The following is a 57671-nucleotide window of genomic DNA, read 5'->3' on the forward strand; positions in this document are numbered from 1 at the left end:
AAAATTATAAAATCTGGCAATTCCAGTATTTTAACCGTTCCAAAATCAATTACCCCAATGGCAACGTCATATCGAGTTTATCAAGGACGAGACGGAATGATTGTGTACGCTCCTGAAAAAGATAACCCATTTAAAAATGCAGATTTTATTGCTGAGCATGAAAATAGCATTCAAAAAGAAGCGGGTGAGGGGCAGCTTTTTAGCAATGAACTCGCAGAACGATGAGTACATTCCTGATAAGCAGGATTTAATTGAAATTGATTTTGGTCCGGCAGTGGGAAAGGAAATTAAGAAACGTCGTCCAGCGCTAGTAATTAGTAATTGGGGATATAGTCAAGTTACGGGCTTAGTGATAATTGCCCCCATTACTCACGCTAATAATCATCAGCTAAAAGACTTTTTCGTACCAGTGGTGAGTGCGAAAGTTAGCGGGTACGTGAATCCGTTATAATTTTTTACGTACGATTTTAGAAAACGGCATGCACGTAAGCTTGATTTGCTTCCGACGCCCGCCTTTGTCGAAGTTCGGCAATGCATTTTAAACATCATGGATTAGTTAATTATGGTAAACAGGTTGTTATTTAAAAAGTGACAATCTGTTTTTTTGTTGCCTGAAAAACGACTCTTTTTAAAAAAGTGTCCGTTATTGGGGTTGCCAGAAAACCACGACCAATTGAAAAATAAAATATAACTATTTCTTGACAACCTGCTTTATTCGATATATCCTAATCACATACTTACAAAAAGTAAGCGAAATTGAAGCTTACTGAACGGGGGGATTCAACATGGCAAAAATGAAGGCGGGCCAAGCATTGGCTCAAGTATTAAAAAGTTGGGACGTTGATCACATTTACGGGATTACGGCCGATTCCATTAATAATACGGTGGACGGACTTTACCAGGAACGGGATGGCTTGAAGTACATTCAAGTTCGTCACGAAGAGGTCGGATCTTTAGCAGCAACGGCGGATGCAAAATTAACTGGTAAAATAGGGGTTAGTTTTGGGTCGGCTGGTCCGGGTGCTACGCACATGTTTAATGGGCTGTATGATGCAAAGATGGATCACGCTCCGGTGTTGGCACTAATCGGGCAATCTAGTACGGAAGTGATGAACACTAACTTCTTCCAAGAAATGAACCAAGATCCAATGTTTGTGGACGTGGCGGTTTTCCATAAGCAAGTGGTTAGCGCCGCGCAAATCCCATACGTGGTCGACGAAGCGATTCGGGCGGCCTACGCACAAAAGGGACCGGCTGTAGTAATTATTCCGGATAATTTATCAGGACAAGAAATCGACTACACGCCAATTAAGACACCGAAGATTTACCAACAACCGGTTCATTCGGCAATTGATGATTCAGCGATTAATGACACCATTGCGGCGTTGAAGGCGGCTAAGCATCCGGTGCTTTGGATTGGACGTGGTGTTGCTGGAGCACGCCAACAAGTTATTCAATTCTCTGAAGACTTTCAAACACCGGTGGTTACAGCTGTTCCGGGAACGGGAATTATGCCGTCAGACCATCCTAGTTTTATGGGCTCCATGGGTCGCTTGGGAACTAAGCCAGCCTTTGAGGTTGCTCAAAAAGCAGATTTAATCTTGTTTGTGGGAACCAACTTCCCGTTTGCTCGCTTCTGGCCGGACAACGTTAAGGTTATCCAGGTTAACAACAATCCGGAAGATTTGGGTAAGCAACGTGATGCGGACATGGCGATTTTGGCTGACGCTAAGGAATTTTTGGATGCGATATTGGCGCAAAACGTCAAGCTTCCGGCAAGTAAATGGCTCCAAGCCGCACAAAAGGATAAGGCAAACTGGGATGCATGGCTTGAAAAGTTATCCAAGGATGACCACCAAGGATTGCGTGCTGAAAGCGTAATGGCAGCGATTAAGGACCACGCTGCAGATAACACAATCTTCGGGCTCGACGTTGGTAATAATACGGAATGGGCAATTCGCCAAATTCCGTTGAACCATGACCAGAAATTTACGTTGTCCGGTTGGTTTGCCACAATGGGTTACGGTTTGCCAGCTGGAATGGCTGCTAAATTAAGTTACCCTGATCGTCCGGTCGTTACCATTTCTGGTGACGGTGGCTTTGCAATGGTAATGCAAGACCTGCTTACGGAAGTTAAATACGAAATGCCAATTGTTAACGTAGTTTTGGAAAACAAGTCCTTTGGTTTTATTCAACACGAAAAGTTAGTTGCAAACCAAGCACCGTACGGGATTGATTTGCAAGGCGCAAACTGGGCTGGGGTAGCCGAAAATATGGGCGCAATTGGTTTGACGGCTACGGATTTGCCTTCGTTAGCGCAAGCCTTTGATAAAATTGACGAACTTCAAAAGGCAGGAAATACGAAGCCGATTGTTCTAGATGCCAAAATTGTAAATAACGACCCCGTGGACACCTCGTTCATGCCGTTGGATCCCCAAATTTTTGATGAAGCAACCATCAAAGCTTTCCGGGAACAATACGAATTGACGGATGGTCAACCAGCACTCAGTGAAATTTTAAATGAACTTGGGGAATAATTGCAGTAAAAAAACCGTTTGGCCATTTTGACCAGACGGTATTTTTATGCATAAAAGTTATTGATTATTATTAAATATAAGCATTAGACATCACTAAAGGGCGGGAATATTATAAGGTCATCAAATGAAAAGAAGGGATCTTTAATGGGAAAAATTTTGATTTTAGGTGCATACGGCAAAACTGCTCAAATTGTAACTGAACGTCTTTTGGCAGAAACCAATTTAAAACTGAAACTCTTTTTAAGAAATGCTAACCGACTTGCTGACTTGAAGGATAATCCACGAATTGAATTAATCGAAGGGGATACTACAGATGCTCTTCAACTTGAAGCAGCGATGCAAGATGTTGAAATCGTATATTCTAACGTTGGTGGAGTTGACTTAGCGCAAACAACCCAAGCAATTTTTACTGCGATGGAAGCGACGGGGGTTAAACGACTAATTTTCTATAGTGCATTAGGCGCCCGTCATGAGGTTAAGGGGAAATTTGGAGAATGGAACGAAAACGCAATTTCCAGTTACTTGCCTGGCTTCCGTAAATCAGCAACGTTAATTGACAAACATCAAGATATTGATACTACCGAACTTCGTCCCGCTTGGCTAACTGATCAAGACGAAGTAGACTATGAAATTACTAAAAAAGATGAAAACTTTAAGGGGACGGAAGTTTCACGTAAAAGCGTGGCTGACGTGGTGGTCAAAATTATTAAGGTCCCCACACTCTATGCGCATGAAAGTATTGGAATAAATAAACCTGATACAGCGGGTGATCGTCCGGCTTGGATGTAAGATTAGCTAAAAAAACTAGGAAAAACGATATTTCGTTTTTCCTAGTTTTTTTAATAAGCAATGTCTAAAGAATTTTAGTTAAGGGTGCTTTTAGCGTTCTCAAGTGTAAATTCCTTAACTCGGTCATCTTGGTGAACGTAAACCTTTGGCAAAGCAGCTAAAGCTGATACGTCGAGGGTGATTTTACCGTCTGCCACGGTTACTTTAATGTCACCTAAAACCTTACCGAGATGATCCACCACGCGTTGCGTATGGGTTCCTTCAGTCATTTGATAGAGATGCAATTCAGGAGCTTTTGCGTAATCGTAGTCCGCATGTTCAGCGTCGGGGTTCATTAGCAAAATACTATTTTGCCGAGCCAACAGCGGTAAATTAAGATAGTCATACTTTTCAGTAATCCATTCACCGTTCTTTGCAACGTCGTAAACCTGGTTAGTTAGGATGTTTGTCCACTTGCCACCGGGAATGTAGTACTTAACGGTTCCCTGATCGTTAAAGATAGGGGCAACTAAGAGGTCGGCGCCCAGCATATACTGTGTGTCTAGATGATAGGTGTTTTGATCTTCACCAAATTCTAGGAACATTGGCCGCATTAACGGAACCCCAGTTTCGTGAGTACGAACGGCTTCGTCGTAGAGGTACGGCATCAAGGCGAGTTTGTTCTTTACGAATTTACGGGTGACGTCAACGGCTTCTTCATCGTAGTTCCATGGTACTCGATATTCAATGTTGCCATGGTAACGACTATGCGAAGATAGTAAGCCAAATTGGGTCCAACGTTTGTAGATATCAGCAGAGGCGTTGTCTTCAAACCCACCGATGTCATGACTCCAGAAACCAAAGCCAGAAAGAAGGAAGGAGAGCCCGCCGCGTAGTGAATCGGCCATTGAAACGTAGCGGGATAAGTTGTCCCCACCCCAGTGAACAGGGAACTTCTGGGATCCTACGGTAGCTGAGCGAGCAAATACAGCAGCTTGACCCTCGCCCTTCTTTTCTAACAAGACGTCAAACACGGCCTTGTTGTAAAGGTAAGTATAGTAATTATGCATCCGTTTAGGATCTGAACCATCGTAGTAAACGGCGTCTTCGACTGGGATTCGTTCACCGAAGTCGGTCTTAAAGGCGTCCACGCCCATATCCATTAATTCACGTAGGTAATTTTTATACCATTTGGTAGCTTCAGGATTAGTAAAGTCTACGACTCCTTGGCCAGCTTGCCAGAGGTCCCATTGCCAAACGTTGCCATCGCTATGTTTAATGAAGTAGCCCTTTTCTTTACCAACCTTAAAGAGCCGAGACTTTTGACTGATATACGGGTTTAACCAAACGCAGACCTTTAGACCTTTATCATGAATCCGTGAAATTAAGCCTTCAGGGTCTGGAAAAGCGTCTTTATCCCATTCGAAACTGGTCCATTCAAAGCCCTTCATCCAGAAACAGTCAAAATGAAAAACGTCTAATGGAATGTTACGTTCCTTCATTCCGTCGATAAATTTCATAACGGTTTTTTCGCTGTAATCGGTGGTAAAGGAGGTTGATAGCCAAAGTCCAAACGACCATGCCGGTGGCAAAGCCGGCTTTCCGGTTAACGAAGTGTAGTTAGATAAAATTTCTTTTGGTGTCGGACCGTAAATCACGTAGTACTCAAGTGATTCGCCTTCAATACTAAATTGAACGCGCGATGTATTTTCAGAAGCCACTTCAAACGAAACCGTTTCGGGCTGGTTAACGAAAACACCATAGCCTTTATTAGTGATATAGAAGGGGATGTTTTTATAAGCTTGTTCACTTCCAGTACCGCCATCTTTTTGGACAATATCGACGACTTGGCCGTTTTTAACGAAGGAAGTAAATCGTTCACCAAGTCCGTAGACTAATTCGTCAATTCCGATAGAAAGTTGTTCGCGCATATAGTGAGTTTGATCGTCAGTTTTAGTAATTTCACCTTCTGCGTTCGGTTCCGATTTAGTGATTACTTGGCCATTTGCTTCAAAATTGATTTCAAAATCGCTGCCATCAATGGGGAAGTTTGCTGATAAATCTCCAGATTGGATGCGCAAAGTATTGTCATCAGTGGAGGTTGCTAGCTTTACGTGCTGGTCGTTTAAATCAAAGCTTGGATCCTTAGGTAATTGGTCAAAATGGGTCAACTTGATGCCAATTACGTTCTTTAGAGGGGAAGTGACCGAAACGGTGGTCATTCCAATATTAAGTGTGTCCCCGCGTTCGTTAATTTTTTTGTACGGGGCGTAAATTTGGACGTTATCATCATTGATTTTATAATCGTAAACTTGTTTGGGGTTGTTAACCGCGAAACCTTCCTTAGTTAACCAATAACCGTTTGTAAATTTCATGAGTTGGATTAACTTCCTTTCTAATTAAAAGCATAACAGTGACTGGAGTAAATAAATAAAACTAACAAACTCTTTTCGAATTGAATTGTAAGCGAATACAAATGGAGTGTCAAGGAGTAAAAATGTTTATTGAAAACGCTTTACAAAAAATATCCGGCATGTATAATGGGGTTCGTAAACAAAACTAACTAACTTTTTTCGCGAACCAAAATTTTAAAAGAAAAGGGTGTCTAATTTATGGAAGTACCACATCGACATACACATAGCTTAGTATCTTGGAAGGAACGGATTAGCTACGCAGTAAGTGATTTTGCGTGTAATTTATCCTTTCAGATGATTGGAACCTACTTAATGTTTTTCTATACGGACGTTTTCGGCATCACCGCAGCGGCTGTCGGAACTTTATTCTTAGTTGCGCGGATCGTTGATGCGATTGACGGACCAATTTGGGGATTATTGATTGACCATACTCACACACGGTGGGGCAAGAGTCGACCGTTCTTCTTATGGTTCTCAATCCCATTTGCAATTTTCTGTGTACTTTGTTTTACCACCCCAAATCTAAGTATGGGTGGTAAAATTGTATGGGCTTACATCACTTATATTGGGGTTGATATTTTATATTCGGCAGTTAACATCCCAATCACCTCAATTTTACCTAACCTCACGGATGATACGGACGAGCGGGTTACCCTAAGTACGATTCGCCAATTCTTCGGGACTGCCGGCGCAACCATCGTTACGGTAGCTGCGTTGCCAATGGTTAACTTCTTTGGCGGAGGCAACCAACAAAAGGGATTCTTTATTAGTGTTTTGATTTTAGCTATTATTTCGGCAGTGCTACTGTTGGTAACTTTTGCGAACACGCGGGAACGCATTCAGACGAAGAATTCAAGAAAGGCAATTCCAATTAAGCAATCTTTGAAAGCGCTTAAAAATAATTGGCCGTGGGCAATCGTAATTTTCATTAACTTTGTTTACTGGTTGGGTATGCAAACCAAGAGTCAGGTAACCGTGTACTTCTTCAAATACAACATGCATAACGCGGGATTAGCCTCCCTAGTATTAGGAATTCAAGTAGTTGCGTTAGTGGCTGTAATCCTCACACCTGCTTGCGCTAGAAAAATTGGTAAGCGTAACACGATGTTGTTAGGAATGCTTTTGGCAATTGTGGGTCAATTAGTTTTGAGTATCGGTGCTAGTCAACTAAGTGTTTCGATTATCATTATTGCAACGGTGATTGGCTACTTAGGAACTGGGTTTGTTTCTGGCTTAATTGCGGTAATGTTGGCGGATTCTGTTGACTACGGCGAATGGAAAAACGGCGTGCGGGCTGAAGGAATCGTTACCTCGTTTTCTAGTTTTTCAGCTAAGTTAGGAATGGGTATTGGTGGTGCCGTAACCGGTCTGATTTTAAGTGCAGGCGGCTACGTTGCTAACACAGCTCAAACCGCAACGGCTCTTCGCGCGATTGAACAAAATTACATTTGGGTACCAATTATTGGTTTTGGTTTATCCGCAATTGCTTTATTATTCTATAAAGTAGACGGTGTTGAAGATAAGATGCAAGCGGACTTATCGGCAAAACACGCAGAAGAAAATAAAAACGCTGATTAAGTAGGTTAATTCAGCGTAGTTTAAGGGAGCAAGAAAGAATGGTAATTCATAAAGAGACGATGCGAACCGCTAACGAGCGTTCAGTACTACAACGAATTTTTACGGAAAGTCCGATTTCGAAAAGTCAAATCGCACGAGACGTGAAGTTAAATAAGGTGACCGTTTCCCAAATTGTTAACCGCTTCATTGAGAGCGGATTGGTAGTGGAAGCAGGCGCAGGAGATAGTACGCAACAAGGCGGGCGGAAGCCTAACTTACTGCAAATCAACGCCCGATACGGCTATGTGGTTTGCATTGACCTCGGATATCATGAATTATCAGCGCTGGCAATGACCATTAGTGGCCAAAAGTTAGAAATTCGGCGCATAAACTTTACTGATAACGATATTTCCAGTGCAATCAGCAAAATTAAAGGACTGATTGCGGAATTAAAGACCGAATACGGAGAAAAGAATTTAGGAATATTAATTTCAGTACATGGAATTGTTTATCAAAATCAAGTGATTTACTCGCCATTTTGGAACATGCATGATGTCGATATTGCCGCTGTATTAACCAAATCGCTAGGAATTACGGTTTTGTTGGAAAATGAAGCTAACCTCACGGCAATTTTTGAAAGAGATTTTAGTTCAGAAGGGATTCGGAATGCGGTAAGCATCAGTATGCATAAGGGAATTGGTGCTGGAATCATCATGGATGGTGAATTATATCGCGGACGTAAAGGTGAAGCGGGCGAAATTGGACAAACCATCGCGTTTGAAACCAAAGATAAATCGTTAGCGGAAAGCCAAAAAATTGAAGACGTTGCCTCTCAAGAAGCCGTTTTAGACCAAATCAAACAGGCTAAAAATTTAGACTACATCAACTTGCTGTTGATTCGCCAAATGTATGATGACCACGATCCGGTGACTTTAGAAATTTTACAAAGGTTCGAAAATAACATTATCAAGTTAATTAACAACGTGATTGTGTCTTTTGATCCAGACGTATTGTTTATTAATGCGTATATTTTTAAAGAATTTCCCGAACTATTAGAACGGATTCGAACAAAGTTTGCCAAAATTTCCGTTCGGGACACCCCGATTGTATTGAGCAGAAATGTGGAAACTGCCAGCCTTTACGGAGGTTGTGCACAAATGATTCAAGAAATTTTAGGATTTTCGAAGTTGAAATTAGATTTTAAATCAAAGGAGTAACAATAATGAGTGAATATTGGGATTTTAAAAAAGTTGGTTACGTCGGTAACAAAACTTTAACGTCGGGTGATGGATTTCATTTTTATAACCCAGAAGAAGTGATTTTAGGCAAAAAAATGAAGGACTGGCTCCGCTTTTCCGTTGCCTACTGGCACACTTTTGATCAACGACTAGTGGATCCGTTTGGGGACGGGACCGCAATTCGTCCGTACGATAAGTACACTGATCCAATGGATAACGCGATGGCTAAGGTGGAAGCATCGTTTGAATTTTACGATAAATTAGGCGTGGACTACTTCTGTTTCCACGATCGGGACCTCGCCCCAGAAGGTGATACATTACGGGAAACTAACCGGAACCTAGACAAGATCGTTGACAAAATCGTGGAATACCAAAAAACAACTGGTAAGAAAGTGCTTTGGAACACGGCAAACATGTTCACCAATCCCCGTTTCGTTGCCGGAGCAGCTACAACGCCGTTCGCTGATATTTACGCTTACTGTGTAGCTCAAATTAAGCATAGTTTAGAAATCGGCAAACGGGTTGGTGCAGAAAATTATGTTTTCTGGGGTGGTCGTGAAGGATACGAATCACTTTGGAATACTAACATGTTGAAGGAACAAGAACACGCAGCGCAATTCTTCCACATGGCAAAGGATTACGCTAATAAGATTGGTTTTGATGCCCAATTCTTGCTTGAACCTAAGCCAAAGGAACCATCAACCCACCAATATGATTTTGATGCAGCAACTACAATTGCGTTCATGAAGACTTATGGTTTAGACAAAGATTTCAAATTGAATTTGGAAGGTAATCACGCTAACCTGGCCGGACATACTTACCAGCACGAAATTCGGGTTGCCCGGGAAGCTGGAATGCTGGGTTCGCTTGATGCTAACCAAGGGGACAAGTTGATTGGCTGGGATATTGATGAATATCCATCCGCATTATCAGAAACTATTGCGGCGATGTTTGAAGTTGTTGAAAATGGTTCCATTGGACCAAAGGGTGGTTTGAACTTTGATGCCAAACCACGACGGCAGTCATTTGCTGCTAAAGACTTATTAACGGGCCACATGGTCGGGATGGATAGCTTTGCGGCTGGTTTACGAGTAGCGGCTAAGATGAAGGAAGATGGCGTAATCGAAAACATTTTGAATGAGCGCTATGGTTCGTTTAATAGCGGCATCGGCAAGCAGATCGACGACGGTAAGGCGACCATCGAAGAAATGGAAGATTACGTCATTGATAAACCCCAAAAGGATTTATTGGCCGCGACGCATTCAGGTCACTTAGAACAAATTAAGGATACGATCAATCACTATATGATTGAAGTACTGGCGAAGTAAATAAGGTACGGAGAAACCCGGATAAAAAGCGAGGATTAACTGGTTCACGAAATTAATCGTGGTTTATGCGATTGGTTATGTAATTTGGTTAACCACAGAAGCTGGGGGATTCGGAACACATTTCAGTTATGCAGCCAGGGTACATTGTGAATACGAAATGCGCGTGTATCGAAAGCATTGAATGTTGGGGGGACTAAGAAAAAAGCTTTTTCTTGGTCCTCTTTTAATATAATAGGTGGGTGAAGGAAATGGCATATGTATTAGGAATTGATTTAGGAACCAGCGCGGTAAAGGTAACGGCCGTAAACCGTGCTGGACAGATTGTGGCACAAAGTAGTCAAGAATACGCAATTAGCAATCCGCAAGCAGGATATAGTGAACAAAACCCCGAAGATTGGGTGCAAAAAACTACGCTAGCGATTCAAAACTTGGCGGCGGTGGAACATTTAGATTTGTCTAAAGTTGAAGGAATTAGCTATTCGGGGCAAATGCACGGTTTGGTATTGATGGACAAAAACTACCGGGTGTTACGGCCAGCAATTTTATGGAACGACACCCGCACCACTGCCCAATGCGAAGAGATTACGGGTAAATTAAGGGGAGATTTTTTAAAAATCACCCGCAATCGTCCGTTAGAAGGCTTTACCTTGCCTAAAATTTTATGGGTAAAGGAAAATGAACCAGAAATTTTTGCGCAAACTGAAGTCTTCTTACTGCCCAAAGATTACGTACGGTTCCGCATGACTGGCAAAATTGGGATGGAATATTCCGATGCTGCCGGGACGGTGTGGCTAGACGAAATTCATAAAACTTGGAGCAAGGAAATTGCGGATAAATTGGCGTTGCCGTTGGAAATCTGTCCACCATTGTTAGAATCCACTGCCGTCGTGGGAAATATAACCGTAGCTTACAGTGCAATTTCCGGTTTGCCTGCTGAAACTAAGGTGATTGCTGGCGCAGCGGACAATGCGGCTGGTGCAATTGGTGCGGGGATTATCAGTGAGGATAAAATTTTATCCAGTATTGGTACCTCAGGCGTAGTTTTGGCTTACGAAAAAGATCGTAAAACGGATTACGCCGGACGGTTGCATTTCTTTAATCATGCAATCCCGGATAGTTACTATTCCATGGGGGTGACGTTAGCGGCAGGTTACAGCTTAAGTTGGTTTAAGCAAACTTTTGCAGGTCAACAAAAGTTTACCGACCTAGTGGAAGATGCTAAAAAATCGCCGATTGGTGCTAAGGGGCTGCTATTTACCCCCTACATTGTGGGAGAGCGGACACCGTATGCAGACGCTCAGATTCGGGGAAGTTTTATTGGCATGGATAGTCGCCAACAACTTCACGATTTTACCCGAGCGGTAATTGAAGGAATTACCTTCTCTTTTCGTGACTTATTGTCGATTTACCGGTCCGAAGGCAAGCATTTTGTAACCGCGGTAGCTACGGGTGGTGGCGCCAAGAGTGCGCTATGGATGCAAATTCAGGCGGACGTTTTTAATATGAACGTAGTTAGTCTTGAAAACGAACAGGGTCCTGGGCTAGGTGCAGCAATGCTTGCGGCTGTTGGAGTTGGTTGGTTTAAAGATTTGGCAGAATGCTCGGAGACGTTTGTGAAGTATGGAAAAGTTTACCGCCCCAAAGCTAATAACGTTGCGAAATACGACCGAATCTACCGAATTTACCAACAAGCATACTCAGCAACCCGACCGATGACCGGTGATTTATTAAAACTTGATAATTAGGTTACTATTGACAAAGACTCAGAAATTTTCTGGGTCTTTTTATTATTCAAAATGATAAGTTAAATTTTCATTGCGAAATTCGCCAGGGGTGATTCCCATAAATTGCTTAAACGTGTGCACAAAGTGACTTTGACTAGAATAATGCAATAGGCCGCTGATTTCTTTTAACGAAAGTTCGGTAAATAGCAATAAATGCTTGGATTCCTGAATTTTCTTGTGGTTAATGTACACGTGAATCGGCTGGCCAACTTCTTTTTTAAACTGGGTAGAGATTGAAGTTTTATGCCGGTTAGTGAAATCAGCCAAATCAGCGAGGGTAATCCGATCGTAAATATGCTCATCGATATAATTTAGTATTTTTTGCACCAATTGGTTTTTGGTTGCGTATTGGTAGGAATGAATCAGGTCCATAAATTTGTAGGAGGCTTCCTGGACGGAAACCAAACATTCCGCGTAAGTATAAATGCTTTGCAAACGTTGCAATAGGGCGTCAGAAAGGCTGAACGCTTGCTCGGCTGGGACGCCGTCTTCAATGCTGACCCGGGTTAAAATTGTGATTAATCCCGCATATTTATATTTCAAACCCTCCAAGTCACTGTCCGATAATTTGACTTTGTAGGTATCCGCCATCTTTTTGAACAACCACTTTATTTTATCCGGTTCGTTTCGCCGAATTGCTTCAATGTAACGCCGTTCAAATTCGTAGGAGTCAAGGGTGTTTTTTTGGTCGCGGCGACTCGAAAGATTTTGGGCTAAGTGATAATTGGTGGATTTATAGACTCGATCATAATACCAGTGCTGCTTTTGGTTTTGCCCCAAAGTTCCACGGATGATTGCAAAAATTAAGTTAGTAAATTGTTCAAATCCTTCCCGAGAAGATTTACTGTAATGGATTCCAGCAAAATAAGTGTGTCCCTGAAAATGAATTGAATCTGATCCAGCTTCTAAAGCGCCACACGGCCCAATCATTACGGTTCCAGTTCCGTATTCGGGAAGTTCAAAAGCAAAGTTACTATAAAAGAAAGCGCCCTTCTTAAAATAACGGATCTCATTAGGATGGGTTTCTTCTAGGACTTGTTCTTTAAAGCTCCGCGAACTCCAGTTAGTTTTGGGAATCACGATTTCATATTGATCATTAACGAGGAATAAAGGAATTAAATATTCCTTGTATAACTGATCTAAAACATATTTTAAAGTTGCGTTATCCATGATCATCCCGTCCTTTGGCTTAGCTATTAACTTTATCCTAGCTGGTTGTAGGGGGAAAAGCAATTGGAAAGAGATTTTTGAAAAGTGGGACATGTTTCATAAAATGACACGCGTTACAAGTCGTGAATGCGAGTTGCAAGACTGTTGAAAACGCTTTAATAAATAAAAGCTGCCCACTATGATGTAAATGTAGACAAGCTAAGTTACATGAAAGGAAGTTTTGAAAATGGCAAAACGCGACTATATTGATACAAATACTTACACCCAGAGAGAAATTAAGTTCATGATTCACCTGGGGCTGAAATTAAAGGAAGCCATCAAAAACGGATATTATCCCCCATTATTGAAAAACAAGACGTTAGGAATGATTTTTGAGCAAAGTTCTACTAGAACCAGGACCTCTGCGGAAGCCGCAATGACGGAATTGGGCGGGCATGCACAATATTTAGCACCTGGGCAGATTCAACTTGGTGGACATGAAACCATTGAAGATACTTCTCAAGTGCTTGGACGAATTTTGGATATTATTGGCGCCCGAGTTGATCGGCACAAGACGGTTGCGGAAGTTGGTAAATACGCCAAAGTTCCAGTGGTTAATTTTATGAGTGATTATAACCATCCCACCCAAGAATTGGGAGACATTATTACCATGCAAGAACACCTTCCGGAAGGCAAACAATTGAGTGATTGCAAGATTGTGTTTGTGGGAGATGCCACACAAGTCTGCGTGTCCACAATGTTTATGGCAACTAAGATGGGAATGGACTTTGTACAATACGGACCAAAGGGGTTCCAAATGAAAGATGACGTGGTTAAAGTAGGCAAACAAAACGCTAAAAAATACGGCGGGAGTGTCACCATTACTGAAAATGCTGATGAAGCTTTACAAGATGCAGATTTTGTTTACACAGACGTTTGGTACGGTTTGTATGATGATGAAATGCCAAAAGAAGAACGAATGAAAATTTTCTACCCTAAGTACCAAGTGAACGCCGAATTGATGGCAAAGGCAAGCAGTCACGTTAAATTTATGCACTGTCTACCAGCTACTCGAGGAGAAGAAGTTACTGATGAAGTTTTGGATTCCGATTATTCGATTGTTTGGGATGAAGCGGAAAATCGGAAAACGGCGATGCGAGCGATTTTTGTTTATTTACTGAATCCCACTTTAGAATATGCTTCACCGGCAGTAGCAGCGCATTATGATGCTGAATTAGAATTAATGTTACGAAATGCTCCTGAAAGACGGCAAGGCTAACCCCGTTTTAAGCGCATGGTGCGTGATAGATTGGAGATTATATTATGGAAACGGGAAAAAAGAAATTCAAACTATTTGATGCAGTATTGATGTCGGTAGTGGTAATTTTGGTAGTTGAATCAGCCGCTCCGGCTGCTGCAATTGGCACTTCGCAATTCTTTTGGTGGATTTTTCTCTTAGGGTTATTTTTCTTGCCTTACGGTTTAATTTCCTCCGAATTAGGAACAACTTATACGGGAGACGGCGGCTTATACGACTGGGTGAAACAAGCCTTTGGTTCTCGATGGGGCGGCCGGCTAGCGTGGCTATATTGGATTAACTATCCGATTTGGATGGCAAGTTTGGCAGTGCTTTTCACCCAGGTGGCGGAAACCATTTTTAACCTAAAATTAGGAACGTGGCTTGCGGTTGGTATTCAATTAATTTTCGTGTGGTTCGTGGTAATCGTTGGTAACCAACCGGCCTCCGAAAGTAAATGGATTATGAATTTAGCTGCGTTCGCGAAAATTTTTACCATCTGTTCGTTAACGGGATTAGGAATTTACGTAGCGGTAACTAGGGGAGTGGCAAATAGTTTTGCGCCGCGGGAATTTTTACCCCAAATGAACATCAATAGTTTAAGTAATTTGTCGATTATTATTTTTAATTTCCTAGGTTTTGAAGTGGTTGCTACCATGGCGGATGATATGGACAATCCGCGCAAGCAAATCCCACAAGCAATTATTTATGGGGGAGTTTTAATTGCAGTTTTCTACTTGATGTCGGCCTTTGGGATGAGCGCAGCAATTCCTACCAACGAGTTGTCAGCATCGAGCGGGCTACTAGACAGTTTTATCCTCTTAATTGGTAAAATGAACTGGTTTGTCGTCGTTATCGGAGTTTTATTCTTGTACATTTTAGTTTCTGAAATGGTATCTTGGGCACTAGGAGTTAATTACGTAGCGGATTACGCAGCGAAAGATCACGTTTTACCAAATGTATTTGGAATTGAAAATAAGCAGCACATGCCGGTTGGAACAGGGTATTTAAACGGGGTGGTAGCTACCATCTTAATCGTGGTTGCTCCCCTGATTCCTAATCAAGACATTTTTTGGGCATTTTTCTCTTTAAACGTAATTGCCCTTCTGCTTTCGTATACGATGATGTTTCCAGCCTTTTTAAAGCTTCGTAAAATTGATCCCCAACGAGACCGCCCGTTTAAGGTTCCCGGTGGGAAGGGATTACTGTGGTGCATGACTTGGATTCCCGAGTTTTTACTTTTATTGACGGTAATCTTTACTGCGGTACCCCTGAATACTACTGCTGCAGAATTATCTGCCAAGGTGCCAATTTTAATTGGGGTTATTGTTACCCTAGTAGTTGGTGAATTAGTTGTTAGAATTGCTGAACGTCGAGAAGTTAACCAACGTTTAAAAATAAAGGAGACACAAAAATGAAGACCTTAGATAGTACCCCTAAAAAAGATGGATTTAGAATGCCAGGAGAATTTGAAGAGCATGCGGGTGCCTACATGTTATGGCCCCAACGCCCCGATAATTGGCGAAACGGCGGTAAGCCCGCCCAGAAAACTTTTGCGCAGGTAGCCGAGGCAATCGCCGAATTTGAACCAGTAACGGTGGGCGTGAATGACGATCAATACGAAAACGCCCGGAATATGTTACCTGACCAGGTGAAAGTAATCGAAATTTCCAATAACGATTCCTGGATTCGAGACTGTGGCGCGACCTTCGTGAAAAATGATCACGGAGAATTGCGTGCTGTAGATTGGACGTTTAATGCTTGGGGAGGTTTGGTAGACGGACTTTATTTCCCATGGGATAAGGACGATCGTGTTGCTCAAAAAATGGCAGAATTGGAACAAACAGATCGGTACCGGCTGGATGATTTTGTGTTAGAAGGTGGATCAATCCACGTGGATGGACAAGGTACCTTAATTACTACGGAAGAGTGCCTATTATCGGAAGGCCGTAACCCACAACTTTCTAAGGCTCAAATCGAAGAAGTGCTTAAAGAACACCTTAACTTGGAAAAAATCATCTGGCTGAAGAAGGGAATCTACCAAGACGAAACAAACGGGCACGTGGATAATATTGCTAATTTTGTTAAACCTGGGGTAGTCGCTCTTGCTTGGACGGATGATCAAAATGATCCCCAATACGAAATTTCTAAAGAAAACTTGGCGATTTTGGAAAATGCAACGGATGCCCAAGGTCGCAAGCTTAAGGTGGTTAAGTTAAGAGTTCCTAAACCAGTACTGATCACTAAAGCAGAAAGTGAAGGGGTGGACGCGGTTGATGGCACGCTACCAAGGACGGAAGGCGAGCGTCTAGCAGCTAGTTATATTAACTACTACACTGCAAATGGCGGGATTATTTTCCCACTATTTAACGACCCTATGGATAAGGAAGCTCAAAAAGTGTTGAGCGAATTATATCCAGATCGCAAAGTGGTAGGAGTTCCCGCACGCGAAATTTTACTTGGTGGAGGAAATATTCACTGTATTACTCAGCAGGTTCCTCAACGTTAAGATGAGGAAAATAATTGAGGTGGGAAGAAAAGCATAATCCTACCTCAATTTTTATTTTCAAAATATGGAGAACTAATTGAATGAAATTAGCGTGTGTTCCAATTTTTGAGAGTAAAATTAATTATTCGTAATTCAGCGATTTCTCGGACAAAGGAAGAAAATTACGAAAAAAAGTCAGAAGGGATTAATTGGCAATGAAGTTAACAACATTTCCCCAACAGGATGGTTTTTGGATGCCAGCCGAATTCGAATCCAAGGGGCAAAGTTTAATGATGTGGCCGCAGCGCCCCGATAATTGGCGTAACGGTGGTAAACCAGCGCAAAAATCTTTTGTACAGTTAGCAACATTAATAGCAAATTATCAGCCAGTAACGGTGTTTGTAAACGAAAATCAATATAAAAATGCGCGAGCGATGTTACCAACCCAGATTCGGGTTTTAGAAATGAGTAATAATGACGTTTTTATTAAAGATACGGGACCGATTGAATTGGTTAATGCTGATGGAGTCGTGCGTTGTATGGACTTTGGGTTTAATGCCTGGGGCGGATTGCTCGATGGTCTTTATTTTCCTTGGGATAAGGACCAGGAGGTAACCGGAAAGTTAGCTGACTTATTTGGCTGGGACCGTTACCAGTCGGACTTTATTTTAGAAGGCTGTTCGGTAGTGACCGACGGGGAAGGGACCTTGATTACTACTGAAGAAGTGGTACTTTCGGAAGGGCGCAACAAGGGAATTACTAAGGCTCAAGCCGAAGCGGTTTTCCAAAATTATTTGGGTGCCCAAAAGGTAATTTGGCTTCCGGAAGGATTTTTCTTAGATGAAGCTGGGGGTGACGTGGATAACATGGTTAATTTTATTCGACCAGGTGAAGTTATGTTATCGTGGACCGATAATCCAAGCGATCCGCAACACCGGATTAGTCAGCGTGCTTACGACATTTTAAGTCAGATAACAGATGCTCGTGGACGAAATTTAATAATTCATAAAATGGATTTGCCGCAGCGTCCGGTAAAATTGACGGCACTGGAAGCAGAAGGGGTTGATCCAATTAACGGAATGTTACCTCGCACGGAAGGGCAACGGTTAACCGCTACTTATGTTAATTATATTACGCTTGATCAGGCGATTATTTTTCCGGAATTTAACGATCTTAACGATCAAAAAGCCCGCCAAGAGTTGGCTAATTATTATCCCGACCGGGAAATAATTGGTTTTCCCGCTACCGAAATATTAACGGGTGGGGGCGGATTACATACAGTCGTGCTTAACATGCCGGGACATTAATGGAGGGTGGCTTATGAATTTTTTTGACATTGTAGAGTCACATCTCAGTACGTTAACCAAAAATGAACAAGCACTATTTGACTACGTAGTCTCCAACATGGATAAAATTAAAAACCAAAGTATTCGCGAAGTTGCTAGTGAAACTTACGTATCAACGGCAACGTTCCTACGCTTCGTTAAGAAAATTGGGTTTGTGGGGTTTAGCGAATTCACCACGGTAATTAAATATACCGTCCTTAACGAAAAAAACGAGCAAGAAAAAGAGATGCCGTTTGAAGTTAGCCAGGTTGATTATCGAGAAGAATATCTAAAAAATATTACTGAATCGGTCCGGGTGATCCCATCTAAGAAATTACACGAGATTACTAAACAACTGGCTAACCATCCCACCATTTACCTGTTTGCTAAAGGAATTAGTAAGTATGCGGCAGATTATGTATATTACGTTTATACGATGGCGGGATTTACGGTGAAATACCCCCGGGATCGTGATTTTCGGCGAATGGCCATTAAACAAGTTAAGTCGGATGATTTAGTTTTCATGCTTACGTATAACGGCCGCAACCGCGAGTTTTTAGAAATGATTAAACAATTAAAAGGAGCGGCGAAAACACCTTTTTTAATTTCAATCACTGAGCCGGATAACAATACGATCCAGAATTTGAGTGATATTAATTTATATATCTTTGCTGACGTAATCGAAGTTAACGACGTTGAAATCAGTTCACGGGTTTCTACAATTGCGTTGATGGAACTGATTTTGTACCAATATATTGAAGATTATGGCGGTCAAGATTTTAACTTTATGAAAAAATAAAGAGAGTGGGACAAAAGTGGGGTAGTTTGCGAGCATTAACTGAAAATTGACCATTATGCCTGAGTTTGGCATCATGGTCAATTTTTGGTTAAGCGGAACAAACTGACTTTTGTCCCACGTTTTGGCTCTATTGAAGCCAAAACAACTTTTGGGGCTAATTGTTATTTAGAATGGTCGCACGGCGTTCTTGTAATTCAGCTTTAATACGAGTTTCTTTAGCTTCGTAGCGAATGTAAAGTACCATGATTAATGCACCGATAATAAAGAAAATGGCAGGTAAATAACTAATACAGAATCTGATTGCTGATAAAGTTGCGCTGCTTTGAGCACTTCCAGCGTGATATCCAACATGATTCAGAATCATTGAAGGTGCCCATCCCCCAAGACCTGAGCCAATTTTAATCGCGAATGAGCTGCCAATAGCAGTTAAAAATCCGCTTGCACGAATACCGTTTTTCCACTCGCCGTAGTCAACCGTGTCTGAAAGCATAGCAAATGGCATAGAAACGGAAATCCCGGTACCGATTGAAGCAATACTCCATACTACTGATAACAAAATTAAAGAATGCCCTGCAAGAGGGATTAAAAGCTGTCCTATTGCAGCAATTAACATGCCTAAAATTAAAACGTGTGATTTTTTAAATTTTTTAACCAATAGTGGGATCAATAGCATTCCGACCATCTGGAACATTACCAACCCGTTGAGAATAGAGGCAAATCCTTTTATACCAAGATTGTATTGTGTGTAGTAAACCACAACGGAAGTTCTTGAGGCATTACCTAACCAGTAAAAGATAAATACAACGACTAAAATCACCCATGGCCAGTTATTCTTAGCGGCCTTAATTGATTGTAAAATAGGGAGTGATTTTTGCGTCGATTGATTGATTTCTCGGGTGTCAAAGAACGCAAATAACAGTAAGATAAATCCTAAAATTCCAAAAACAATGGCTGTGTATCGCCAACCTAGTAGGTCGTTACCTTTACCTAAAAATGCGGCGATTCCTAGAGTGAAAGTTGCGGTAATAAAGTAACCGATGTTTCCGCCAATCATCCGAGTACTGTTTAATTTAATTCGTTCGTCAGAATCATTAGAGAGATTAGGTAAAATCGATGTGATCGGAGTGGACATCCCTGTATATGAGATTCCAAACAATAGGTATGTAATCATTGCCCACCAGAATTTAGCGTTTGTAGTTAATTGCGGTGACCAAAACATTAGAACGAACAGGATGGCAAAGGGAAAGGCCATCCACAAAAAGTAGGGTCGACTTTTGCCCCATTTAGTATGAGTGTGATCAATGATAAATCCCCAAACGGGAGCGTCAAAAGCGTCAAGAATCCGCGCAGCAAGTAAAATGGTACCTGCAGCGGCTACTGATAGACCAAAGATGTCAGTATAATAATACAGGATAAATGTAGTAACCGTTGTATATAGTAGGTTACCTGCTGCATCGGTACTGGCATAGGCAAGCATCCGATGGAAAGGAACCTTGGCATTGTTTTTCATAGCTTCAGCAACTTTATTAGTCACGATAGAACCTCCATTTCAATAGTCGAAAGCGATTTCATTTAGGGGCGAAATTACGATTTAGGATTCTTAATTAGGATTAGTTTAGTAATGCGCTTTCAAAACCAAATTTAGTTCAATTATTCCAATTTGAAAATCTAATAGATGACAGAAAATTTATAAAATATCACACTTCATAATATCTAAACTTGGTGAATAAGTTATCCTGAAGATGGCGGTAGAAAATAAAGGAGGTGCGCCAATGAAGCAATACATTTCAATTTCTTGTTTACCGTTGCCAACTTTTATTGAGGGTAACGAAGCAACTTTTTATCCTGGTGATCGACACCCCAACCGAACTGACTTACAATACTTTGTTTTGATATTTATGACCAAGGGGGCTTTATATATTGCTGAAAATGGAAAAGATTACACAGTCTCGGCTGGAGAAATGATGATTCTTCTACCTAAACATCATCATTACTCGTGGAAAGCAATTGACGAGGAAACCCATTATTATTGGGTACATTTTTATGTTTCGGGGCACTGGACGCAAGCTAATTCACCTACGTCTATGAGGCCAACAATTGAGGTACCAACTCTGCATTATAATACGCCAATATTAACGCTTCATCTGGTTAAACATACCCGGATTCCTGAGTTTGATAAAGTTTTAGACACGGTAAAAAAATTGTTTGATGAGAGTACCAAATCACAAAGTTTTGGTTTTTGGCGAGCTCAACAGCTTTTTATTGACGTTTTACAATTTATTCAAGTACACTCCAAAGAAGAAAGCAAGCTTAACGAACTTGCAGATCAGGTTCAACGGTACTTACGGGATAATTATGCGCAAAAAATTACTAATGAGAGTTTAAGCGCACAATTTCATTTCCATCCTAACTATATTTCGCGAGCTTTGAAACAGACTGTTGGACTGACGCCGGCAGAATTTTTAGTGCAGTATCGGATGGAAGAAGCTGAAAAACGGTTATTAAATACAGAAATGACTATTTCTGAAATTGCTGAAAGTTTGGGTTTTCAAAATGTTTATTACTTCTCCACGTCATTTAAAAAGTATACCGGAATGGCACCGCAAAAATATCGGAGCGAAAAACAGGTTTGAAAAGGTTAGTTTTTATAAAAATAAGTTACAAAATTGCATTTATCCTAAAATGAAAGCGGTTATCATGATAATTAAGATAATATAAGGCATTTAGCCGGTAAGAAGGTAACAAAATGGATAATAAAGAATTCTTGGTGCAACAAAGTCATCGTGGAGCAGTAACTAAATTACAATTAAAAAGTGACTCTTCTGCTATGAACTGGGTTATTGATCCTGCATACTTGGCTGAGACGGGTTATCACGATGAAGATAAATTGTTTGGGGAATTCACTCTAAGATTTAATGAGAAGAATTATAACAGTATCGATTATCTTCCAGAAATTAAACAAGGAGCGGATGCTTGTCAGGTGACTTTTAAAATTGGTGATGTACGAGTTAGCAATACTTATAAGTTACATGCTCGTGATTTGCAATGGAACATAGCTTTAGAAAACATGACTAATCGACCAATTAAAATTGAAAATTTTGGCGTATGGGCAAGTTTTGCATACATAATGTTTCGTGATTTAAAGGTCCAACGAAACGCAAATCAATCGGCAGCAGTTTTTCCTTCAATTTCACCAAATTATACTAAATTAGCCGTTGTTCGCCGAGACAATACATTTCCTAATTTAGGACTTTACCAGACGGCGAGAAGTATGCAATCTGTCGGAACTTATAACGAATACTGTAACCGCTTTTTCGAGAATGTATCACCTTCACTAGATGGAATGCTATTCCATCAACTAGTGCTGGCTGGAGGTTATCCTAATGCGAAACAAGCACCTACTGATGATTGGATTTACTCCCGAAAGACATTGAATTTAAGCGGACGTCAAGAAAAAAATTGGGAGTTTAGGTTAGCTTCCTTTACTAACCAGGATAATTTTTATGAGGTGGCTCAACGATACGAACATCCATATATCCAATTTGCGCCGCTTGTAACCAACACAACGCAGAAATTGGTTCTTGATGAAGATTCGACTCAACACATTAGTAAAATCACGGATTGTTATCAAACTAAAAAGAACTTAGAGTACCAAGATTTAACCGCAAAATTAGAAGGAAGATATTTAGAATATGCGGTCAGTGGAGGGGGCGAGCACCAAATAATAATTGAATTTGATAACGGAAAAACTGACATGATCGTTTTTAATAAAATGAATTCTATCAAGCAGTTACTGCGACAACGAGCTGACTATATTATTGAACACGCTTATTTAGGTCCTGAAGGTACGCCAGCATATGGTTTTGCACCAATTTCTAATCAAGGTGAATCTATAGGTAAAATGAATTTCGTAATTCAAGAGTGTTTGCTGGATCCAACGGTTAAAAATCGTGCCCAGAAAATACGGTTAGTTGAAGAAAGTGCAGTTAAGTATGTGCGTGAAAAATGGTTTGAAAATGGAGACTTTAGAAGACCTCGGAAATTATATGGCGATTTTTATCGAGTAATGGATTTAGAATACATTGCACACTTGTACTTCTTACTATCTCAATGTGATGATCAGGTCTTACGACTCCACACGGCTAAGGACTATTTGAAATGGGCAGCGGAAGTCTTAAACGTGCGAGTTAATCCCAACCTTCATGAGGATCCACGTGGTAAGGCGGAAGCACAAATGTTAGGGCAGTATTTCTTATACGTGGAGGACTTACTTGAAGCTCTAAAAGCGAAGGGGCTGGATAAAGAAGAACGTGAAATAGAAACGGCTTGGCAAAATACAACGGAAAGAATTGCAAAAACTAGCAATCAATTGTCTGCGGCAGTAACCGAACACTTTTATGATAATGCGGGCTTTGGTCCAGCTGCTGGTGCCTTGGCATTGGCTGGTTATTCACACGCTTCGCGAATTTATGGTGAACTATTGAAAGCTAATATTGGATATAGCAATGATTTTCGTGCTCAAAGCCCGGATCGGTGGTGGGAAGCTTTATCATATATGATCCACTCTTTGTGGGGTGGCGTGACAGCTGCCTCAGCAGTAATTACTGGTAGAGAGCTTAATGATCCGGCATTGATTAAAGCTGGAAATCGGGCAACGGCAGCAGTGCTCTATATGTATGATGCCAATGCGACAACTACTAAAAGAAAACTCAAAACTGGTGAAGCAGCGTCTACGTATAGTATCGCTGGACCAAATCTTAACCGACCTGATTTATCACGAGATCGGTTCGGCCAATCAGTGTTTTATACAAATGGTGGTATTTTTTCTAAGTTGTTCCCTAATGGCTATACTGGCGAAGACGATTGGGATATGGGCGAAGAACTTGTAGCATATTTAAACGGCTTAGGACAAGAAACCTACGTATTTCAAAATAAAAATGGTGAGATGGAAGTCATTAATGGACAAATTATTGCCAAAGAAGGTTTGAAGATTGTAATTAGGAGTCACGCACCATACCCTACGCGTTATATTGACCTAGATAGCGGCAATGTATTGCGAAAGAATGTAGATGAAGTTATTTATGACACCCAACAGCATTGCTTTGAATCTGAAAAAGAATGACCGTAATTACTCGCAATTCATCCAGCAAGTGCTATGCTTAACGTAACAAGAAGGTTCATTGAAAGGAGCTCATTCAAATGGATATTCAAAATAATTTGATTACGTTGGCAGATGGCAATCAGATGCCACAAGAAGGCTTTGGATTATATAAAGTTCGTGGACAAGCAGCGGTTGACACGGCGGTGAAAGCAGCCTACGAAAACGGCTACCGGTTGTTTGATACGGCACAACTCTACGAAAATGAACAAGAAGTGGGAAATGCGTTTAAAAAGTTTGCGATTCCCCGGGAAAATATTTTTGTGACTACCAAAGTGACGGAGGCGCGGCAAGGTTATGACGAAGCGATTGCCTCGGTAAAAGAATCCCTGCAGAAGTTGCAAATGGACTACGTCGATTTGTTACTGATCCATTGGCCGGTTCGTCAACACTTTTTTGAAACGTGGCGCGCATTTGAGGATCTGAAGAAGGCGGGCTTGACCAAGTCAATCGGGGTCAGCAACTACCAAACTATTCATTTGGAATATTTGGCGACTAAGGCGAACGAAATGCCGGTGGTTGATCAGGTGGAAATGCATCCCTTCTTAACCCTTAAACCAGTGATCGAATTTAATAAACAACACAACATCGTTACCCAAGCGTGGAGCCCATTAGGACGCGGAACGGTGCTTGACCAAGAAGTGCTTAAGGAGATTGCGGATAAGTACCAAAAATCGCCTGCCCAAGTAGTTTTGCGGTGGCACTTGCAAAACGGGGTGGCGTTCATTCCGAAGTCGGTGCATGAAGAACGAATTGCCCAAAATGCCGACATCTATGATTTTGAACTGTCTGATGAAGAAATGAAGCAAGTCGACAAGCTAAATAAGTTCGCAAGAACGGGCCGCGAACCAGAATTGACGTATGAATATGGACGGATGTATTAAAAAGAGTGCGGAGAAACCCGGGTAGCTTATGAGGACTAACAGAATTATGGGAGTAATCGCGGTTTTAGCGATTACTCCCATAATTTAGTTAGCCGGAAGGAGCTGGGTTTCGGAGCACGTTTCGACGAGGCAGCAGAGGGGCACAAGTCCAAGCCATTAAAAAATATGGGGACTGTGACAAAAGTCTCTAAACCAAAAACGGTTCATGAGAGGAAATTCCTCATGAATCGTTTTTTGATGTTTTGACTTCAATAGAGCCAAAATGTGTGCCAAAAGTCAGTTTGTTCCGCTTAACCAAAAATTGACCATCATGCCAAATTCAGGCATCATGATCAATTTTCAGTTAATGCTCGCAAACTAACCGACTTTTGTCACACTCTCTATATTTTTTGCTAGATATAAAAAACTAGGGTTTTCCGCCCCACCTTGCGCACTTTTCTCCCCTGGGATACACTATCCGTAAATTGATAACGTTTTCATAGTGGTTAGGAGAGGTTTTTATGGTGAAGGATCAAGTAGCAGCAATGCTGCAATCGGTAACTGAAAGAGAAGATTGGCAAGAACACGGCGCCACCGCGGAGGACTTTAGTCAACGATTAGGAGTGCGGCGGAATACAATTAGTGCGTACTTAAATGATCTTTGTAAAGAGAAGGTTGCAATTAAACTTAATTCACGTCCAGTTAAATTTTGGGATAGGGCAACTTTAGAACAGCGATACGACATTGTTTTAGAAAATACAGAGTTTGAAAGTCAAGCGGCGTTGGAAAACATTGTATCTCAGCCTAAACGGACGGCCTTTGACGAAGTAATTGGCGGACACGGTTCGCTATACACCCCTATTGAAAGGTTGAAAGCGGCCGCTGGCTACCCAGGAACCGGGTTACCCGTTTTAATTACCGGGCCTACGGGAGCGGGGAAAACTTATTTAGCGCAAGTTTATTACCAATATTGCGTGGATAAGGGGTATTTAGCACCAGAATCCCGCTTTGTGCACCTAAACTGCGCGGAGTATGCTGACAATCCGGAACTTTTAGCAAGTAATTTATTTGGTTATAAAAAGGGAGCCTTTACGGGCGCGAATCAAGATAGTACGGGACTATTTGATGAAGCAGATGGCGGAATGCTGTTTCTTGATGAAATTCACCGGCTTGATGCTAAGGGACAGGAAAAACTGTTTAATTATTTGGACAACGGGATGATCACGCCGTTGGGAGCAACTAAAGAGGGGCATCATGTACAAGTTCGGCTAGTTTTTGCAACTACCGAGGATATTCAAAGTCATTTCTTAGACACTTTTATTCGCCGGATTCCCATTCAAATTGAAATCCCGGAACTAAACGACCGCCCACGTCAGGAACGTGAAAACTTGGTTAAGTTATTTTACCTCCGCCAATCCCAGAAAATTCAACGCAAAGTGTTAGTGAACACCTCGGTGCTGAATATTTTAAGTTCCAGCAGTTATCTTGGTAACGTGGGTCAGTTAAAGAATACCATTTTAATCTCGGTGGCCAATAGTTTACAGCGGGCAGCGCAAAGCTCGAATATTGAAATCTTATTAGCAGACGTGCCCAAAACGGTAATTGACCATAATATTCAAGACGCAAGTTTACTATCGTTTAGCGACCAGTTCATCAGCGTGTTGCCAACCATGAAAATTGATGATTTAATCTCCGAATCCCAGGCGTATACCGATGAAATTAAACGGGTCATGTTAAAAATTATTCAACAATTTCAGCAAACAGCCAAACGGGACACCTTCATTGATAATGCCATCGACGAAATTAACCAACTGTGTGACTACTTAATTTTTAAGAAGGATACGGAAAAAAGCGACATGTCGGTGGGGTTTTTGAAAAAGATGTTTGCCGATCGAATTGCTAACGTCGAAAACAATAGTGATACCCAGTTTATGGGCAACGTCGCGCTAGTTTTAGCATATTACTTTTACAACCGTAACCGTGCTAACTGGCATTTGGTACAACGCGACGAACAGTGCATTCAGCAAATTAACGCCACTTTTCATGGTGAGGATGTTGAGGTCGACCAAATTGTTGGGGACCTACGTTTAATCACCGCAAAGACCATGAATTTGCACCTTGATGACGTGGATGAACTATTTATTCATCTGTACCTACGGAGTGTGAAGAAGGAAACCGATAGCCAAAACATTCGTTGCATTATCCTCTCCCACGGCTATTCGACCGCCAGCAGCATCGCTAGCGTGATCAATAATTTATTTAACGAACACGTAATGGACGCGATCGACATGCCGTTGGATATTGATGTGGCGGAAATTGGTGAAAAGGTCAGCAGTTACGTGAAAAATCGCCAAATTAACCGGGGACTAATTTTAATGGTTGATATGGGATCCTTGGAGGGCATTCAAAAATTTATTAGTAGTGAAATTGATTTTCCGATTGCCATTGTTAACAACGTCTCAACTCAGTCGGCGTTGCTAGTGGCTGATGATATTCGGCATCATAAAGATATTGAGCAAATCATGCGAAACGTTCGGCAGGCGATGGTGCCTAAAACACAAATTATCTATCCAAAAGAAATTAAGCGCAATCTAATCGTAACCTGCTGCTTTACCGGAATTGGCACGGCTAATAGTGTCAAAAAATTGCTGCTGGATAGTATGCCGGTAGAAGTGGACTGTCAAATTCAGGCCTACGAGGTTGACCGGTTAAAGGCTGAAGAACAAATTGCCATTTTCAATAAGTTGTACAACGTGGTGGCGGTAGTGGGGACGATTGACCCCGGGCTTCCCGACGCCCCATACATTTCCTTGGAAAGCATTATTTCCGGAAGCGAGATGGAGAAGTTGGATAAGGCTTTGCAAGTATGCATGACTACGGAGCAGCTCCAACAGTTTAAAGAACAACTGATTCACAGTTTTTCATTAGAGCGGGTAATTAATTCTATTACCATTCTGGATGCGCATTTGGTGATGGATAATATTGACCGCGCCATTAATAAATTTAACCAGTTAAGCGGGCACCAGTTAGGCAACATCACAAAAATGTCGTTATACGTGCATGTGAGCTGCCTAATTGAGCGATTAATCCGAAACGAACCGATTACCAGCTATGATTTAGAACAACTTTCCGACACTGAAGACCAACGACTTTTTAAATGGATAAAAGAGTCTTTTAGTGTGATTGAAAAAATTTATAGTGTCGAAATCCCAGCCTCCGAGTACGGCTATATTTTCGACATTATCCAAGCAGATGCCTAAAAATCAGCGATTTGATTGAATAAAGGAAGGGCGTGCCAGAAGTTGGCACGCCTTTTGCTTTTATAAGGGTGTAAGGAAATGGTAGGTGATAAGGTTTGAAAATTATATTAGCAAGTCATGGCGCCCTCGCAAAAGGGATGAAAGATACGTTAGATATGATTGTGGGAAATCAGGTAAGTATTCAGGCATATTCTGCTTATGATGAGGAAAATGTCGATTTTGCTTCGGATATTAGCCAACAGATCACGCGAGAAGTAAATGAGCAATTCATTATCGTGACTGATGTGATGGGCGGTTCGGTTAATAATGCAATGACTGAATTAGTGCTACGTTATAAAAATGTTTTTTTGATAACTGGGATGAATTTGCCTCTAGTACTATCATTAGCAACTTATTCAGGAGACTTAGATTTAAAGGCACTTGATGAACTAGTTCAAGAAGGAAAGCGAGGATTGATTAACGTAAATAAAATGGTTGAATCTGCAAAGGAGGAATAAAAATGATTAAAGTAATCAGAATTGATCATCGTTTATTACATGGACAGGTGATTTTTGCTTGGACTAAGTCGCAGGGAATTGAACGAATTGTGGTAATTGATAACGTTGCGGCTGGTGATGATTTCAAGAAAATGTCATTGAAATTATCCAAGCCAGCAGACATTAAATTGAGTGTGTTTAGTGTTGATCAAGCTAAGGAACGAATCGCCAAAATAAATAATTTGAAGAGTAATACCATGATTATTTTTGGAGATGTTTTACAAGCTGGACAGATTGTCCCACTTTTGGAAGGAGTTAAAGAAATTAACTATGGAGGTGTTAAAAATCGGCCAGACACGAAGCGATTCAGTAATGCAGTTTTTCTAACGGAAGAAGAAGTTAAGTGTAGTCAGGAATTAAAGAATCTAGGTTTTGATTTGTATATGCAACAGGTACCAACCTCTAAGAGAGAAAGTTTAAATGAACTAATTTAGGAGGTTAGATATATGCTTTTAAATGCCATTTTACTTGGAATCATTGCCGTATTTGGGACGATGGATTCCAGAATGCTGGGGCGGACTAACTTTGAGCAACCACTAGTAATGGCGGCCCTAGTAGGTGTTGCTTTGGGCGATTTAACAAAGGGGTTAATTGTTGGGGCATCTCTAGAATTAATATTCATGGGGATAGTAAATATTGGGGCAGCAGCTCCGCCGGATCTAGTTTTGGGCTCGGTGATGGCAACTGCTTTTGCAATCTTATCGGATACAAATGCTCAAACTGCTTTAACTATCGCCCTTCCGGTTGCAATCCTAGGACAAATGGTGGGAATTCTTTTACGGATGTTTATGTCTACTTTTGTTCACAAAGCGGAAAGCGACATAGAAAAAGGCGAGTTTGCCAAAGCTAGAAGGTTTCACATTCTATGGGGTCCCATTTTATATTCATTGATGTATTTCGTACCCGTATTTGTTGCCATTTATTTTGGAGCTGATGTAGTTAAAGAAATTGTTCAATCGATTCCTGCTTGGCTTACTAATGGATTGAATTTAGCAAGTAAAATCTTGCCCGCGTATGGGTTTGCACTACTAATGCAAACGATGCTGTCGAAAAAGACGGTTGCATACTTGTTATTAGGATTTTTTATCACCGCTTACGCAGGTTTGTCAGTTACCGGTGTAGCAATCTTTGCGGCATTACTTGTAATTATTTTAAACGAAATATTGCCTAAAAATAGCGTTGATCAGGGGTTAACTAGTGATGAAGACGATGATTTAGAGGAACTTTAGGAGGTGAGATGATGGCTGAAAATACACAAATAGATTCAAAAAAGTTAAGAAAAAAGTATTGGTCCTTCTTCTGGCGTTCTTATGCAATCCAGGCCTCTTGGAACTATGAAGGACAAATGAATTTAGGCTTTCTGTACGGAATCGCACCAACTATTGATAGTTTATATAGCTCTAAAAATGAAGAAGATTTGCAACGTAAGAAAGCGGCTTACAAGCGGCACTTAGCTTTTTACAATTGCACCCCTCAAACGAGCGCATTTGTTCTAGGGTTGGCTTCTTCGATGGAAGAAGAGTATGCTCGTGAACCCACTTCGTTCAACCCGGATTCGATTAACGCGGTTAAAGCATCGTTGATGGGACCACTATCTGGAGTTGGTGATTCATTTTTCCAAGGAACTATTAAAGTTTTAGCGTTTGGTTTAGGAGTTAACTTTGCTAGACAAGGCAGTATTTTGGGACCAATTTTAGCAATCTTAATTTCATTTGTTCCGGCAGCGTTAGTTACATACTACGGTGGAAAGTTAGGCTACACAGCTGGAAATAGCTTTTTGAAGAAACTTACTAGTCAAGGAATTATGGACCGAGCAATGTATTTGGTAACAATCGTTGGACTAATGGTAATCGGATCAATGATTGCAAGTATGATTGGAATTACCACGCCAATTCACATGGGTAAGACGTTTAATCTCCAAAAGACATTGGACACCATCTTCCCTCAGATGATTCCGTTATTGGTTACTTTCTTTATGTATTGGTTGTTGCATAAAAAAGTTAAAACGGGATGGATCCTTACAATTTGTATTTTAAGTGGTTTATTATTCAGCGTTTTAGGGATTTTAGCTTAAACATAGTAATCAGTTAATAAAATATTTTAATTATATTAGGAGGAATTTTTATTATGAACATGTCACCTAAATCAATTATTGCGGATATCAAGAAGAAAAATAGCAAAATTAACCGAGTGATCTTTACCGGCTGTGGGGCGTCGATGGCGGACCTATATCCAGGATACTACTTTATTTCGCACGAAAGTAAGCGCTTCTTATCGGCTTTTATGCAAGCAAATGAATTCAATTATGACACTCCACAGGATGTTGGTGAAAACACAATTGTCATTACAGCCTCACTTGGAGGAACTACTCCAGAATCGATTGAAGCTACCAAACATGCCCGTGAATTAGGTGCTCACGTTATTACACTATCGCACATGCCAAATTCACCAATCATTAATGCAGCTGAATATGGTTTAGTACATGGTTTTGAAGAAGACTACGCACATAAGACAGAAAAAATGACCCTAGCACTTAAGTTAGCAATAGAAATTGTAAATCAGTTTGAAGGTTATGAATTTTATGAAGACGCACAAAAAGCATTTGATGGATTATTCGATTTAATTAACCAAGAAGCTGCGATGGTCGATCCTGCTGCAGAAGAATTTGCTGCACGCTATAAAGATGAGAAGAATATCTACGTGATTGGTAGTGGTGCAAGTTCGGATGTAGCCTACTCTACTGCTTCATTCTTATTTATGGAAATGCAATGGATTAGTGCTCCAACCATTCATTCAGGCGAACTTTTCCATGGCCCATTTGAAATGGCTTTGAAAGACACACCATACTTACTATTTATGAATGACGGTAAGACGCGCCACCTAGACGCACGGGCAATGGCATTCCTACAACGCTTTGACACTAAATTAACAATTATTGACGCTAAAGACCATGGACTAGCATCAATTGCTTCTAAGAATGTAATTGATTACTTTAATCCAATGTTACTTACAGGAGTTATGCGGGTTTACGCAGAAAAACTTGCGGCTGCACGGCAACATCCGCTAACTAAACGGCGCTACATGTGGAAATTAGAAAACTACTAAAAATTTTAAAAGTGGGACTGCGTTTGTTGGCGGTCCCATTTTTTAAAGAGGTGATTACGTGAAAAAAGCTTTTATTTTTGATATGGATGGCGTTTTAATTAGGTCTGAAGAATTTTATTTTGAAAGGCGGATGCGTTTCTTTAAAGAAAATAATTTGACCCCTGGTTCTTCAGATATAGATGATTATATTGGAGTGTCAAATGAAAAGGTCTGGGAAAATTTAGTACCAGAACCAAGTGAGCGCGAGCAAATTAGAACAAAGTATCAGCCCTTTTTGGAAAAGAATAAAATTAATTATCAAGAATACTTGGACAAACAAGTCCCCAAAGTTCTTGCAACGTTGCAAAAACAAGGAAAAATGCTGGCATTAGCATCAGCTGGAGAAGAAAAGGAAATAAATCGGATGCTACGTGAATGTGATTTGGCACAATGTTTTAACGTAGTGATTAGTGGTGAAAAGGTAAAGAAAAATAAACCAGCACCAGACGTCTATCTAGAAACAATCAAAGCTTTGCATGTTTCTAAAGATGATTGTGTGGTGGTAGAAGATAGTCCTACAGGAATTTTAGCAGCTAAGCGAGCAGGATTGGAAGTGTGGGCGGTCCCAGCGCCAGTAGATCAAAATTTGGCTGACGTGGTTTTAGAAGATTTTGGGAGTATTATTGAAAAATAAAATTGGCGTTGATAGTTGGATAAAAAAGTCTTCAATAAATTAAAATTTGATTTTACTTCTCCATTTTTCCAGTATAATAGAACGGTCCAAGCAATCAAAAGAGAAGTAGGAGAAAATGATGACATACCCACAATTAGATTTAGCAAACGTAAAAGGAACTAAGATAACGATTCAGACTAACCATGGTGACATTAAGGTGCAGCTTTTTGACGAGTTGGTACCCAAGACGGTCAAAAACTTCGTTGAATTGGCTAAGCAAGGTTACTATGACGGGGTGATTTTTCACCGCGTGATTCCAGATTTCATGATTCAAGGTGGCGACCCGACTGGTACTGGAATGGGTGGCGAAAGCATTTATGGTAAAACCTTTGAAGATGAGTTTTCCAACCAGCTTTACAATTTAAATGGCGCGCTATCGATGGCTAACGCGGGTCCTAACACGAACGGTAGCCAATTTTTCATCGTTACTAATACCAACGTGCCTAAGAAAATGATCCGGCAACTAAAGGCGGCTGAGTTTCCAGAGGAAATTGTAGAAGCTTACCGAAAGGGCGGTACACCATGGTTGGATGGCCATCATACGGTATTTGGTCAGGTGATTGAAGGAATGGACGTGGCCGAAGCAATTAGTAAAGTGGATCGTAATTACGAAGACCGTCCTACAGAAGATGTCGTGATGGAAAAAGTATTGGTGGAAGAATAAGCGCTCAAATAATTTTTTGAACAGTTTTAAGGATTTAACGAAAATGGAAAGTTGAACCTGGCTTTCGCAATTGGAGTGGAAGTTTAGCTGATAAGGCATCCGGTTTCTGTAACCAAGTGGAATTCGGGAACATAGGAAATCCAAACTTTCCGATAAATCCCCAATTGGTATCTAAGTAAAAATTCGTTGTTAATAATCGCAACCCGATTATTGATGACGAATTTTTTTTTGGTTGGCGTATTTAAATAAGAGTCGTATAAAAAATTTTGTGGGATAAACCTTAATCTATAAAGCAAAATGCCCCGTTTTCACTAAGGTAAAACGTTTTAACTTAACATATTTTCAATAATTAAGTTTACAAATGATAAAAATGGCGCTATTATGTAAGCGTTAACAAAAGCAAATAATAAGGAGATTTTATTATGAATTTAGCAAAATACATTGATCACACAATTTTGGCACCAGAAGCCACCCAATCACAGGTAGATCAAATCATTAAGGAAGCTAAGAAATACGATTTTGCTTCCGTAGTAGTTAATCCATACTGGGTTTCGTACGTGGCAGATAAGTTGAAGGGTACCGACGTCAACACGGTTACCGTAATTGGTTTTCCTCTTGGAGCAAATACCACGGCCACCAAGGTGTTTGAAGCAAAGGATGCGTTGCAAAATGGCGCTACGGAATTAGACATGGTAATTAATATCGGTGAACTTAAAGCTGGCCATGACGATGCGGTTCTCAATGATATTAAAGCCGTAGTCGAAGCTGGGCATGCTGAAAACCGGCACGTTAAGGTCATTATTGAAACCGCTTTATTGACTGACGAAGAAAAGGTTCGGGCTTGTGAACTTTCCGAAAAAGCGGGGGCCGATTTCGTAAAAACTTCGACAGGTTTTTCAACGGCTGGTGCGAAGGTAGCGGACGTGAAACTAATGAAGCAAACGGTTGGTGACCGGTTAGGCGTTAAGGCATCCGGTGGAATTCACACTAAGTCAGAAGCCGAAGCCATGATCGAAGCGGGAGCAACTCGTTTAGGAGCAAGTTCCGGCGTCAAGATTATGAATAGCTAAAAATAAAGTGAGGCAGTTTAGTTTTAGGAGGGGTTTAAATGAAGTTCAAACGAGTTTTTACAATTGTCACGGATTCGGTCGGCATCGGTGAAGCTAGTGATGCCGCTGATTTTGACGATGTTGGCGCAGATACTTTAGGACACATCGGTGAGTTTTGGAAGGGCAACTTCCAGGTTCCTAATTTACAAAAATTAGGTCTAAGCAATATTCGGCCTGATCACCCAATTAAAGGAGTTCCGGTGGCGGACCATCCGCAAGGGTTCTTCGGTAAAATGCACGAGGTCTCCGTTGGAAAAGATAGTATGGACGGTCATTGGGAAATGATGGGGGTGCCGGTTAAAGAACCCCTAGGCTTTTTCCCTAACGGCTTTCCGCAGGAATTAATTGATAAAATCGCTAAGTTTAGCGGTCGCTCGGTGATTGTAAACAAACCGTACTCGGGAACCGAAGTTATTCATGATTACGGAGAAGAACAGCTGAAGACGGGAGCGCTAATCGTCTATACCTCTGGTGATTCAGTTTTGCAAATTGCGGCTAATACTGCGGTAATTCCGCTAGAAGAGTTGTACAAAATTTGTGAATACGCACGCTCGATTACCATTGATAAACCTTACCGGATTGGCCGCATCATTGCCCGCCCGTACGTTGGAACGAATAAGGACAATTTCAAACGAACTTCGGATCGCCACGATTATACTTTAGCGCCAACTAGTGAAACGGACATGGATCGACTCAAAGCGGCCGGGTTCTCCGTTTTAGCGGTTGGTAAAATTAACGACATTTTTTCAGGCCAAGGGATTACGGATGGGGTTCACACGGAAAGTAACCACGACGGAATGGTACGGACGATTGAAAACGCGCAAAAGGACTTTACCGGATTTAGTTTTACTAACCTAGTTGATTTTGATGCCATGTATGGTCATCGGCGGAATCCTGAAGGCTACGGAAAGGCCTTGATGGAATTTGATCAACAACTGGGTGAACTATTGCCACTCCTAAAGGATGACGACCTGTTGGTTATTACAGCGGATCACGGAAATGATCCTGGATTTAAGGGAACGGATCACACCCGGGAATACGTCCCGTTGTTGGCTTATACTCCTAGGGTTGCTGAAGGTAAATCACTGGGCGTGCGGGATACTTACGCTGATTTAGGGGCAACCATTTTGGACAACTTTAACGTTGCCGGTAACGGAGTTGGAACTAGTTTCTTAAACGAATTGCAATAAGGAGGAAATACCATGAGTACACACATTGCGGCACAAAAAGGCGAAATTGCGGACACCGTTTTACTACCAGGGGACCCACTTCGGGCAAAATACATTGCCGAAACTTTCTTAGAGAATGCGGAATGTTATAATACCATTCGAAACGCTTTTGGATATACCGGTACGTATAAAGGCAAACGGGTATCCGTTCAAGCAACTGGCATGGGCATTCCATCAATTTCCATTTATACAAATGAATTAATTAACGAATACGGGGTTAAAACCTTGATTCGTGTGGGAACCTGTGGTGGAATGAGTCCCGATATTCACGTCCGGGACGTCCTCATTGCCCAAGGAGCAAGTACGGATTCTTCCATTATTAGAAATACGTTTGGTCGGGATATTTATTACGCTCCGTTAGCAGACTTTGCAATGGTTGAAAAGGCGCACCAAGTTGCGCAAGCTAACCAAATTCCAGTGCAAGTAGGCAACGTTTTGTCTGAAGACCGTTTTTACAACGACGAAATTGACCGTCAAAAACTGGTTCAATACGGCGTCAAGGGTGCAGAAATGGAAGCAGCCGCGTTGTACTTACTAGCAGCGAAGTATGGCGTACGTGCGCTTGCAGTATTGACCATCAGTAACCATATCATCACTGGCGAAGAAACTACCGCGGAAGAACGGGAAAAATCGTTTGATGACATGATCAAAGTTGCGTTAGAAACGGCAATTAGCTAAGGAGCGGAATTTAATGTATTTAATCGTTAACATTATTGGATTAGTGGTTTTCCTGAGTTTAGGAGTACTTTTTTCCAAAAACCGGCAGCAAATCAAGTGGAAATCGGTCGGTATCATGGTGGTATTTAACCTCGTTTTAGCGTGGTTTTTAACCAGTTTCCCGATTGGCCGCAGCATTGTTGCGGGAGCTTCGGCAGGATTTAACCAATTAGTCCAAGTTGCTTATCAAGGGATCGCCTTTGCGCTTGCCGATTGGGTGGACGTGAAGTCAATGAACTTCGTGACCAGTTCGTTATTACCAATTTTGATGATCATCCCGCTGTTCGATATTTTAACGTACGTGGGAATTTTACCGTGGATCATCAAGTGGATAGGCCGCGGACTGTCTAAATTAACCGGACAGCCGAAATTCGAGTCGTTCTTTGCGGTGGAGATGATGTTTCTGGGAAATACGGAGGCACTCGCGGTTTCCTCCCTGCAACTCCAACAAATGAAGGCGGAACGCAACCTAACCTTGGCAATGATGTCAATGAGTTGCGTAACGGCTTCGATTATCGGTGCCTATACGAGTTTAATGCCTGGACAGTTCATCCTCACGGCGATTCCGATTAACGTGATTAACGCAATTATCATCACGAACATGTTGAATCCGGTCACGGTAACGCCTGAAGAGGATACGATTGCCACAATGACGGGTTCCGGAAGTTCAGCAAGCGCACAAGACGTGGGTTCGGGCTCGGAAACGCTGGCCGAAGCGACGATAGCTGAAGACGAAGTGCCAACGCGGGAACCATTTTTCTCGTTTCTGGGTGATTCAATCTTGAACGCGGGCAAACTGGTGTTAATCATTACCGCCAACGTAATCGCGTTCGTTGCCTTAGCAGCGTTAGTGGATAAACTACTAGGAATCATTAATCCTTGGCTTACCCTAGAGCACATTTTGGGAATCGTGATGTTCCCGTTTGCGTGGTTAACCGGGCTAAACGTCCACGATGCCTTCGAATTTGCGCAATACATGGGAACTAAGTTAGTTACCAACGAGTTTGTCGTAATGGGCAAGGTGACGGGCACGATTAATCAATTTGCGCCCCATTATAAAGCAGTGTTAACGGTATTTTTGACCTCGTTTGCTAATTTTTCAACCGTGGGGATGATTATCGGATGTTTCAAAGGCTTAGTTAACCGGCAGAAAAACGACGTGGTTGCTAAAAACGTGGGTTACCTGCTCCTATCGGGAATTTTGGTATCCTTAGTTTCGGCAGCAACGGTCGGACTCTTTGTCTGGTAAAAAAATATTGTTGGTAAAGGAAAATCAAATTTTGATGGGAATAAGTAAAACAAGATTAAAAACCGAAATTTTAGCAGGAATTACTAGTTTTTTTGCAATCTCCTACATCATCATTGTTAATCCAATGATTTTAAGCGATGCGGGAATTCCAGCAGGACTTAGTGTATTTGCCACCGTTTTTTCTTCGGCAATTGGCTGTTTAATTATGGCGTTATGGGCGAAAGCACCGGTAATTCTTACTCCGGGCATGGGAGTAAATGCATTTTTCACCTACACGGTGGTAGTTGGAATGCATCTATCCTGGCAACAAGCCGTCGCCATTTCGATTTTTAGTAGTTTGATTTACATGGTAATTGCGTTTACCAGGGCGAGTGAGTTCCTGGCTAACGCGATTCCCGCCGTGCTGAAAAAAGGGATTACGGTAGGAATTGGGTTGTTTTTGGTGACCTTAGGGTTGGAAAAGGCGGAATTGATCCAATCTGGCGGAAAACGAGCACTATTGGCAGCCGGTTCTTTAAGCAATCCGGCGACGTTATTAGCGCTGTTCGGTCTCTTACTCTCCCTAATCCTCTTTTTGCGCCGGGTTCCCGGTGGCTTTGTAATTGGGATTATCGTAACTAGTCTAGTGGGCGTTCTTTTCCACATCGGTGGTACGCAGGCAACTTCCATTAGTTTAAGTCAACTGCCGAAATATTCAGAAATTCTTTTTAAGGGCGATTTCAGCCAAATGTTTTCCATCAAATTTTTATTGGCCGTATTTTCGATGACGATGATCTTAGTCTTTGAATCGATGGGGATTCTGGAAGGAATTTTACAGGACCCATCGCAATTTCGGAAGGCATTTCAAGCGAGCTCGGTGACGACCTTTATTTCAGGTTTCTTGGGTACGAGTCCAACGGTTGCGGCGGCTGAAAGTGCTTCGGGAATTGAAAGTGGCGGACGGACTGGAATTGTATCCCTTGTTTCGGGGATTCTATTCTTGCTTTCGTTGTTTTTCATTCCGTTGTTAAGCTACGTGCCCCAAGCGGCAATCGCGCCAGTAATCATCATTACGGGAGCGGTAATGATGGAACAGTTGGCCACCATTAACTTTGCGGACTTTACCGACTGGTTCCCGGCGTTTTTGATTATCGTGCTGATCCCCTTGACTGGCTCAATTTCGACAGGGTTAGCGTTCGGATTTGTGGCCTACCCAATTTTGAAATTAGCGATGGGCAAGCAGAGTGAAGTTCACCCAATTATGTACGTGTTGGGATTGTTATTCTTAGCCCAACTAGGGTTTAACTCAATTTTGGTTTAGGAGAAGGTAGCCATGAGCAGGATGACTGATAAAACAAAAATTAAAAAAAGCTTGGAAGTTGCCCGGATGCATTACGAAGCCGGGATGGGCCAAGTAGAAATTGCCAAACAGCTGGGACTTTCTCGGCCGACAGTATCCCGACTGCTTCAGTTTGCTCAAGACAACGGCATTGTGCAGATTAAAATTGTCGATCCCTTTTCCAGTACCCAAGAGTTAGAAAAAATGTTGTGCGAAAAGTATCAGCTAAACGAGGCTCACGTGGTATACGCTGAATATGAAAATTATCAAAACGTGACCCAACAGCTCGGAATGTATACGGCTAAGTACTTAGCCAAAGTGGTTAAGGATGGCGACTTAATCGGGGTTAGTTGGGGAAAGACTTTAAATGAAGTGGCGAAGGCGTTGACGCCTCAGCCCGTCGAAGACGTTCAAGTGGTGGAGCTGAAGGGTAGCGTTACCTATTCACCTACGCCAGTTTTTGACGAGGAAGTCTTGATGAAATTTGGCAATGCCTTTCACACCACCCCACACGAATTTCCTTTACCAGTCGTTTTTGAAAATCAAACCACCCATGACGTGGTGATGCAGGACCGCTACATCAAGCGATTAATTGATTTAGGCAAAAAGGCAAATATTGCAATTTTTACCGCTGGGACCATCCGGGACGATGCGTTGCTATTTCAAACGGGCTATTTTGACCAAGGTGACATCGCGCGTATCCAAAAAACGGCGGTAGGTGACATCTGTTCCCGGTTTTATGACCAGGACGGCCAAATCGCGGTTCCCGAAGTGAATAATCGCACCGTTGGAATTGACCTAGCCGAATTGCGTAACAAAGAACGTGCGGTGCTAGTAGCCGGCGGAAAATGGAAGTATGAAGCAATCAAGGGCGCGTTAGCTGGCCAATACGCAAACTGTTTAATTACCGACGTAGCAACCGCCCAACGATTGGTTGACGAATAATTAATTTGAAGGAGGGCTTGTGATGAGAATGGTTGACGTGATCGACCACAAGCGAAATGGAAGCGCTTTAACTAAAGCGGAAATCAGTGCTTTCGTAGAAGGTTATACAAATGGAGAAATTCCAGACTACCAAGCAAGTGCACTATTGATGGCCATTTACTTTAACGGAATGACTGACGAAGAACAGGCTAATTTAACCATGCAAATGTTGAATTCGGGTGATCGGTTGGACCTCTCCGACATTCCGGGAATTAAGGTGGATAAGCATTCCACCGGTGGCGTGGGAGATAAAACTAGCATCCCGTTAGCTCCGATGGTTGCCGCGTTAGGAATTCCGGTACCGATGATTTCAGGTCGCGGACTTGGCCATACTGGTGGAACTTTAGATAAATTGGAAGCGATTCCAGGTTTTGAGGTGGAACGCTCGGAAGCAGAGTTTAAAAAACAGGTTCGTGACATTAAAGTCGCCATCGTTGGGGCGACCGGCAACGTTGCTCCAGCAGATAAAAAAATTTATGCATTGCGCGACGTTACCGACACGGTTGATTCAATCCCGCTAATTGCCGGCTCGATTATGAGTAAGAAGATCGCTTCAGGGACGGATGCCTTAGTTTTAGACGTAAAAACCGGGACTGGCGCCTTCATGAAGGAAGAGGCGGACGCCGTCAAACTAGCGAATGCCTTAGTGAAAATTGGTAAGAGTGTTGGCATGAACTGCATGGCGCTAATTTCAGATATGAATCAACCCCTTGGTAACATGGTGGGAAATGCCCTAGAAATTCAAGAGTCGATTGCAATCCTTAAAGGTGAAGGTCCCGAAGACATCACGGAATTAGTAATGACGTTAGGTAGTCAAATGGTGGTACTTGCCAAAAAGGCGGCCACGTTGGCAGAAGCCCGGGCTAAGCTTGAAGAAGTTGTTGCAAACGGAAGCGCTTTAGAAGTATTCCGGCAGATGATCGTTGCCCAAGGAGGCGATCCGCGGGTTATCGAAGATCCGACGTTAATGCCCCAGGCAAAATACCATTTTGAACTTCCCGCACCCCAAGCAGGTTACGTAACGAAAATGACGGCTGACGAAATTGGGATTGCGGCCATGTTACTTGGTGGTGGTCGTCAGGCCAAAACTGACGTGATTGATTACGCGGTGGGAATTGAATTACACAAAAAAGTTGGCGACGCCGTTGCGGAAGGTGAAAGTTTGTTGACCATTCATAGCAATACGGCGGACGTAGCCAACATTAAGGAACTACTATATAACAACATTGAAATCGGCACGGATGCTCAACCGATTCAATTAGTGCATAAAATTATTAAGTAGTTGTGTTTGAATTTATTTAATAACAAATAGCTAACAAAAAGAGGATGGAACAAAAGTAGGGTAGTTTGCGAGCATTAACTGAAAATTGACCATTATGCCTGAATTGGGCATGATGGTCAATTTTAGGTTACGCGGAACGAGCTGACTTTGGCGCTATTGAAGTCAAAACACCAAAACAACTTTTTAAGGACCTTTTCATCCTGGAAAAGTATTTTTTTCAGCCCCTTTTTACGCATAAAACCGTAATTAACTAGCTTGAAAAGCAGGTTAATTACGGTTTTTTTAATTAAATTTTATATGCGGGTTAATCGGGATTCTTAGCGTCTACTTCACCAGCTTGAACCGGGTCTTCCTTTTTAAGGGTGAAGGTAGCAAACAGGGTGATGGCAAAAACGAATAATCCCATGATTAGGTAAGTGTGTTGGTAGCCAATCACGTCGTACATTTTTCCCGCAACCGAAGAGAAAATGAAGACGGAAACTTGCTTGGCAAAATTAGAAGCAAGCGCGTAAACGGTTGCATAAAGGCGAATGTCAAACGCTCCGGCGATGTACTTCATGATTGAAGTTAGTAACAATGGCATTTCCAAACCGGCTAATAGGCGGAATCCAACCAGCCAAATCCAGTTTGGCGCAAGTGCAGAACCTAAAATACGAAGGGCGGTAATAAACCCGTAAATAATTAAGCCGTTCCGAGAGCCAATTTTATTAATGATCCAAGGCATCGGGAACATCAGGCAAAATTTAATCGCAATTTGAGCTGAGGTCATATAGCTATAAACTAAAGTTCCTTGAGCAGCAGTATGGAAGAACATTTTGAAGAAAATGATGAATTGTTGATCAAAAACGTCATATAGTGCTGAAGCACCCATGTAAAAAATCGCGAGGATCCATAAGTTTTTCAATTTAAAGACCGACATAACGGTTTTTAAATTCAATGAGTTGGATGTGTCGCCGGCAGCTTGGGCATTTTCGAGATCGATTTTATCACTGAAGAGTAGCAATCCGGTTAGAATAATTGCGGCTACCGTACAAGCCCAAAAGATGGAGTTGGGGGACCAGAGAAAGATGGGACCGGCAATTAGTGAAGCAGCAACTCCCGCAACGGAGCCTCCAACGCGGGAGTGGGCGTATTCAAAGCCGTTTGCTAAACTTGCCCGTTGAACGTATTGTTCGATTACGGAAACTCCGCCGTTAAGTACAAAGCTGAGAAAAGTCCCGGTTACAAAGGCCACGAGGAAGGCGTTAATGTGTAAAATCGGCATAAAAACCCACTGGAAATAAGGGCCAATAAAAATCGCGACGATCGAGATGGTTAAAATTAAGGTCTTTTTAAATAATAGCTTATCCGAAACTACCCCGAAAATCGGTTGGAAAATTAACGAAATTCCAGCCATCATGGAAAAAACGGCTCCTGATTCGGTACCGTTTAAATGAGCGACTTGTTCCATCCAGAGGGTGAGATATCCGTTAATGATTGCCCAGATGAAGAAGTAACTAAAATGCGTGAGGGGAAATCCCCAGAAATGTTTAGATTGTGGTTTAGTATTGTTCATGTTGTACACCCCTATTCATAGTTATAAGGTACGGGTTTGCCAAACTCAGGGCGACCGTCCGCCGTCCAGCTAAATGGTTGAACCATGGTGTGACGGTTGGGATCATAAAGCGGATCGCCCTTGATGTCGGTATAGTTACGGCAATGATAAACTAATAAATCAGTTTTACCGTCTTCGGCCACGGTGAAGGAATTGTGTCCCGGACCGTATTGTTGAATGGCCAAATTGCTCTGGAAAACTGGAGTAGGCGACTTAGCCCAATTACGGGCGTCTAATAAATCGGCGTCTTCGTCGATAGTTAGCATTCCCATGGCATAATTTTCGTCAGTAGCACTTGCCGAGTAGGTTAAGAAGTACTTACCGTTACGGTGCAAGATTGCGGGGCCTTCGTTAACCCAGAAAATTTTAGTTTCCCAATCGTATTCAGGCTTGGTTAACATCACTGGTTTGCTCTTGAGGGTCCACGGATTTTCCATTTCAGCGATGTAAATGTTGGAATTTCCTTTGATGGCCGGATCCTTTTGCGCCCAAACGTAGTAAAGACGGCCGTGCGCCTTAAAAACGGTGGCGTCGAGGGCGAAGGTATCTAGCGGCGTTTTTACCTGACCGCGTTCAACCCAATCACTTTCGTCGCGCATGGGGTTAGGATTATCGCATTCTAAGCAATACATCCGGTGTTGAAACATGCCGTTGTGGTCGAATTCTTTAGTGTGGGCAGCGGCAAAGTAAATGAACCATTTTCCATCGATGTAATGTAATTCGGGAGCCCATATGAGCTGGCTCATTGGACCGCTACCATCGGGATGTTTACGCCAAATCGTACGGGGAGCCGCATGGGCTAGTCCATTCAAGGTTTTTGCGCGCCGAATTTCAATCAGATTATAGGCTGGAACCGAAGCGGTAAAGTAGTAATAACCGTCGGTGTGCTTATAAATATAAGGATCCGCCCGTTGTACAATGAGTGGATTAACGTAATCAGTTGCGGATATCATAGTGAGATACTCCTTTTATGAAAATGAATTGTAAAAAATGGTGTGGAAACTTTCGAAAGGTTCGTGAAGCATTTATTACACGAGCAATATATGACCGCTTGAAAGCGTTGTCAACCCTTTTTGTTAATCTTTGGAAGGAATCTGCAAAAAAATCTCTTTGCGTTAACTTTATTATTAAATTAAGCGCTTGTAACCGGTTTTTTATTGGCATATAATTAATTGAAAAGGAAATGTAAACGGTTTGATAATGGAGGGGCATATGCAATTAGATATCTCGGATGCATCGTTAAAAGTTTATGAAGCGCTGGCAAGTTCGGTACGACTTCAAATTATTCGTTTGCTGTCGGATCAACCGATGAGTGTTCAAGAATTAGCCGAAGCGTTAAATTTGAGTAGCCCAATCGTCACTAAGCACTTGAATAAACTGGCGGAAGCAGAAATTATTCATAGTAAACGGCAGGGGCACCAAAAGGTTTCTTCCTTACGAGTGGATACAATTGATATTAAGTTTCCGCGGCAAATTTATCCAACGTTTAGCGTCCACAAAACTGGAATTCCGATTGGGCACTACACTGAATTTAGTGTAAAACCATCCTGCGGGTTGGCGGGGCCAGACGGGTACATCGGCAACGTCGATAACCCTAAGTACTTTATGCTGCCCGAGCGGATGAATGCCGGGATGATTTGGTTTAACGACGGTTACGTGGAATATCAGACTCCCAACTTTATCAATATTGATGAACACTTGGAAATGCTTGATTTATCTATGGAACTGGGATCGGAATTTCCGTTTTCCAACAATACTTGGCCATCAGATATCACCTTTTCTATTAATGGCAAGGAAATTGGAACTTGGCGTTCACCAGGCGACTTTTCTGATGTTCGTGGGAAGTACACTCCGGATTGGGTCCCGGATAACGTTAACCAATATGGAATTCTAAAGACGTTGCGAATTACTGACCACGGCACTTATCTAGATGGGCAACCGTTCACGGAAGTCTGCTTAGCGGATTTGCCCGTTAATAAAGACGTTTGGACGATTCGTTTTGAAATTAAGCCCGATGCCAAGAAGTCAGGAGGCTGTACTATTTTTGGGGAAGGCTTTGGTAATTACGACCAAAATATCGAGTTATCCGCTTTTTATAGCTAAAAAGACCGCCAGCCCTCGGGGTTAGCGATCTTTTTTAATTTAAGTGGTTTAATTTTTCAAGAATGCGCGTAGATCAGCCATTTGACTTTCGATTACTGCCGTTCCTTGATGGTATAGATCCATGAGCTTATTATTGTCCCGTTCTACGCGGGAAACGGTGACCGGTTGTTGGGGCCGAATTACAAAGGCTTTTCCTTCCCGTTCTAAGCGTTCAATCTCCTCAAGGCTTTCGTTGTAACGCCGCGGACGGCTTTCAAAAGCAGAAACAAATTGAGGAAAGTCCCGATACTTCATCCGTACTAGCCGGTTCATTGCTCGGCTATTCTCGGCTTTTCGATAGGTGATGTCGCGCGTTAAAACGATGACTAGTTTTTCGTAGCCCAGTTCTTGAGCACGTTTGAAAGGAATTGAATCCGCAATTCCGCCATCTAGGTATGGTTGGTGATTAACAACCCGGATGCTGGATAGCAGCGGCATGCTAGCGGAAGCTTTGATGGCTTCTTCCTGGCCTTCAGTATCGGTTTTTCGGAAAACGTCAGCCTTCCCAGTCAATAGGTTAGTTGCGGTAATTTCAAAAATTTGCTGGCTATCTTTGTAAGCCATGTAATCAAACGGACTGTAAGCATAACATTCTGGAGAAAATAGGAAGTCCAGGTTGAAAATACCACCATTACGGACTAAATTATTGAAACCAATGTAACGTTTGTCATGTAAGAAATGTAAATTAACATCTTTAGAGCGTCCCTTTTGTTTGGAAATATAATTCATTGCACACATCGTGCCGGCTGAAACGCCGTGAATATACTCGAATTCCATCTCTTGATCAATGAAATAATCTAATACCGCACTGGTGAAAAATGACCGCAGTGCGCCGCCTTCTAAAATTAAAGCTGCTTTTTCCAATGGAATCCCTTCTTCCTGTAGAATCTACAGACGCTATTTTAGCGCTTTTAATGGGTCACTGGCAAACGAGTTTTGGGGAAGGTAAGTGATTTTTAACGGAAGTTTTTAAAAGACGACTTTCTTAAGGAAAAATAGTAAGATGGTGGATAATCAAAGTAAATAAAATACGTGGCAAAGCAGGGAGTGAATTTGATGATAAGAATTATAATTATCGCTTTGATAATCTACGGGATTATTCAAATTCCCTTTATTATTAAAGCGTATTGGGGTAGGCGTAAATACCAGCAAAAAATTAAAGACGGTGAACGACAGAACCAAAAAATAATGGAAGAACAAAAGAAACGGGATCATCGTTAACGTAAAAGAAGTGGAATTAATATTACTATAGGTATGTATGAGCAATCGGTAGCGCGATTAACGCACCAAATAGGGACCGGAGAAATTTTTCTCTAGTCCCTATTTTTGGTTGAGCGGAACAAACTGGCTTTTGGCACACGTTTTGGCTCTATTGAAGTCAAAACACCAAAACAACTTTTTGAGGACCTTTTCATCCTTGAAAAGTATTTTTCTAGTTTTTTCCAGCTTCATTTTTCTAAGCGAGTTTAGCGGATTAGCAACTAACTAATTTTTGAAAAATGAGGGGATTCTTCGATTAGTTTAGTGGTTGATTTAGAGCTAACCGCTAACTCTAACACCTTGGTTGCTAGCCATTTCGTGGTACTTCAGGTACACATCGGCATACGGATGCTCGCAACCTTCGTGCCATGGTTTTACGTGACCGCAGAAGTGAATTAGCTTAGGATCCTCACGAGTTTCCGCGTAGGGCTCCAGCAGCTCGGTCCGCGGTGGGAAAATGGTTTCCATTATGATGTTAGATTGGGCATTCCATTGCGGATGCAAGTGGAGCCAGTCATCATAAAGGTTGGCATTTAAAGCGTCTTGGTCGTGGAAACGCAACTTTTCCGGATTTTGGTTAATGTAATCCAAAACTTTTTGGGTTGTCGACCGCGCCCGCCAACGCACAAGGTCAATTAACATCATTCCCGAGTTAAAGTACTTTTCGTTTTCTTTAGTGATTCCCATCTTTTCTAACCGGTCGTGGAATCCAGCATCCTCTACGGCAGCAATTACGTTGCCTTCAAGGTTAGTTTGCCATAATTCATGCAAGCTTGTGTTAGCGATGATATCGCAGTCCAGATAAATTGCCCGGTTGATGGATGGCAACAGTGCCGGAGCTAAGATGCGGTAGTAAGCCGTTTTAACAATCCGGTCACTTTCTACTGCGTTAGCTAACAATTCTTCGTTAACTTCCACAATTTTAATCGTGGCGTTGTCATAGCGGGCAATGATGCTGCCTAATAACATCATATCGCGATCCGTGAGATGATCAGGTAACAAGAAGAAATTGTATTGGTGATCCGGATCATTTTCCAAAATTGAAACGTAAGAAGTGGCGAGCGCTTGAGTAAAGGCCGAGTTGGCTGCCGAGATAACGTTAATCACTCCGCGGTGCATTTCTAACTCGCCAAGTTCTTCATGATATTCGTCTAAATATGGATGAACGGTGAGGTCCTTCCAAGGCTTCTCGTGAGTAGTGAAGTGGACAATGCTAGGTTCCTTAATGGCTTCGTCGATTAGTTCAGCATACCCCTGGTTAATTGGCCGGTGTTTTCTGAAAATAATCGAGTTTTGTAAATTCCATTTTGGATGAAGGAATTGTACTTCACCAGCTAACACGGCGTTAAGCGCATCCTGGTCGTGGAAAATAATTCGGTCGGCATGGTTTCTGATGAATGCCAAGGTTTTTTCCGTAATTCGATGAGCGTTCCACTGGGCTACGTCAATTACCATAATGCCAGAATTAAAGTAGAGGTTACTTGCGGCAACTACGGGATCGACGCCTAAACGATGCAACGCGAATGCTTGTCCTGTATCAATTACCGCACCTACTGTGTTTTGGTTTAAATTGCTTTCGGCAAGTTCAGTTAGGTCTTTTCGAATTAAAACGTCGACGTCTAAGTAAATTAGTCTGTCAATCTGCCGCGAAGCTAATAGCTTAGGGGCGATGATTCGAAAATATGCAGTTTTATTGATGTGTTGGTTTGTTGGACAAAAATCGAAACGTTCGTCATCGAGATTTAAATACTCAATCGTATGAAAGTTATGCATCAATTTGTCTAGCAGTGCCCGGGTTTGGTCACCAAGGTTGTTGGTTAAAACGATGAAATGGGCCCGGGTTGCTGAATTTAAAGTTTCTAAAGCAGTTTTAATGGTAATGCATAGCTGGTCAGCGTAATTGCGATCCGCTGCCAATAAGATATTAATTTTTTTCAAATTCATCCACCCCTTTTTTGATTTGTGTGCCCATTATATAAATTTATTCGAAATTAAGTAAAGTAATATGCAATAGTTTTGATAAGGAAATCAAAATATTTGCAAACGTAATTTCCCGTATGTATAATTCAGGGCAAGTAACGAGATTGTTAGTTGTTTGAATGATAGGAGGTCACGCAAATGAGTGTAATAGTGCCGATTGAAAGAATTAGGTTGGGAAACAGTGAAGTGGAAACTCCCGGTTTGACATTGAAGGTCACCAACGTGTTACGGGGAGAAAACGCCGTGCTTGGCTTCTTAGATGGCGGGGATGATCTGATCATTTCCGTATTAAAGGCGCAAAATGGTAAAGCTAACATTGGCGACCAATGGATTAAGTTTGAAATCCGCGATCTAGGAAACCAAGTTGAAGTACGGTGTGACGAAACGATTAAAATTACAGATATTTTCGCGCTACTGCAAAACATGTCTCGCAGTTACGTTTAAACGTGTTAATTATTAATAGAAAATCTTTAAAAAGTGTATAACGTTAAACTAATCGTTTCATTAAAAATAAAAAGCCTGAAAACATTTCCAGCCTTTTCAATAATGAATATTTATTCGTTACGATAAAACGAATAAAAAATGAGACCAGCCGCTTATGGGCTTGGTCTCAAATTTTTGTGTTTTTAAGTTAAAATTTAATCTGCTTCGGCGATTTTTTGCATAATGAAATGTGCTGATTTGCGTAACTTATAAAGCTCTTCGTCAGTTAATTGCAACTGAAGCTGTTCAACAATCCCGTCACGACCAATTACGGCTGGGTAAGATAAGTAGGTACCGTATTCTTCCCGGAAGTTAGAAACTGGTAAAACTTCTCGCGCGTCGTTTAGCACTACGTTAGCTAAGCGAACGGCCGCGGCAGCCACGCCATAGTTGGTGTAGTGTTTACCCTTCATTACGTCACCGGCGCCAATCCGAGCTTCTTCATTGATTTCGTGTAAGTCTAAGCCCCGATCATTAGCAATCTCTTTGATGGGCCGATCGAGAACGCGAACCGTTGACCATGCGGTGAATTGAGAGTTGCCGTGTTCACCAAGGTTATATCCGGATACGGAGCGGGGGTCGATGTTGAGTCCCTTAGCAACCGCGCGTTGCATCCGAGCCGAATCTAATAGAGTACCGGTGCCAATCACGTGTTCCTTTGGCAGTCCGGTAACTTCTTGATAGAGCGAAGTGATTACGTCTACCGGATTAGTAATGGCAATAATAATCCCGTCAAAACCGCTTTCCTTAATTTTTTCAGCAACTTCCCGTACTTGTTTGCGATTATGTGGTAATTCCGCAAAACGATCAACGTTAGGATTGTCACTGAGTGAAATTTTTCCGAGTGCTGAAATGATAATATCCGCATCTTTAAGAGCGGCGTAATCGTTAACAACAATATTGGTATGGTAAGTCAGGTTAGCCATGGCATCTTCAAAATCTAAAGCGTCTGCACCAACTTTGGCTTCATTTTGGTCAATCAATACTAAATCGTCTGTATAACCGTTAGTAATTATTTGCTGGGCAACGGCTTGGCCAACGTGCCCCATTCCGATAATTCCAATTTTTCTTGTCACTGCTACCACCTCCACTGTCATTTTAAGCTACGATGTTAAAAAAAGCTACCAGCCGGGTTTGATAAATTGGTATCGTTTTCAGAAAGGGGGATCGAATTAACTCAAAATTACGTGATCGCCATCTTTAGGAGATGTTTTTTAATAAAAGGGCATAATGTGAATAAATTCCAAATTTTTTCACATTTTATAGTTAATTGATACGCAGATGGTAAAGTACATGTTAGAATGACCAGTAGAAAGCCGTTTCAATACTGAATAGATGAGATTATAATCATTTTCTGGTGTGATTGGTTTTTAATGAATAGTTTAAGAAAACTAATGTGGTTTGATTTCATTTTAAATAGGTTCCAAAATATGGTTTAAAGCGTCATTAGTTAGTGGATGAAACAGCACCCCACATTTCCTTTTAAAAGTAATATAAAGTAGCTGTTTTTCAGATAATAAGATGATAAGATTATGAATGTTATAAATTGTACATACTGGGCATTTGATTCGAGAGGTGAAAAAATGAAAGTTGTAATTGCAGCGGATGCTTTCAAAGATTGCTTAAGTAGCGATGAAGTTAACGAAGCAGTTCGTGAAAGTATCTTTAAAATCGATCCAGAAGTTGAAGTAGTAACTGCTGGAATTTCCGATGGTGCATTAGACGGTTTAGATGTTTTAAAACGGTGGGGACGAGAAATCGAGGAAATCCCTTTTAAAACTACCGATTTAATGGGTCGACCAGTAGACGCACCGTATTTAACTACTAACTATAAAAAAGCTCCGTTAGCCATTATTGCAACCGCTAGCACGGCTGGAAAACACCGGATTTTGCCATCACCAGGATCATTCATCCGAGCAACCAGTTTCGGGTTAGGAACTCAAATCCGGGATGCGTTAGGACGCGGTGCAAAACGAATCCTCATTCTTACCGGAGAAACGGGAGTTAGTGATGGAGGATTAGGTTTACTTCAAGCTTTGGGCGTTAACTTTTATGATGAAGAGGGACATTTAATTGGGCGCGACAAAAACTTATTAGCAACCAATTTTAAAGAAGTACGCAATTTAGAAAGCGTAGTTCAACAATTTAATCACGTTGAAATTATGATTGCCACTAATACTGACCGGCCTTATGCAGGCTATCGCGGCGCACAGCGGACCTGGGGAATGGATAAGGGCGGTACCAAAAAGCAAATCGAAGTTTTTGATAAGCGGATGGACGGCTTTTTCATGACGGTTATTAAGGAACTAAACTTGGACTTGCGAGACGTTGCTGGTTTAGGTGTAGATGGTGGAATCGGGGGAGCGTTGGCAGTTCTAGGCGGACAAATCGTTCCAACCGGTGACATAATGGCTAACTTAGTCGGTTTACCACAAAAGTTAGAAGATGCGGACTTGTTTATTACCGGGACCGGGAAAATTTCCCACCATCCGCAAACTCCGCACGTAATTAATCAAGTACTAGATTTAGCGACGAAGATGTCTGTGCCAGCCGTAGCCATCTGTGGACAAGTAGACAATTCAATGCGCCATTATCCGAACGAAAAGGTAGCGGTTTTCTCTATTCAAAGAAGGCCAAGCTCGTTAAGACGTTCGATGGAAACGCGGTACGCTATCGTAAATATTAAGATTGTCACTCGTAATATAATTCGATTGATGAACATGGCCCGCGCTGAAAAATAATTTTTGAAAATGACACAATCCAAGCTGGAAATTGTTGAAAAACAGGCTGGCTTAGTTAAGGATAAAATGTAAGCGATTCCGGTAAAGCGGAAAGCAAAATGGTTTACTTTTAGTAAGTGAGGCAGTATACTGTTTGCACAATTATTTTTAGTAAGGGAGTGCTCATTTGGCAAAAAAGTCTAAAATTGCAAAGGAAAAGAAAATAGAAGAAACGGTAATGCGCTATGCCGCATTGCGCGAAAAGTTGAAGGCACAAAAGGATTACCAAGAGCTTAGTAAGTTGCCGCGGAATGCTTCACCAACTAGAATTCACCGACGCGACGCGTTAGATGGTCGACCGCATGCTTACATGCGCAAATTTCAGCTGTCTCGGTTGAATTTTAGAAAATTGGCGCACGAAGGTCAAATTCCAGGAGTTAAAAAGGCTTCTTGGTAGGGATGAGAGCTGAAAAGTTCCATAAATTAGCGAAGACAATTAGGTCTGCGCTTTTTTTGTACCATTTTTTAGAAAAATAAATAGTAGAAGACTGAGCATTAAATTTACAAAGAAGTACGACTTTTTATTTGAAAATCCCCTGAAAATAAAGTGGTAAGATGGTATATGTACATAATTATATTAGAGAAAGAAGTTTTTTTAGTGAAGTTAAGGACCTTGCTTTATGTCGTCATTTCTACTTTTTTGTTTAGTTCAATGGAGATTGCGCTGAAGGTTGCTGGAGGGACGTTTAACCCGATTCAGTTGAATTTTATCCGCTTCTTATTCGGGGGATTGCTATTATTACCCTTCACAATGAAAACGTTGAAAAAACAAGGACGCCGATTGAAAGGACGGGACATTGCGGCATTTTCAATGACTGGATTTTCGTGCGTGTTAGTCAGCATGACGTTGTATCAACTAGCTATTCAGTTATCACTGCCCGCCACAATTGCGATTTTGCTAAGTGCTAACCCTGCATTTGGGATGTTGATTGGCCTAGTTTTACTGAAGGAAAAGATGTCGCGAACCAATACCCTGGCCGTAATTTTAACGCTAGCGGGATTGTTGGTAATTATTAATCCGTTTAACTTGACCAATCCTTTAGGAATTACGTTAGGTTTGCTAAGTTCCATCACTTTTGCAATTTATGGGATTTTAACCCGACTTAGCTCGAATAAGCTGGGATTTGGCGGAATGACCATGACGTGTTTTTCGTTTATTGCTGGAGCAATCGAGTTAGCGATTTTTATGGCAATTACTCATATTCCGGTAGTCAGCAGGGCTTTTAGTGGGCTAGAAGGATTTAGCGATATTCCGTTCTTCCAAGGGATTACCCTTTCAAATATTCTGTTATTAGCATACATAAGTTTCTTGGTTACGGGGGTCGGTTTTGGTTTGTACTTCGTAGTAATGGGTGAAGCTGGAGTACCGATTGCTTCGTTGATTTTCTTTATTAAACCGGCGCTAGCACCAATTTTGTCGCTGTTGATTTTAGGGGATCCGATTCACTTGAATACCATTGTGGGAATTATAATTATCCTGATTGGATCAGTAGTTACGCTAGTAGGCGAAAAGATTGCGATGAGGATGAGCAAATAAATAAGAGTGCTTTGGCACCCGGGTAAACCGTGAGGACTAACAGAATTACGGGGCTAATCGTGTTTTTTGCGATTGGCCCCGTAATTTAGTTAGCCGGAAGGGTTTGGGTGACAAAGCACGTTTCGACACAGTTGCAGAGTAGGCAGAGATTAACAAGGTTTCGAAATTAATCGCGGTTTAACGACTGATTTCGAAATCAGGTTAACCGGAGAAAATTGGTGGCTGGAGCTTATTTTGACTCAGTAGCTAAGGTGACGTGAGGACTAACAGAATTACGGGGCTGATCGCGGTTTTTGCAATTGGTCCCGTAATTTAGTTAGCCGGAAGGGCTGGGGAGGTAAAGCATGGTTTGCCAAACCCGTTAACGAATTTATAAGAAACTTTATAGGTCGTTCACACTTTAATTTAGCGTATGTACTATAATACATAAATAAGTAATCGCGATTAAAGGAAGGAAAAGCGTAATATCAATGATCTTTTTTATTAATGCACAAATGCCGGAGCAGAAATCAGGGATTGAACATGCGGAGTTAAAACGACTGGAGCTTTTTAACAAGATGAAGGTAGATTGTCGGCTGATTTTGCGGGATTGGAGCGCGGACACCCACCGCCTCACGCAGGCCGCTGGGATTGACGACCAGCAATTGATCAACATGTTTGACTACTACCAGCAAGCTTTACAAGTACAACGTCACATAGTTCACCCCGATGATTTAGATTTTGGAGTCGCGGACGTTGAACTCAAATATGAACCGGAAAATCAGCAGTATTTAGTGGTAACGCCTGCTCAGGAACTGGTCGCTCGGATTAATGTCGCGGGTGACGAGGAGCGGGTGGTCTCTACCGAACTTTTTGACGGCTTTGGAAATCTTTATCGAGTTGACAACTACGATTACCGAGGCTTTGTCTCCCTTTCACAATGGTACACTCCCGATAATCAGATTGAAAATGAAGAATGGAAAACTCCGGAAGGTAAAACAGTTATCGAAGCTTTTACCAAGCAGAACCGGGCTGGTGAACTTAAACCATCAGGATGGAAATTAACGGACCGTCACGGAAAAGTTTATCAATTTGACACGATTGAAACCTTTACGAAGCATTTTCTAGACGAGCTGAATGACGATTTTTGGTCGACCAAGCAACCTAATATTTTTGTGTTGGATCGTAATCATTTAGCTGACTGGGCCTTTTTAAACATGGAAAAACCAGCTTATCGAGTGATTCATTTGCACAACTCACACGCTAGTGATGCACAAGCGCCCATGGATTCTACGTTGAACCAGCATTATGAATTTGCGTTGCGGTCGATGGATCGCTACGACGCTTTTATCAGTGCAACCCAAAAGCAAACTGCAGACGTTCAAGAGCGTTTTCACCCCCATACCCGGTTATTTACCATCCCGGTAGGCATTGTGCCCGAGCAGTTACGACAAGCCCCCCAAGTTCCAGTTGCTAAGCGGAAGTTTGGAAAAATGGTGGCTTTTGCTCGGATTGCGTGGGAGAAGCACCTTGACGACCTAGTGCGGGCGATTGCCATCGTCCACCAGACGATTCCAGAAGTGACGCTCGATCTTTATGGTTATGCGGACCCTGCGAATAACTACGAAGCTAAACGGAAAGTGGAAGAGGTTATCCAGGAAAACCATTTAGAAAAGGTGGTTAGTTTTAAGGGATATACCACTGCGATAGATGAAGTGGAAAATCAGGCGATGATGTTTGGGTTGACTTCGCGAATGGAAGGCTTCAACTTAGCCGTAATGGAAGGGATTGCCCACGGATTAATTTCCTTTACTTACGACGTTAATTACGGGCCCAATGAGATTGTAGAAAATGACGTGAATGGTAATGTGGTACCTTACGGTGATTACGAAGCGTTGGCGCAAGCAATCATCAAGGTTTTACAAGATCAGCAATTAGCGCAGCGTTATTCCACCGGAGCGTACACTTCGGCCGAGCGTTATTCGGAAAAACAAGTTTGGCAAGCTTGGCAGGCGCTACTAGATGACGCACAAGCAAGCTGGCCAGCAAAGCTTCAGGCAATGCCAGAATTTCGGGAGGATGTTGAATAATGAAGTATTTTGTTAGCCGAGGAATTTACACCTTTAATTCGGGAACTGAGCATGCTCAAGCCCAACGGACCCGTCTTTTTAACCAACAAAATGATCCCGCACGGTACGTAACGATGGATTATAACCGCTTTTGGTTGCGGGATGCCCAGCGCGTTGGATTGGCCGGCGATCAAGTATTAAACATGTACGATTATTTTCAAGGAACTACGCAAACGCCAACCGTGGCGGTACCGGTACGGGAATTTAAGCAGTTGCCGTTTGATGAATACCAACTGGTTGATCATGGCCCCGATTATTATACGGTCGATCACGCGGGCCGACAGCTTGCACGGATCAATATTTTACCAGGGACGGTCGGCTTGGTAGGGGACGTGGAATATTACGACCGCTTTGATAACCTAGTTTCCCGGGATAATTACGATTGGCGCGGTTTCAAATCGTCAATTGATTACTTCCACCCCGATGGCAGCTTAGGAGTGCGCCGCTTTTTAAATTTAGCAGGAGAAGTAGTTTTAGAAAATGTTTATATGAACGTTGCGGATCAATTACAGCCCACCATGTGGAAACTGATTGGTTATCACGGGCAGGATTACCGGTTTGACTCGCAAGAGGACTTGTTTTTATTCTTCTTAAACGAAATTGCGGAACAAGACGACAAAGCGGTCATGGTTGCCGACCACCGCGACGTGGATTTGATGGTTATGCAAGTTGAAAAGGCCCAATCCCGGTGGTTAGCCTTTCATGGAGCGCACGCGGACCATCACGGCAATGTTTATGCAGCCTATACACCCGCATTTCAAGCAGAACCGGGAGAAATTGATGGAATCATCGTGCCTACTGTCCAACAGCAGACGGCTATTCAAGGGCAATTTCCCGAGACACCAGTTTACGTGGCGGCTGATACGGTAGTTGATGCTAAGATTTTGGCTAATACCGTTTCTAAAAAGAAGCGTACTCCCGACCACGCTATTTTCAGTGGACGTTTAGAAAGTGATCGGCGCCCCGACGAAGCGTTGGCAGCTTTTTTGCGGTTGTTTGATCAGCTTCCCGACGCGACGTTGGAATACCGGGGCTACACAAATGATCACCAACTATTAGGTCGTTTGAAACAGATGGCCCAACACATGGGAATTGCCGAGCACGTTATTTTTGGTGATTACTTGCCGGATGCAGCAATGGACAATTTCTATAATCAGGCACAGGTACTCATTAATACGGCTTACGACGAAGCTGGCGGGATTAGCGTCATTGAAGCCATGGCGCATGGGGTTCCGGTGGTTGCTTACTATACCGACTACGGCATTGAAAATTTAGTGGAAAATAATGTCAACGGGTTTGTCGTCACAAATGGTGATCAGGCGCAGATGGCCCGACGAGTAAAACAAATTCTACAGGACCCAGATTTGTGGCAAAAATTAAGCCGGGGAGCTCAACAAACGGCCCAGGCTTATCAAGCAAGAACGGTTTATCAACAGTGGAAAAATATTCTAGGATGAGTAAATAAAAACAGCGCGGGACAGCAATTGAATAATTGATGAACATTAACTAAAAATGACCATTATGCCTGAATTTGGCGTAATGGTCATTTTGGGATTAAGCGGAATAAACTGACTTTTGACGCTGTTGAAGGCAACGCACCAAAAATTTTTAGTTTTACTCAGCTGCTATTTGTTTTAAATGAAAAAATTATTTAATAACGCGGAAGCGTTCGTCATCTGGCATAAATTCCTTATCGCCAGCTGGTTGTTCAATTGAACCGAATGGCATTTGTGCCTTCAAAGTCCAGTTAGCTGGAATATCGAATTTTTCTGCGATGAATTTGTCAGCAATTGGGTTGTAGTGTTGAAGAGAAGCGCCAATGCCTTCGTTAGCTAATGCAGTCCAAACGTCCACGTTAGCAATTCCCATTCCGTGTTCACCAAACATGTCAAATGCATCTTTGTATAGTGGGAAATTCTTCTTCAAGTCAGCGATGACGTCTTCATCGGTGTAGAAGAGGACGGTACCGAGTCCGGCCTTAAATGCGCCTTCGACCTTTGCCTTGGTAGCTTTAAAGGCTTCTTCGTTAGGAACTTCGCCGTGTAAAATATCTAAAATTCCATCCCAAAGTTCATCGTGAGCCTTACCGTAAAGGATAACCGCGCGGATTGATTGGCTATTAAATGCGCTTGGTGATTGGCGAATTGCTTCTTCGATGATTTCGGTAATTTCGTCTTCGCTAAGCTTTACGTTTTTACCTAGTGCGTAGATTGACCGACGTTTTTTTAAGTTTTCTAAAAATGAATTTGACATATTGAACATCCCTTCTGTAACTATAATTGTCTGGCTTACTTTTAGTAAGTAGCTTTAGTATATAAAAAAGTTGAGGGGATTGCAAGTTTTTTAGAAAATAAATTGACCGATTGCCAATCAATTGTAATAATATGGTTAATAAACGATGTGGCGGAGGATGGAAGATGAAGAAAATTATCACGGTGATGGCAGCTTTAACGATGGCAGTCACCTTGGGAGCTTGCGGTAAGAAAGCGGCGTCGAGCGGGACGGTTTCCTCAGAAAAAACGACCCAGTCGCCAACCAAGCTGCAAGTGGTTACTAAGAAAAAGAAGACTAATAATTTGGGAAACGTTTTGATCACGATCAAGACTAACTCAAAAGCTAAAGTTAAGATAACCAACACTAAAACTAAGAAGGTAGCAAATTTAACGGCGGATGCGGATGGAAAGTTAATCTTTAACGCGCATTTAGGCGAACACACCAAGGAAGCCGAATTTATGATTACCGCTACGGCTAAACATCATCAAGCTAGTGGAACGCAAAAGTTTAAAGTATATAACGATTCGGCTGCTTACCACGAGTGGGAACAAAATCAAAGCAGCGCGGCGGAATCCTCTTCTTCTGCTGAAGAATCTTCATCGGTGGACGAACAATCTTCGTCTGCAGATGACAGCAGTGCAGA

At 41.9% G+C, this 57671-nt stretch carries 48 protein-coding genes and 1 pseudogene (1 of these 49 running past the window's edge); 40 read left to right on the forward strand and 9 right to left on the reverse strand.

Annotated features, from left to right (window positions below; genetic code table 11):
• The first annotated feature begins 57 nt into the window (after nt 1–57).
• The 4 genes and pseudogenes from HMPREF0623_RS07165 to HMPREF0623_RS07180 all read left to right on the forward strand — a co-directional run bounded on the left by HMPREF0623_RS07165 (nt 58) and on the right by HMPREF0623_RS07180 (nt 3326).
• Nucleotides 58–225: an antitoxin of toxin-antitoxin stability system gene (locus HMPREF0623_RS07165; RefSeq protein ID WP_229091709.1), complete on the forward strand. Its 168-nt coding sequence runs from the start codon at nt 58–60 to the stop codon at nt 223–225.
• A pseudogene (locus HMPREF0623_RS07170) lies at nt 206–556 on the forward strand (type II toxin-antitoxin system PemK/MazF family toxin). The gene HMPREF0623_RS07165 and the pseudogene HMPREF0623_RS07170 overlap by 20 nt, the downstream one beginning before the upstream one ends.
• A 229-nt stretch (nt 557–785) precedes the next feature.
• Nucleotides 786–2537, forward strand: a complete 1752-nt coding sequence (gene spxB / locus HMPREF0623_RS07175; RefSeq protein ID WP_004166510.1) for a pyruvate oxidase — start codon at nt 786–788, stop codon at nt 2535–2537.
• Between the two features lie 144 nt (nt 2538–2681).
• A complete protein-coding gene (locus HMPREF0623_RS07180; protein ID WP_004166511.1) occupies nt 2682–3326 on the forward strand; it encodes an NAD(P)H-binding protein in 645 nt (214 codons plus the stop codon).
• Between the two features lie 74 nt (nt 3327–3400).
• Here HMPREF0623_RS07180 and yicI read toward each other — a convergent pair whose 3' ends face one another.
• Entirely contained in the window at nt 3401–5680 is a 2280-nt protein-coding gene (yicI, locus tag HMPREF0623_RS07185) for an alpha-xylosidase (RefSeq protein ID WP_004166512.1), read from the reverse strand.
• 237 nt (nt 5681–5917) lie between these two features.
• Between yicI and HMPREF0623_RS07190 the strand changes: the two genes are divergently transcribed.
• The 4 genes from HMPREF0623_RS07190 to xylB all read left to right on the forward strand — a co-directional run bounded on the left by HMPREF0623_RS07190 (nt 5918) and on the right by xylB (nt 11587).
• Nucleotides 5918–7297: an MFS transporter gene (locus HMPREF0623_RS07190; protein WP_036671390.1), complete on the forward strand. Its 1380-nt coding sequence runs from the start codon at nt 5918–5920 to the stop codon at nt 7295–7297.
• Nucleotides 7298–7335: 38 nt separating this feature from the next.
• A complete protein-coding gene (locus HMPREF0623_RS07195; RefSeq protein WP_004166514.1) occupies nt 7336–8493 on the forward strand; it encodes an ROK family transcriptional regulator in 1158 nt (385 codons plus the stop codon).
• Nucleotides 8494–8498: 5 nt separating this feature from the next.
• Nucleotides 8499–9842 (forward strand): xylose isomerase, encoded by a 1344-nt coding sequence (gene xylA, locus HMPREF0623_RS07200; protein ID WP_004166515.1) that lies wholly within the window; start codon nt 8499–8501, stop codon nt 9840–9842.
• A 248-nt stretch (nt 9843–10090) separates the two neighbouring features.
• Nucleotides 10091–11587, forward strand: coding sequence for a xylulokinase (gene xylB, locus HMPREF0623_RS07205; RefSeq protein ID WP_036671392.1), 1497 nt, complete (start codon nt 10091–10093; stop codon nt 11585–11587).
• Nucleotides 11588–11629: 42 nt separating this feature from the next.
• Here the strand turns inward: xylB and HMPREF0623_RS07210 are convergent, their stop codons facing one another.
• On the reverse strand, nt 11630–12796 hold the full coding sequence (locus HMPREF0623_RS07210; protein ID WP_002830894.1) for an AraC family transcriptional regulator: 1167 nt from the start codon (nt 12794–12796) through the stop codon (nt 11630–11632).
• Between the two features lie 226 nt (nt 12797–13022).
• On the opposite strand from HMPREF0623_RS07210, the gene ptcA reads away from it, so the two are divergent.
• From ptcA to HMPREF0623_RS07235, 5 genes are all read left to right on the forward strand, one after another.
• Nucleotides 13023–14054 (forward strand): putrescine carbamoyltransferase, encoded by a 1032-nt coding sequence (gene ptcA / locus HMPREF0623_RS07215; protein ID WP_004166518.1) that lies wholly within the window; start codon nt 13023–13025, stop codon nt 14052–14054.
• A 44-nt stretch (nt 14055–14098) separates the two neighbouring features.
• The gene (locus HMPREF0623_RS07220) at nt 14099–15490 is read left to right on the forward strand and encodes an APC family permease (protein WP_004166519.1); all 1392 of its coding nucleotides are present in this window, start codon (nt 14099–14101) and stop codon (nt 15488–15490) included.
• Nucleotides 15487–16581: an agmatine deiminase gene (gene aguA, locus HMPREF0623_RS07225; RefSeq protein WP_004166520.1), complete on the forward strand. Its 1095-nt coding sequence runs from the start codon at nt 15487–15489 to the stop codon at nt 16579–16581. The genes HMPREF0623_RS07220 and aguA (HMPREF0623_RS07225) overlap by 4 nt, the downstream gene beginning before the upstream one ends.
• A 194-nt stretch (nt 16582–16775) precedes the next feature.
• Nucleotides 16776–17867 (forward strand): agmatine deiminase, encoded by a 1092-nt coding sequence (gene aguA / locus HMPREF0623_RS07230; RefSeq protein ID WP_004166521.1) that lies wholly within the window; start codon nt 16776–16778, stop codon nt 17865–17867.
• Between the two features lie 13 nt (nt 17868–17880).
• On the forward strand, nt 17881–18684 hold the full coding sequence (locus HMPREF0623_RS07235) for a MurR/RpiR family transcriptional regulator (protein WP_004166522.1): 804 nt from the start codon (nt 17881–17883) through the stop codon (nt 18682–18684).
• Nucleotides 18685–18838: 154 nt separating this feature from the next.
• On the opposite strand, the gene HMPREF0623_RS07240 is transcribed toward HMPREF0623_RS07235, so the two are convergent.
• The gene (locus HMPREF0623_RS07240; RefSeq protein ID WP_002830900.1) at nt 18839–20218 is read right to left on the reverse strand and encodes an MFS transporter; all 1380 of its coding nucleotides are present in this window, start codon (nt 20216–20218) and stop codon (nt 18839–18841) included.
• A 238-nt stretch (nt 20219–20456) separates the two neighbouring features.
• On the opposite strand from HMPREF0623_RS07240, the gene HMPREF0623_RS07245 reads away from it, so the two are divergent.
• From HMPREF0623_RS07245 to HMPREF0623_RS07330, 18 genes are all read left to right on the forward strand, one after another.
• Nucleotides 20457–21317, forward strand: coding sequence for a helix-turn-helix domain-containing protein (locus HMPREF0623_RS07245; RefSeq protein WP_002830901.1), 861 nt, complete (start codon nt 20457–20459; stop codon nt 21315–21317).
• A 113-nt stretch (nt 21318–21430) separates the two neighbouring features.
• Nucleotides 21431–23806: a hypothetical protein gene (locus HMPREF0623_RS07250; RefSeq protein WP_004166527.1), complete on the forward strand. Its 2376-nt coding sequence runs from the start codon at nt 21431–21433 to the stop codon at nt 23804–23806.
• A gap of 77 nt (nt 23807–23883) precedes the next feature.
• A complete protein-coding gene (locus tag HMPREF0623_RS07255; RefSeq protein ID WP_002830598.1) occupies nt 23884–24726 on the forward strand; it encodes an aldo/keto reductase in 843 nt (280 codons plus the stop codon).
• A gap of 500 nt (nt 24727–25226) precedes the next feature.
• Nucleotides 25227–27965: a sigma 54-interacting transcriptional regulator gene (locus HMPREF0623_RS07260; protein WP_004166528.1), complete on the forward strand. Its 2739-nt coding sequence runs from the start codon at nt 25227–25229 to the stop codon at nt 27963–27965.
• 95 nt (nt 27966–28060) lie between these two features.
• Nucleotides 28061–28462: a PTS sugar transporter subunit IIA gene (locus HMPREF0623_RS07265; protein WP_002830907.1), complete on the forward strand. Its 402-nt coding sequence runs from the start codon at nt 28061–28063 to the stop codon at nt 28460–28462.
• A 2-nt stretch (nt 28463–28464) separates the two neighbouring features.
• A complete protein-coding gene (locus tag HMPREF0623_RS07270; protein ID WP_002830908.1) occupies nt 28465–28935 on the forward strand; it encodes a PTS sugar transporter subunit IIB in 471 nt (156 codons plus the stop codon).
• Nucleotides 28936–28947: 12 nt separating this feature from the next.
• Complete coding sequence (locus HMPREF0623_RS07275) at nt 28948–29730, forward strand: PTS mannose/fructose/sorbose/N-acetylgalactosamine transporter subunit IIC (protein WP_002830594.1); 783 nt, start codon at nt 28948–28950, stop codon at nt 29728–29730.
• Nucleotides 29731–29741: 11 nt separating this feature from the next.
• Complete coding sequence (locus tag HMPREF0623_RS07280; protein WP_002830593.1) at nt 29742–30575, forward strand: PTS system mannose/fructose/sorbose family transporter subunit IID; 834 nt, start codon at nt 29742–29744, stop codon at nt 30573–30575.
• Nucleotides 30576–30634: 59 nt separating this feature from the next.
• Nucleotides 30635–31606, forward strand: a complete 972-nt coding sequence (locus HMPREF0623_RS07285) for an SIS domain-containing protein (protein WP_373367284.1) — start codon at nt 30635–30637, stop codon at nt 31604–31606.
• A 58-nt stretch (nt 31607–31664) separates the two neighbouring features.
• Nucleotides 31665–32279 carry an HAD family hydrolase gene (locus tag HMPREF0623_RS07290; protein ID WP_004166531.1) on the forward strand — a complete coding sequence of 205 codons (615 nt, stop codon included), beginning with the start codon at nt 31665–31667 and terminating at the stop codon, nt 32277–32279.
• Nucleotides 32280–32394: 115 nt separating this feature from the next.
• The gene (locus HMPREF0623_RS07295) at nt 32395–32982 is read left to right on the forward strand and encodes a peptidylprolyl isomerase (protein ID WP_002830590.1); all 588 of its coding nucleotides are present in this window, start codon (nt 32395–32397) and stop codon (nt 32980–32982) included.
• Nucleotides 32983–33404: 422 nt separating this feature from the next.
• Nucleotides 33405–34052, forward strand: coding sequence for a deoxyribose-phosphate aldolase (gene deoC, locus HMPREF0623_RS07300; protein ID WP_004166532.1), 648 nt, complete (start codon nt 33405–33407; stop codon nt 34050–34052).
• Between the two features lie 38 nt (nt 34053–34090).
• A complete protein-coding gene (locus tag HMPREF0623_RS07305) occupies nt 34091–35281 on the forward strand; it encodes a phosphopentomutase (RefSeq protein ID WP_004166533.1) in 1191 nt (396 codons plus the stop codon).
• Nucleotides 35282–35293: 12 nt separating this feature from the next.
• Nucleotides 35294–35998, forward strand: coding sequence for a purine-nucleoside phosphorylase (deoD, locus tag HMPREF0623_RS07310; protein WP_002830586.1), 705 nt, complete (start codon nt 35294–35296; stop codon nt 35996–35998).
• A 13-nt stretch (nt 35999–36011) separates the two neighbouring features.
• Complete coding sequence (locus tag HMPREF0623_RS07315; RefSeq protein ID WP_004166534.1) at nt 36012–37286, forward strand: NupC/NupG family nucleoside CNT transporter; 1275 nt, start codon at nt 36012–36014, stop codon at nt 37284–37286.
• Between the two features lie 34 nt (nt 37287–37320).
• A complete protein-coding gene (locus HMPREF0623_RS07320) occupies nt 37321–38586 on the forward strand; it encodes an NCS2 family permease (protein ID WP_002830917.1) in 1266 nt (421 codons plus the stop codon).
• Nucleotides 38587–38598: 12 nt separating this feature from the next.
• Nucleotides 38599–39549, forward strand: coding sequence for a sugar-binding transcriptional regulator (locus HMPREF0623_RS07325; RefSeq protein ID WP_002830919.1), 951 nt, complete (start codon nt 38599–38601; stop codon nt 39547–39549).
• Between the two features lie 22 nt (nt 39550–39571).
• Entirely contained in the window at nt 39572–40870 is a 1299-nt protein-coding gene (locus HMPREF0623_RS07330; protein ID WP_004166536.1) for a pyrimidine-nucleoside phosphorylase, read from the forward strand.
• Nucleotides 40871–41174: 304 nt separating this feature from the next.
• On the opposite strand, the gene HMPREF0623_RS07335 is transcribed toward HMPREF0623_RS07330, so the two are convergent.
• Together HMPREF0623_RS07335 and HMPREF0623_RS07340 are read right to left on the reverse strand one after the other, a co-directional pair.
• On the reverse strand, nt 41175–42425 hold the full coding sequence (locus HMPREF0623_RS07335) for an oligosaccharide MFS transporter (RefSeq protein ID WP_004166538.1): 1251 nt from the start codon (nt 42423–42425) through the stop codon (nt 41175–41177).
• An 11-nt stretch (nt 42426–42436) separates the two neighbouring features.
• Nucleotides 42437–43417 (reverse strand): glycoside hydrolase family 43 protein, encoded by a 981-nt coding sequence (locus HMPREF0623_RS07340; protein ID WP_004166540.1) that lies wholly within the window; start codon nt 43415–43417, stop codon nt 42437–42439.
• 259 nt (nt 43418–43676) lie between these two features.
• Here HMPREF0623_RS07340 and HMPREF0623_RS07345 point away from each other — a divergent pair, with 259 nt between their 5' ends.
• Nucleotides 43677–44567 (forward strand): ArsR/SmtB family transcription factor, encoded by an 891-nt coding sequence (locus HMPREF0623_RS07345; protein WP_002830578.1) that lies wholly within the window; start codon nt 43677–43679, stop codon nt 44565–44567.
• Between the two features lie 48 nt (nt 44568–44615).
• Here HMPREF0623_RS07345 and HMPREF0623_RS07350 read toward each other — a convergent pair whose 3' ends face one another.
• Nucleotides 44616–45470 carry a patatin-like phospholipase family protein gene (locus tag HMPREF0623_RS07350; protein ID WP_002830577.1) on the reverse strand — a complete coding sequence of 285 codons (855 nt, stop codon included), beginning with the start codon at nt 45468–45470 and terminating at the stop codon, nt 44616–44618.
• A gap of 192 nt (nt 45471–45662) precedes the next feature.
• Between HMPREF0623_RS07350 and HMPREF0623_RS09670 the strand changes: the two genes are divergently transcribed.
• A complete protein-coding gene (locus tag HMPREF0623_RS09670) occupies nt 45663–45827 on the forward strand; it encodes a hypothetical protein (RefSeq protein WP_002830928.1) in 165 nt (54 codons plus the stop codon).
• A gap of 318 nt (nt 45828–46145) precedes the next feature.
• Here the strand turns inward: HMPREF0623_RS09670 and HMPREF0623_RS07355 are convergent, their stop codons facing one another.
• Complete coding sequence (locus HMPREF0623_RS07355) at nt 46146–47810, reverse strand: glycosyltransferase family 8 protein (protein WP_004166544.1); 1665 nt, start codon at nt 47808–47810, stop codon at nt 46146–46148.
• 174 nt (nt 47811–47984) lie between these two features.
• Between HMPREF0623_RS07355 and HMPREF0623_RS07360 the strand changes: the two genes are divergently transcribed.
• On the forward strand, nt 47985–48290 hold the full coding sequence (locus HMPREF0623_RS07360) for a hypothetical protein (protein WP_002830575.1): 306 nt from the start codon (nt 47985–47987) through the stop codon (nt 48288–48290).
• 194 nt (nt 48291–48484) lie between these two features.
• On the opposite strand, the gene HMPREF0623_RS07365 is transcribed toward HMPREF0623_RS07360, so the two are convergent.
• Complete coding sequence (locus tag HMPREF0623_RS07365) at nt 48485–49405, reverse strand: L-lactate dehydrogenase (RefSeq protein WP_002830932.1); 921 nt, start codon at nt 49403–49405, stop codon at nt 48485–48487.
• A gap of 507 nt (nt 49406–49912) precedes the next feature.
• Here HMPREF0623_RS07365 and HMPREF0623_RS07370 point away from each other — a divergent pair.
• The 5 genes from HMPREF0623_RS07370 (at nt 49913) to HMPREF0623_RS07390 (ending at nt 56211) form a co-directional block, all read left to right on the forward strand.
• Entirely contained in the window at nt 49913–51070 is a 1158-nt protein-coding gene (locus HMPREF0623_RS07370; RefSeq protein WP_002830573.1) for a glycerate kinase, read from the forward strand.
• A 166-nt stretch (nt 51071–51236) separates the two neighbouring features.
• The gene (rpsN, locus tag HMPREF0623_RS07375) at nt 51237–51506 is read left to right on the forward strand and encodes a 30S ribosomal protein S14 (protein WP_004166548.1); all 270 of its coding nucleotides are present in this window, start codon (nt 51237–51239) and stop codon (nt 51504–51506) included.
• Between the two features lie 165 nt (nt 51507–51671).
• The gene (locus tag HMPREF0623_RS07380; protein WP_002830936.1) at nt 51672–52646 is read left to right on the forward strand and encodes a DMT family transporter; all 975 of its coding nucleotides are present in this window, start codon (nt 51672–51674) and stop codon (nt 52644–52646) included.
• 470 nt (nt 52647–53116) lie between these two features.
• A complete protein-coding gene (locus HMPREF0623_RS07385; RefSeq protein WP_004166549.1) occupies nt 53117–54715 on the forward strand; it encodes a glycosyltransferase family 4 protein in 1599 nt (532 codons plus the stop codon).
• Nucleotides 54715–56211: a glycosyltransferase gene (locus HMPREF0623_RS07390; protein WP_004166550.1), complete on the forward strand. Its 1497-nt coding sequence runs from the start codon at nt 54715–54717 to the stop codon at nt 56209–56211. The genes HMPREF0623_RS07385 and HMPREF0623_RS07390 overlap by 1 nt, the downstream gene beginning before the upstream one ends.
• Nucleotides 56212–56401: 190 nt before the next feature.
• On the opposite strand, the gene HMPREF0623_RS07395 is transcribed toward HMPREF0623_RS07390, so the two are convergent.
• Nucleotides 56402–57007, reverse strand: a complete 606-nt coding sequence (locus HMPREF0623_RS07395) for a nitroreductase family protein (protein ID WP_002830941.1) — start codon at nt 57005–57007, stop codon at nt 56402–56404.
• Between the two features lie 164 nt (nt 57008–57171).
• On the opposite strand from HMPREF0623_RS07395, the gene HMPREF0623_RS07400 reads away from it, so the two are divergent.
• Nucleotides 57172–57671: the 5' portion of an LptM family lipoprotein gene (locus tag HMPREF0623_RS07400; RefSeq protein WP_036671396.1), read on the forward strand. 322 nt of this gene lie beyond the right edge of the window; only the first 500 of its 822 coding nucleotides appear in the window; the start codon lies at nt 57172–57174; its stop codon lies off the right edge, out of view.

Source organism: Pediococcus acidilactici DSM 20284 (assembly GCF_000146325.1).
Classification (GTDB): Bacteria; Bacillota; Bacilli; order Lactobacillales; family Lactobacillaceae; genus Pediococcus; species Pediococcus acidilactici.

Excerpts from the sequence above, each read along its gene's own strand:
- HMPREF0623_RS07295 (WP_002830590.1), top strand. The coding sequence starts at position 32,395 with ATGATGACATACCCACAATTAGATTTAGCAAACGTAAAAGGAACTAAG.
- HMPREF0623_RS07255 (WP_002830598.1), top strand. The coding sequence starts at position 23,884 with ATGGATATTCAAAATAATTTGATTACGTTGGCAGATGGCAATCAGATG.
- HMPREF0623_RS07370 (WP_002830573.1), top strand. The coding sequence starts at position 49,913 with ATGAAAGTTGTAATTGCAGCGGATGCTTTCAAAGATTGCTTAAGTAGC.
- HMPREF0623_RS07305 (WP_004166533.1), top strand. The coding sequence starts at position 34,091 with ATGAAGTTCAAACGAGTTTTTACAATTGTCACGGATTCGGTCGGCATC.
- HMPREF0623_RS07335 (WP_004166538.1), bottom strand. The coding sequence starts at position 42,425 with ATGAACAATACTAAACCACAATCTAAACATTTCTGGGGATTTCCCCTC.
- HMPREF0623_RS07390 (WP_004166550.1), top strand. The coding sequence starts at position 54,715 with ATGAAGTATTTTGTTAGCCGAGGAATTTACACCTTTAATTCGGGAACT.
- HMPREF0623_RS07275 (WP_002830594.1), top strand. The coding sequence starts at position 28,948 with ATGCTTTTAAATGCCATTTTACTTGGAATCATTGCCGTATTTGGGACG.
- HMPREF0623_RS07245 (WP_002830901.1), top strand. The coding sequence starts at position 20,457 with ATGAAGCAATACATTTCAATTTCTTGTTTACCGTTGCCAACTTTTATT.
- HMPREF0623_RS07380 (WP_002830936.1), top strand. The coding sequence starts at position 51,672 with ATGTACATAATTATATTAGAGAAAGAAGTTTTTTTAGTGAAGTTAAGG.
- HMPREF0623_RS07280 (WP_002830593.1), top strand. The coding sequence starts at position 29,742 with ATGGCTGAAAATACACAAATAGATTCAAAAAAGTTAAGAAAAAAGTAT.
- spxB (WP_004166510.1), top strand. The coding sequence starts at position 786 with ATGGCAAAAATGAAGGCGGGCCAAGCATTGGCTCAAGTATTAAAAAGT.
- deoC (WP_004166532.1), top strand. The coding sequence starts at position 33,405 with ATGAATTTAGCAAAATACATTGATCACACAATTTTGGCACCAGAAGCC.
- HMPREF0623_RS07180 (WP_004166511.1), top strand. The coding sequence starts at position 2,682 with ATGGGAAAAATTTTGATTTTAGGTGCATACGGCAAAACTGCTCAAATT.
- ptcA (WP_004166518.1), top strand. The coding sequence starts at position 13,023 with ATGGCAAAACGCGACTATATTGATACAAATACTTACACCCAGAGAGAA.
- HMPREF0623_RS07340 (WP_004166540.1), bottom strand. The coding sequence starts at position 43,417 with ATGATATCCGCAACTGATTACGTTAATCCACTCATTGTACAACGGGCG.
- HMPREF0623_RS07325 (WP_002830919.1), top strand. The coding sequence starts at position 38,599 with ATGAGCAGGATGACTGATAAAACAAAAATTAAAAAAAGCTTGGAAGTT.
- HMPREF0623_RS07320 (WP_002830917.1), top strand. The coding sequence starts at position 37,321 with ATGGGAATAAGTAAAACAAGATTAAAAACCGAAATTTTAGCAGGAATT.
- aguA (WP_004166520.1), top strand. The coding sequence starts at position 15,487 with ATGAAGACCTTAGATAGTACCCCTAAAAAAGATGGATTTAGAATGCCA.
- HMPREF0623_RS07385 (WP_004166549.1), top strand. The coding sequence starts at position 53,117 with ATGATCTTTTTTATTAATGCACAAATGCCGGAGCAGAAATCAGGGATT.
- HMPREF0623_RS07195 (WP_004166514.1), top strand. The coding sequence starts at position 7,336 with ATGGTAATTCATAAAGAGACGATGCGAACCGCTAACGAGCGTTCAGTA.
- HMPREF0623_RS07345 (WP_002830578.1), top strand. The coding sequence starts at position 43,677 with ATGCAATTAGATATCTCGGATGCATCGTTAAAAGTTTATGAAGCGCTG.
- yicI (WP_004166512.1), bottom strand. The coding sequence starts at position 5,680 with ATGAAATTTACAAACGGTTATTGGTTAACTAAGGAAGGTTTCGCGGTT.
- HMPREF0623_RS09670 (WP_002830928.1), top strand. The coding sequence starts at position 45,663 with ATGATAAGAATTATAATTATCGCTTTGATAATCTACGGGATTATTCAA.
- xylB (WP_036671392.1), top strand. The coding sequence starts at position 10,091 with ATGGCATATGTATTAGGAATTGATTTAGGAACCAGCGCGGTAAAGGTA.
- deoD (WP_002830586.1), top strand. The coding sequence starts at position 35,294 with ATGAGTACACACATTGCGGCACAAAAAGGCGAAATTGCGGACACCGTT.
- aguA (WP_004166521.1), top strand. The coding sequence starts at position 16,776 with ATGAAGTTAACAACATTTCCCCAACAGGATGGTTTTTGGATGCCAGCC.
- HMPREF0623_RS07315 (WP_004166534.1), top strand. The coding sequence starts at position 36,012 with ATGTATTTAATCGTTAACATTATTGGATTAGTGGTTTTCCTGAGTTTA.
- HMPREF0623_RS07210 (WP_002830894.1), bottom strand. The coding sequence starts at position 12,796 with ATGGATAACGCAACTTTAAAATATGTTTTAGATCAGTTATACAAGGAA.
- HMPREF0623_RS07220 (WP_004166519.1), top strand. The coding sequence starts at position 14,099 with ATGGAAACGGGAAAAAAGAAATTCAAACTATTTGATGCAGTATTGATG.
- HMPREF0623_RS07330 (WP_004166536.1), top strand. The coding sequence starts at position 39,572 with ATGAGAATGGTTGACGTGATCGACCACAAGCGAAATGGAAGCGCTTTA.
- xylA (WP_004166515.1), top strand. The coding sequence starts at position 8,499 with ATGAGTGAATATTGGGATTTTAAAAAAGTTGGTTACGTCGGTAACAAA.
- HMPREF0623_RS07270 (WP_002830908.1), top strand. The coding sequence starts at position 28,465 with ATGATTAAAGTAATCAGAATTGATCATCGTTTATTACATGGACAGGTG.
- HMPREF0623_RS07250 (WP_004166527.1), top strand. The coding sequence starts at position 21,431 with ATGGATAATAAAGAATTCTTGGTGCAACAAAGTCATCGTGGAGCAGTA.
- HMPREF0623_RS07190 (WP_036671390.1), top strand. The coding sequence starts at position 5,918 with ATGGAAGTACCACATCGACATACACATAGCTTAGTATCTTGGAAGGAA.
- HMPREF0623_RS07395 (WP_002830941.1), bottom strand. The coding sequence starts at position 57,007 with ATGTCAAATTCATTTTTAGAAAACTTAAAAAAACGTCGGTCAATCTAC.
- HMPREF0623_RS07260 (WP_004166528.1), top strand. The coding sequence starts at position 25,227 with ATGGTGAAGGATCAAGTAGCAGCAATGCTGCAATCGGTAACTGAAAGA.
- HMPREF0623_RS07165 (WP_229091709.1), top strand. The coding sequence starts at position 58 with ATGGCAACGTCATATCGAGTTTATCAAGGACGAGACGGAATGATTGTG.
- HMPREF0623_RS07235 (WP_004166522.1), top strand. The coding sequence starts at position 17,881 with ATGAATTTTTTTGACATTGTAGAGTCACATCTCAGTACGTTAACCAAA.
- HMPREF0623_RS07355 (WP_004166544.1), bottom strand. The coding sequence starts at position 47,810 with ATGAATTTGAAAAAAATTAATATCTTATTGGCAGCGGATCGCAATTAC.
- HMPREF0623_RS07285 (WP_373367284.1), top strand. The coding sequence starts at position 30,635 with ATGTCACCTAAATCAATTATTGCGGATATCAAGAAGAAAAATAGCAAA.
- HMPREF0623_RS07360 (WP_002830575.1), top strand. The coding sequence starts at position 47,985 with ATGAGTGTAATAGTGCCGATTGAAAGAATTAGGTTGGGAAACAGTGAA.